Here is a 57671-nt window from a genome sequence, read left to right on the forward strand (position 1 = left end):
GTCGAAGTGCGACAGCACGAGAAGCGCGAGTTCGCGGACGCCGAGCGTCTCGAAGCAGGACAGCAACGCCTCGGGCTCCGCACCGGTGTCGATGAGCGCCGTTCCGGCTTCCGTTCGCACGAGCAGCGCATCCCCTTGGCCGATGTCGCACGCCGCGTACCGCCAGTTGCCCGGGATGCTGCGCCTCAGGTAGACGGCCTGGCCCACGACGGTGCCGAGGTAGGCGACCATCGCGACGCAGAGCAGCAGCGCGAGCCACGCTCTCCAGCGCTGGATGAGGAGGACAAGCACGACGACCGCGACGAGGCAGAGGGACGCGCCCAGGAGACCGCCAGGCCACGGGAGGAGGGCACCCGGCCAGGAGCTGACCGCGCCAGCCACGAGCCCGATCCACTGGGCTGGGACCCACGCCACCCAGAGCAGCGCATGACCAAGCCAAGGAGCGAGACCGAGGATGAGACAGCCGACGAGACCGATGAGCGTCGCGGCTGGCGCTGCCGGGGCAGCGAGCACGTTCGCGACAACACCGTAGAGCGGGAGCTGTGGCGCGAGGAGCAGGAGGACGGGCTGACAGGCGAGCTGCGCCGCTGCCGGCACGGCGAGGACCATGGCGAGAGCTCGGGGCATGAACCTCGCGAGGCGGTCGCTCATCGGGGTCGCGAGCGTCAGCAGCCCCAGCGTCGCGAGCACTGAGAGCGCGAAGCCGTAGTCGCGGCTGCGCCACGGATCTGCCACGAGCACGGTGAGGACCGCGAGTGAGAGCAGCGCGAGCCCGCTCACGCGACGAGACGTGGTCTCGAGCGCCAGCACGACGGCTGCCATGACGCTGGCTCTGACGACGCTCCCCTCCGGGGTCACGAGCGCCACGAAGGCCGCCAGGACCACCAGGGCGAGAGCCAGTCTCACCCCGCGTCGGACTCCGAGCAGGCGCCCGACCACCAGCACGGCCGCGACGACGATGGCGCAGTTCGCGCCGGAGACGGCGGTGAGGTGCGTGAGGGCGGCGGCCTTCATCTGGACGTCGAGCTCGTGCGTCACGAGGCGAGTGTCTCCGACGGAGAGACCGGGGAGCAGCTGGGAACCGGGCCCGGGCAGCCCTCGCGCCGCATCCACCAACGCATCCCGCGCGCCCGCGGTGACCTCGAGGATCCCGCCGGGGCTCCGCACGACCTCGGCGGGAGCGTCGAGGAAGACCATGGCCGCCACGCTGTCGCCTGCCTCGGCCGGGCCCAGCTCGCCCCGCAGCACGACCCGCGAGCCGATCCCGGGAATGCGCGCCTCCGCGTCCTCCGGCAGGCTCAGCTGACCGAAGACGAGGAGCGCGGCCCCGCCCCCTCCCGAGCTTCCCCCAGCCGTGAACGAGTCGAGGAGCACCTCGAAGTGCGGTGCCTCCTCAAGCTGCGCCCCGACCCGGTCGCCGCTCTGCTCACGGTCCCCGACCGCACTGTCACCGACGAGGGTCGTGAGCGTCCCCGTCGCGCGGAGTGTCGCACCCTCGGCAGCGGCGGCCCGCAGCGCCTCAGGCGCTCGGACCGGGAGCTGGACGGCAGCGCTCACCGCCACGAGCGCCACCGCCGCGGCCAGGACGGCCAGGGTGGCCAGGACTCCGCTCGCGGAGGGCGACCTGGACCGCCAGACGAGCGCCGCCGTCAGACAGCAGAGGGCGAGGAGCACCGCACCGACCGTGATCCGCCAGGCAATCTCGGGGAACGTCACACACAGCCAGGCGACACCCCAGACGGCGCTCGCCGCAGGAACGAGTCGGGCATCCCTGATGCCGAGGCGCTCGGCGTGCAGCCGGGGCAGGAGCACGCTGTCCTGCGCCTGATCGCGCGCGACGCCGCCGCCGTTCTGCTCGCGGTAGTCGATGATTCGGGCCGACATCGCCGGCCCGATCCGAGGCAGTTCCTCGAGCTCGGCCGCCGTCGCCGTGTTCAGGTTCACGACCCCTCCCTCGGCCGAGCCTCCCCCGGCAGCCGGTGGCTCGACACCCGTCGCGACCGGCGCAGGCGGGGCCTCACCGAGGCGGGGAACGTGCAGCTGCTCACCGTCGACCAGCATGCGAGCCATATTGAGGAGCGAGGGGTCGGCGTCGGACGCCAGGCCTCCGGCGGCGGCGATGCCGTCGACCACGCGTGCGCCAGGTGGGACCTCGTAGACGCCAGGGGCCCCGACCGCACCGACGACATGCACCAGCAGCGTCTCGGTGGTCGCCCCCTCGCTGCCAGCGGGCGCCTCCGTCGAATCGAGCTCGAAGCTGGCCGACGGCGACGGCACCCCGATAGCTCCCAGGCTCGGCGTCGGCCGGAACGCTGCGATCGCGATCGCCCCCGCCAGCACGACGAGCACGAGCACGACCGCGGCGCCCACCCCGATCCGCAGGCGCGGTCGGGACGGACGCTCGAAGAGGTCGGCCAGCTCGGATTCGGACACGATCGCACGCTACGACCGCCCGGGCATCCGGGTGCCTTCGAAGTCGCAAACTGTGGAGAGCTGACTCCTCTCAGCGGACATGTCTGCAGAGTCGCCGAGCGACTCGTGACCGACTCTCGGGATGGCTTTCTCGCTTCGGGATGGAAAACAAACCATCCCGAGGCGAGAAAGCCATCCCGAAATGGAAGAGGGAGTCGGAGTGAGGAAGGCGGTCCGACGCGAAGACGCGCCCCCGCTCGACTGAGCGGGGGCGCGTCCGGCGCCGGCCAGCGGAGGGCTTGCTAGCCCTTGACGGCGATGTTGACGAGCTTCGGGGCACGCACGATGATCTTGACGATCTCGCGCCCGTCGATGGCTGCCTGCACCTTCGGCGAGGAGATCGCGAGCTGCTCGAGCGACGCTTCGTCGATGGTCGGCGGCACGTCGAGGCGGTGCTTCACCTTGCCGTTGACCTGCACGACCGCCGTCACCTGGTCCTGCGTGAGCAGCGAGCGGGCGGCCGTCGGCCACTTGACGTGCGAGATGCTGCCCTCGTGGCCGAGGCGCTGCCACATGTCCTCCGCCGTGTGCGGGGCGTACATGTCGAGCACGACCGCAATGGCCTCCGCGGCCTCGCGCACGGCGGGGTCAGCGGGGCCTGCGCCCGAGTCGATGGCCTTGCGGGTCGCGTTGGTGAGCTCCATGAGCCGCGCGATGACGACGTTGAACTTGAACCCGCTCGCGAGCTGCGGGACGTCGGCGAGGAAGCGGTGCGTCTCGCGACGCAGGCCCCGGTCGCCCTCACCGAAGTCGACGCCCAGGGGGCTCGTGACCTCACCGGAGATGCGCCAGGCGCGCGCCAGGAACTTGCCAGAGCCCGCGACGGACACATCGGCCCAGTCGACGTCGTCTTCCGGAGGGCTCGCAAAGAGCATCGTCAGGCGGACGGCGTCGACGCCGTACTGGTCGAGCTCCGCCGAGAGGCTCACGACGTTGCCCTTCGACTTCGACATCTTCTTGCCGTCCATGACGACCATGCCCTGGTTGAGCAGCGCGGAGAACGGCTCCGTGAAGTCGACGTGCCCGAGGTCGTACAGCACCTTCGTGATGAAGCGCGCGTAGAGCAGGTGCAGGATGGCGTGCTCGACGCCGCCCACGTACTGGTCGACGGGCGCCCAGCTCGATGCGGTCTTCTCGTCGAACGCGGCGAGCTCGTTGTTCGGCGACAGGAAGCGCAGGAAGTACCAGGAGCTGTCGACGAACGTGTCCATCGTGTCCGTGTCGCGCAGCATGGGCTCGCCCGTCTCGGGGTCGACCGTGTTCACCCAGTCGGTCGCGCCGCCCAGCGGCGAGGCGCCCTTGGGTCGCAGGTCGAGGCCCTCGGCCTCCGGCAGGCGCACGGGCAGCTGGTCGAGCGGCACGGGCACCTCCTTGCCGTTCTCGCCGTGCAGGATCGGGATGGGCGTGCCCCAGTAGCGCTGGCGGGAGATCAGCCAGTCACGCAGTCGGTAGTTCTTGGCGGCGCGCCCCGTGCCGCGCTCGTCGAGGAGCTCGATCGCGGCCTGGATGCCCGAGCGCTTCGAGAGTCCGTCGAGCGGTCCCGAGTTGGTGAGTCTGCCGTCGCCGGACAGCGCTTCGCCGGTCTTGGCGGGGTGCAGGTCCTCGAACTCCGGCATCGAGCCGTCTTCGGGGATGATCGGGATGACGCCCGTGACGGCCTGTGTGACGTCGACGACCACCTTGACCGGCAGGTCGAAGGCGCGCGCGAAGTCGAGGTCGCGCTGGTCGTGTGCGGGCACGGCCATGATCGCGCCGGTCCCGTAGTCGGCGAGGACGTAGTCGGCTGCCCAGATCGGGAGACGCTCCCCGCTCAGTGGGTTGATGGCGAAGCGGCCGAGGTCGACGCCCGTCTTCGGACGGTCGCTCGACTGTCGGTCGATGGAGTCGAGCGCGCGCGTGTCGGCGAGGTACTTGGCGAAGCGCTCGCGCACCTCGTCGCTCGCGCCTTCGGCCAGCTCTGCGGCGAGGTCGGAGTCCGGAGCGACGACCATGAAGGTCGCGCCGTAGAGCGTGTCCGGTCGCGTGGTGAAGACCGTGACGGGCTCGTCCCTGCCCTCGACGACGAAGTCGACGTCTGCACCGAGCGAGCGCCCGATCCAGTTGCGCTGCATCGTGATGACCTTCTGCGGCCAGTGCCCTTCGAGCTGGTTGAGGTCGTCGATGAGCCGGTCGGCGTAGTCGGTGATCTTGAAGTACCACTGGTTGAGCTTCTTCTTCACGACGATCGCGTCGCAGCGCTCGCAGTGTCCGTCGATGACCTGCTCGTTGGCGAGCACGGTCTGGTCGTTCGGGCACCAGTTCACGTCGGAGTACTTGCGGTAGGCGAGGCCTCGCTCGTACATCTGCAGGAACAGCCACTGGTTCCAGCGGTAGTACTCGGGGTCGGAGGTGTGGATGACGCGGTTCCAGTCGAAGGACGCCGCGTAGCGCTTCATGGAGGCGCGCTGCTGGGCGATGTTCTCGTACGTCCAGTCCTTGGGGTCGCCGCCGTTCTTGATGGCGGCGTTCTCGGCGGGGAGGCCGAAGGAGTCCCAGCCGATGGGGTGCAGGACGTTGAAGCCCTGGTGACGCCAGTAGCGCGCGACGGCGTCGCCGAGCGCGTACTGCTCGGCGTGGCCCATGTGCAGGTCGCCGGAGGGGTACGGGAACATGTCGAGGACGTACTTGCGTGGGCGGTCGTCGCCCGCGAGGTTCGTCGCGAAAGGCTGAAGCTGATCCCATTCAGCCGACCACTTCGCCTCGAGAGCCTTGAAGTCGTAGTCCTGGGGCTCAGCGCCTGTCGCTTCGGTCACAGATTTCCTCTTCCATTTTCTTGCAGGTCGCGCGGCGGTGAGGAGGTCTCATCGCGTTGCCGGTTGCTGCACGGAGGGTGGGTCTCGCCGCGAGCGGCGGGATTCCACGCGAAGCACGGGGCTCTTCGCGTTGCACACCAACGCCCAAGACTACTCGCCGCCGAGGCGAAGCGCGCGAGTCACGAGGGATGGGTCGACGGGGGTGTGCGAGATGATCACGACCGAGCGTTCGGCACCGGATGCGTCGAGCAGCTCAGCCACGAGCCGGTCGGCGAGCGCGGGGTCGACGTTGGCCGTCGGCTCGTCGAGCACGAGCACCGGGAAGTCTGCGAGGATGCCGCGCGCGAGGGCGATGCGCTGCGCCTGCCCGCCAGACACGAGCGAGCCGTGCTCGCCGACTCTGGCTTCGAGTCCGCCCCGCTCTTCGAGCCACTCTCCGAGTCCCACTCGTCCGAGGACGGCCTCGAGTTCGGTGTCATCGGCATCCGGCTTCGCGAAGAGCAGGTTCTGCCTGATGGTCTCGTCGAAGATGTGGGGCCGCTGCTCGATGAGTCCGACGACGCCGCGCACCTGTGCGGGCGCGTACTCCTTGGCCTCGACCCCGTTGAGCCGGTACGAGCCTTCGTGGTCCAGGAACCGGACGAGGACGTTGGCGAGCGTCGTCTTGCCAGCGCCCGATTCGCCCTCGACGAGCAGGCGGTCGCCCGGTGCGAGCTCGAGGGAGATGCCGCGGATCGCGGGCTCTGGTTCGCCGGGCCAGGACGCGGACACGTCGTGGAGTGCCAGCGTCACGGGCCGGGTCGGTCCCTGCCGCGGCTCCGGAAGGGGCTGGGCGTCCGGCAGGCTCGTCGGCGCGTCCCCCGGTGCCACGTCGGCGACTCGAACCGCGCTCGCTCTGACCTGGCGCCAGGCGGCCACCGCCTGGGGTACCTGCGCGAAGATCTCGAAGAGGGCCATCGGCACCAGCGCGATCAGGGTCAGCATGGGCGCGAGCAGGCTGCCGTCGACCGTCGGGTCGATGCCGACTGCGAGGGCGCCCGCCGTCGCGAGGCCCGAGAAGAGCATCACGGAGCCGGCGACCGCGCCGCTGCCCCGAGCCCGGGAGACGAGCGCGTCCCTGAGGCGCGCATCCGCCGCGTCGACCTCCGCGAGCTTCGCGTCGAGCGCTCCATATGCCTCGAGCGTCTCGAAGGTGGAGACGGTCTCGTAGATGCGGTCGTTGAGCGCGGCGCGCAGCGGCGCGGCCTCCCGGTCGGCGCGGCCCGAGATGGCCAGGTTCGTCGCCGTCGCGACGATGCCGGCCAGCAGGAGGCAGAGGGCGAGCACGATCGCCGCAGGCGCGCTCACGAGCCAGATGCCGACGACGGCGAGCGTCGACGTGAGCCCGGCGATGATGAGGGGCTGCGCGACTCGGAGCGGCAGGAACTGCAGCTCGTCGACGTCGCTCACGAGGCGGGTCAGCAGGTCGCCGCGACGATGCGTGGCGAGTCCGGCTGGCGCAAGCGGGATCAGTCGCTCGAGCACACCGACTCGCAGTTCCGCGAGCTGACGGAAGGAGGCGTCGTGTCCGAGCAGCCGTTCGACGTAGCGGAAGACCGCACGCCCGATGGCGAACGCGCGGACGCCGACGATGGCGATGCCGAGCAGCAGGATGTGGATGATCTCGGAGGCCCGCGTGAGCAGGTACGCGCTCGTGGCGAGGAGCGCGACGGCGCAGATGGCGCTGAGCAGCCCGATCGCGATCGACGGCCACAGTCGACGCGCAGACGGCATGGCGAGGCGCAGGATTCGGCGCTCGTCGGCGGACGGGCGTTCCTGGAGACGAGTCATGCGCTGGCCACCGCCTCGAGTCGTTCGACGGTATGGGCGCAGTCCGCGGACGCGACGAGCGCGGGCCGGTGGCTGACGACGAGGACGACGCGTCCTTCGTCGGCGAGGGTTCGGAAGGCCGCCGCGATGCGACGCTCGGTCTCGGCGTCGAGCGCGGAGCTCGGCTCGTCGAACAGCGCGACGGGGCAGTCGAGGCGACGCGCGCGCAGCAGCGTGCGGGCGAGGGCGAGGCGCTGCGCCTGCCCGCCGGACAGGCCCGTTCCGGCGACGCCGAGCATCCGGTCGGCGTCGAGGAACCCGAGGCCCGCGTCGGTGAGTGCGGTGCGCACCTCGTCGGAGCTCGCGTCCGGTTGGCCGAGGGCCACGTTCTTGGCGATGCTTCCTTCGATCAGTGACGGCGACTGGCCCATCCATGCGATGGCCGCGCGTCGCGCGTCGCCGGTCAGGCGCTCACCGCCGACCGTCACGGAGCCGGCCGCGTCGACCGTGCCCCGGACGACGGCGAGCAGCGTCGACTTGCCCGCGCCCGACGGACCGACGATCGCCGTCACGTGCCCGGCCGGAGCGACGAGGCTGTGATCCCGCAGCACGGACCGACCCTCGTAGCCGGCCGTGACACCGCTGAGCACGAGATCCCCCCGGGGGCTGTCCGGACGCGCGCGTCCCGCGTGGAAGGCGCCCCGCGCGGCGGTCTGCGGTCCGCCGGGAGCCGCGTCGGCCTCCTCGATCACCGCGAACACGTCCTCGGACGCGGCGACGCCATCGGCCGCGGCGTGGAACTGGGCGCCGACCTGGCGCAGCGGCAGGTACACCTCGGGGGCGAGGAGCAGCACGAAGAGTCCCACTTCGAGCGACATCTCGCGGTTGATGAGCTGGATGCCGATCGTGACGGCGATGAGCGCCACCGAGAGGCTCGCGAGCAGCTCGAGCGCGAAACCGGACATGAACGAGAGGCGGAGGACCTTCATCGTCGCGACCCGGTAGTCGTCGGTGACCTGCCGGATGCGCGCGGGCTGCCGTTCGGCTCTGCCGAAGATCTTGAGTGTCGAGAGCCCCTCGACGACCTCGAGGAACCCCGTCGCGAGCGTCGAGAGCGCCGACCACTGCCGCTGCTGCACCTTCTGCGTCGCCCAGCCGATAAGGATCATGAACACCGGGATCAGCGGCAGGGTGATGATGACGGTGATGGCGGACGGGAGGTCCCAGATCGCCATGACGACGATCAGCACGGGCGCTGCGATGGCCGTGAGGATGAGCTGCGGCAGGTACTTCGAGAAGTAGGTGTCGAGGGCGCCGAGCCCCGGTCCAGCAAGGGTCGTGAGCCGGGAGCTCGACGTGCTGGCCAGCCAGGCCGGCCCGAGCCTCGCGATGGACGCCAGCAGCTTCGAGCGCAGCTCGCTCTTGACCTTCGCGGCGGCACGGGCGGAGACGGCCTCCATCCCCCAGGTCGCGGCGCTGCGCACCACGATGACCGCGAGCAGCGCCCCGAACCACGGCATGAGCTCGTCGACGCGCTCACCCGCGATCGCCGACACGATGAGGTGGGTGACCAGCCAGGCGAAGCCGATGACGGATGCGGTCTGCACGACCCCGAGGGCCGCGCCGAGCACGAAGAAGCTTCGTGCCGATGCGGCGTGGCTCAGGAGTCGGGGGTCGAGGGGTTTCACAGGCTAGGCGGCCACGGCCGCTGACTCCTTGGGCGCTTCTCCCGTGATCATGGTGCGGCTGATGCGCTTCCGGAAGACCCAGAAGGTCCATGCCTGGTATCCCAGCACGAACGGCACGATGATGAGCGCGGCCCAGCTCATGATGGTCAGCGTGTAGTCGCTGGAGGAGCCGTTGATGATCGTCAGCGGGTTGGCCGGGTCGAGCGTGTTCGGGATGAGGTTCGGGAAGAGCGACGCGAAGAGCGTCAGCACGGCCGTGGCCACCGTCAGCGCGCCCAGCGCGAAGGCGATGCCGTCGCGACGCAGCAGCGTGCCGACGTACGAGCCGACGAAGGCGAGGACGGCGACCATCGCGAGCATCATGCCTGCGGTCGAGAAGTTCGCGGTGACCGTCCAGCCGAGGAACGTGATCGCGAGCACCGCGACGAGCACACCGACCTTCAGGGCGAGCGCGCGAGCACGGTCGAGTATCTCCCCCTCGGTCTTCCTCGTGATGAACACCAGCCCATGGTAGAAGAACAGCGCGAGCGTCGTGAGCCCGCCGAGCAGCGCATAGGGGTTCAGCAGATCGAAGAACGAGCCGATGTAGTTGAAGTTCTCATCGAGTGCGAGCCCCTGCGTGATGTTCGCGAACGCGACGCCCCACAGGAAGGCGGGCACGACCGAGCCGACGAAGATCATCCAGTCGAACCACCTGGTCCACTCGACGCCCTTCCCCTGGTGCCGGTACTCGAACGACACGCCTCGGACGATGAGCGCCAGCAGGATGAGCAGCAGCGGCAGGTAGAAGCCCGAGAAGATCGTCGCGTACCACTCGGGGAACGATGCGAACAGCACGGCCCCGGCGACGATCACCCACGTCTCGTTGAGGTCCCAGATCGGGCCGATCGTGTTGATGAGCACTCGCCGGTCGGTGTCGTCCTTGCCGATGAACGGGAGGGCGATGCCGACGCCGAAGTCGAAGCCGTCGAGCACGAAGTACCCGATGAAGAAGAACGCGACGATCCAGAACCAGAGGACGGGCAGATCCATCAGTAGACGCTCGCTTTCACCTTGACATCGGCAACGTCGTCGACGGTGCCATCGGCATTCGAATCGAAACTCGGCGGCTCGGACTGAGCCGCCTTCAGCAGCAGCTTGACCTCCACGATCGCGAGGATCGCGTAGACGACCGTGAACGCGACGAGAGAGATGAGCACGCTCAGTCCGCTCACGTTCGGGGAGACACCGGACTCGGTCTTGAGCAGCCCGAACACCAGCCAGGGCTGGCGCCCCATCTCGGTGAAGATCCAGCCGACCGTGATGCCCAGCGTGGGGAACAGGACGGTGAGGATCGCGACGTTGAACATCCACTTCCTCGGCGGGTTCTTCGCCTTCTTGCGCGTCACCCAGAGCCCGGCCACGGCGACCGCGATGGACGCCATGCCGAAGCCCATCATCCAGCGGAAGGACCAGTACGTGACCCAGATGATCGGCGCGTAGTCGCCCGGCCCGTAGAGCGCCGTGTACTGCGCCTGCAGATCGTTGATGCCCTCGACCGTTCCGTCGAACGTGTGCGTCGACAGGAACGAGAGGAGGTAGGGGATTCGGATGGAGAAGAGCTCGGACGAGCCGTCCGGGGTTCCCCACGTGAAGACCGAGAAGGATGCGTCTGCGCCGGTGGCAGTCGTGTACAGCGCCTCGGCGGCGGCCATTTTCATGGGCTGCGCCTCGACCATGGCGAGGCCGAGCTGGTCGCCGCTGAGCATGGTGCCGACGCCGCCGACGAGCATGAACCAGAGGCCGAACTTGAGGGCGGGCCACATGACGTCGTGGTTCTGGTCGCGCTTGAGGTGCCACGCGGCGGTCGCGATGATGATGGCCGCTCCCACCATGAGGGAGGCGAAGATCGTGTGCGGCAGCGCGGCGAGCGCAACCGGGTTGGTCAGCACGGCACCGAAGTCGACGAGTTCAGCTCGACCGTTTGCCTCGTTCATCTCGTACCCGACCGGGTTCTGCATGAACGCGTTGGCGGCCAGGATGAAGTAGGCCGAGGTCCACGTTCCGATCATGGTCATCCAGATGGTGGCGAGGTGCAGCTTCGGCGGCAGCTTGTCCCAGCCGAAGATCCACAGCCCGATGAAGGTCGCCTCGAGGAAGAACGCCACGAGTCCCTCGAACGCGAGCGGAGCACCGAACACGTCGCCGACGAAGCGGGAGTAGTCGGACCAGTTCATTCCGAACTGGAATTCCTGCACGATGCCGGTCACGACGCCCATGGCGAAGTTGATGAGGAACATCTTGCCGAAGAGCTTCGTGAGTCGCAGGTACGTGACCTTGCCCGTGCGCACCCAGGCCGTCTGCCAGATCGCGATGGCGAGGACCAGACCCAGCGTGACGGGCACGAAGAGGAAGTGGTAGATGGTCGTGACACCGAACTGCCACCGCGCGAGAATGAGTGGATCCAGCAGGGCGTCCACGGGGCCTCCTGATGCGTCTGGGGTTGGGCGCGAGGCCCTGGAAGCGCAGCGCGATTCCTGATCTCGATGGTACGCCGCGTTCTCCTACATGTTGTCGAATAGGAGGCCCTTAGTTCGGCGACATTGCTGGCCCCACCAGGCTTTTCTACATAATGTAGTAAGTGTAACGAAACGGTAACGGTGGAGAATCCCCAGGGACGCCAAACTTGTGGCCCTAGAGTCGCGGACATGAATGCGGGGACGAGAGCATGAACGAGCTGATCGAGACCGCCCTCGAGTCCATCGAATCCGTGCCTCCCGTCTGGCGGATCGTGCTGGTGGGTGTCGCAATCCTGCTCGAGACGAGCGTGCTGATCGGGCTCATCGTGCCAGGCGAGACGGTCCTGCTCGCGCTCAGCACGGGGATCGACGCCCCGCTCCCCTGGGTCCTGACGATCACCGCGTCGATCATCGGTGCGCTGCTCGGCGAATCCTTCGGGTTCTGGCTCGGCCGCACCTTCGGGCCACGGATCCGCGCCTCACGAGTGGGCCGCTGGCTCGGAGACGACCGCTGGCAGCGCGCGGAGCTCCTCATCCAGCGCCGCGGTGGCCCCGCAGTCCTCATCTCCCGATTCCTCCCGGTCCTGCACTCCCTCGTGCCGCTCACCGCAGGCATGGGCGGCATGCGCTACCGACGATTCCTCGCGTGGACCATTCCGGCCTGCGTCATCTGGTCGACCGCCTACGTGAGTGCCGCGGCAGGGGCGTCAGCCGGGTTCCGAGAGCTCTCGTCGTCCCTGCACTGGGCCGGCTACCTCTTCGTCGGCGTGATCGTCGTGTTCCTCGTCCTCATGTGGCTCGTGAAGCGATCCATCGGGAAGGTCATGAACCGGGACCTCGACGAGGCTGCAGCTCGTGCCGCCGACGAACAAGGCAAGCCCGGCACAGGCAACACGGACGCAGACAACTCAGACGCCGAGACCGCCGGCGTGCGAGGATGAGCGGGTGACGCCGACCTCCGACGCCCAGTCCCCGCTCGAACGCTGGCTGCTTGGGCTCAGGCCCGTGCGGGCCGTCATCGACAACGCCTTCCGGATCGAAGACCGCGTCCGCCTCGTGCGAGTCAAGCTCGTCCGGAAGCGTGGCTACCTCACCGTCCTCGAGCCCTACACGGGATACGGGACCACGACATGGGTCCGCGCGCTCGCGCGCGTCCACATGGCCCCGCCCGGCAGCAGGCGGCGCTTCAGCCTCTCGAGGCTCCTCCGGCGCAAGCGCCGCGAATCGGTCGTCCGCGGCTGGCGGAGCTTCGCACGAGTGTCCGCCGGGAACGTGCCCGCGACCGTCATCATCGATGGCGTCAGGCACGCGGTCAAAGCCGACCGAGGCGGCATCATCGACATCAACCTGCCCGCGAGCCTCCCCCCGGGCTGGAACACCATCACCTTCGAGAGCTTCGACCGGCAGACGAGCACGGCCCCCGTCTTCATCGTGGCCGACGAACAGCGCGTCGGACTCCTCTCGGACATCGACGACACGGTCATGGTGACAGCGCTCCCCCGCCCCATGCTCGCCGCGTGGAACACCTTCGTGCTCGATGTGCACGCGCGCACCCCGACGCCCGGCATGAACGTGCTCTCCGAGCGCATCCTCACGTCCTTCGGGCGCAGCGAGACACCCGTCGTCTACCTGTCGACCGGGCCGTGGAACGTGGCTCCGACGCTTGCTCGGTTCCTGGGACGCAACCTCTACCCCGCTGGCCCGCTGCTGCTCACCGACTGGGGCCCGACCCCCGAGCGCATCTTCCGGTCAGGGCTCGACCACAAGGTGTCGAACCTCGACCGACTCGCCCGCGAGTTCCCCGACATCAAGTGGATCCTCGTGGGTGACGACGGCCAGCACGACGAGCAGATCTACGGCGAGTTCACGAGCCGCCACCCTGACCGAGTGCTCGCCATCGCCATCCGGCAGCTGTCGACGAGCGAGGCTGTCCTCGCTGGCGGCCGCGCAGCGAGCGCACACTGGCGCAAGAACGCGCCGGTGCCGTGGGTCTACGCGCCCGATGGCGCTGGCCTTGCGAAGCAGCTCACGGAAGCGGGCATCCTGCCGGACCTAACACAGGCACCGGGGATGACGACGGACGAAGCGCCGGAAGAGACCGTCGTCACGCCTTCGGACTAGGCGCGCTCCTCGCGCGGGGACTCCGTCCGCCCGAGGGCGAGCGTGAAGTTCAACGAGTCCATCTCCGAGTACGGGCGGTACATGCCGTTGAAGACGCTCGAGCCGGCAGGGGTGAGGATCACGCGCACCCCCAGCCATTCGGCCACGTCATTGCGGACGAGCGGCGTACCGACCTCGCAGCTCGCGAAGTCGATCAGTGCACCGTCCTCCCCCTGCACGACGAGCCTCGCCCCGTCGCCGTCGAAGACGAGCTGCGGGTTGCGGAACGTCACGTCGAGCATGCCTCCGTGCCCCGTGAGCCTCACCGAGCCGACGAAGCTGGCGCTGCCCACGGGCGACTCTCCAGCTAGCCAGGCGGAGTCGGTCGCGCCTCGCGGGTAGGCGAACTCCTCGTCGTCGACGAACGCCCCGCCCTCCACGCGCACGTCGCCACCCGAACGACGCACGTACTCGACGAAGGACGACTTGATCGGCCATCGCAGTTCGCCACGCCAGAGCTCCATGCGACCAAGCTAGCCCGCCTCGAATTCGAAGCGCCAGCGCCAATCTGCGCGCGCTACTTCGACAGCAGCACGGTCACAACGAAGATGACCGGAACCGAGAGGAATGTGGTGGCCAGGATCGTCTCGCGCGCGACGCGCATCCCGACCCCGTAGTTGCTCGCGTAGGTGAAGACGTTCTGTGCGGACGGGAGCGCCGCAGTCACGACGACGATGAGCAGCGCGGCACCGTCGAGACCGAAGAGCCACGCTCCGATGAGCCACGCCAGAGCCGGGTGGATGAACACCTTGAGCACGGTGGCGACGATCGCGGGCGCACGGTCCGATTCGCGGAACGGGATGGCGTTGCCCCAGAGGGACATGCCGAACGCCAGGAGCATGGCGGGGACGCTCATGCCACCGAGGAGCTCGATGGGATCGAGCAGGAACGCCGGAATCGTGACGCCGGATGCGCTCACCGCGATGCCAGCCAGCGCCCCGATGACGATGGGGTTCCGGAAGGGCCGGAGGACGATCTGCCACCACCGGAGCCGGGGCGCATCGTCGTCCCTGGATGCGATGTCGAGGAGCGTCATGAAGACCGGCCCCATGATGAGCTGCTGCCCGAGCATCACAGGTGCGACCAGTGTTGCGTCGCCGAGCACGTAGACCGCGATGGGGATGCCGAGGTTCCCGGCGTTGACGTAGCTGGCCGCCATCGCGCCGGACGTCGTCGTCCCGAGTCCCCACCTGCGCAGGGCGCCGACACCGCTGTAGATGAGCGCGACGGCGGTCATCGCGATCGCCGTGACGACGAACTGCCTGGAGTAGAGCACCTCGAGGTGCGCGTCCGCCATGAGCGTGAAGAGGAGCGCCGGAGTCGCGACGTTGAACGCGAGCTTGGACAGGCCGGTCTGCCCCGTCTGCCCGAGCACCCCGCTGCGTGCCAGGAACACGCCAACGGTCACGATGACCGCGATGACCGCGAATCCCTGAAGAACATTCATAGCTTCCGCGATCGTATCCTGCTCGCCGCTCGTGAGTGACGCCGGTGGCTGCCACCGCGGGCTCCGCCGACGAATTCACGAGGAACTCGGATGCGAACCGAAATGACTTCGGGAGACTTTTTCTCTCATCGTGTCGCGACCTAGCGCATCGAGTGCATAGGGTGCGAACTCCCCACCAGAAGAAACCTGGATTCAAATCACCGGATAATCATCTAGCATGTCCTCGGTCTGCATTTAACGAAGGGGATCCCATGGCTCGGAAAGTCATCTACCAGCTCGTCGACGACATCGACTCGAGTTCACTCGCCGAAGGCGAAGGCGAGACGGTTCAATTCGCGCTCGACGGAACCGACTACGAGATCGATCTCTCGGACGAAAACGCCAAGAAGCTCCGCGATGCATTGGCCGACTACGTTTCGGCCGCCCGCACGGTAGCCAAGTCGCGAAAGTCGAAGTCCGCCGGTTCCGCCTCGAACCGCCCGAAGCGTGATCTCGCCGCTATCCGCGCCTGGGCTCGCGCGGAAGGACACAAGATCTCCGACCGGGGTCGTATTCCCGGTTCCATCATCGAGGACTACGAAGCAGCCACCGCGTAGGCGCGGACGCGCGAGGTCTCGCTGGTTCACCCTCCGAGACCACACGCAGGAAGAGGGCCAGACGGCGGAAGCCGTCCGGCCCTCTTACTGTGCGGCCCGCCGTTACTTGGCGACGATCGTCGGAGTCTCGAGGTGCGCAAGGACTCCGTGGCTCACGGAGCCGAGCAGGAGCCGGGCGAAGGCCCCCCGCCCCCGGCTGCCGACGACGACCAGCGACGCCGAGTGCGCGGCGTCGAGAATGGCCATGTCCGGAATGCCCTCGACCACAACCGGGGTGATCTCAAGGTCCGGGTAGCGCCCCCTCAGACCCGCGAGGGCGAGTGAGAGCGTCTCCTCGGCGGCGAGACGCAGCTCATCGAAGAAGTCACCTGTGACGATGACGCCCCCTCCGTACACATTCGGGGCATGCCAGGCATGCACGGGGATGAGGGGCTCCCCCGCGCGGCTCGCTTCCTCCGCGGCCACCGCCAGGGCGTTCTCCGACAGGTCCGACCCATCGACCCCGACGACGACGCCGCGTCGGGCCGAGAGATCGGTGTCCGGGACGACCGCCACCGGCGATTCGCTGGCAGCTGCGACGCGAACGCTGTGCGTGCCGCTCGCGCGTCCCGGTGCGTCCCCGCGGTTGCTGCCGACGACAAGCAGCCCGGAGGATTTCGAGAGCTCGGCGAGCGTCTCGATGACAGCGCCCGTCAGCACGACGGTCTCCACGTCGAGGCCGGCGTCGACGGAAAGCGCCGCTTCGGTCGCCTCCTGCAGGATGCGCGCCGCCGCCGCCTCCGCCTCGATCATCAGGTCCGGATTGCCGGCGCCCGCGATCCTCGGATCGACGATATGCGCGAGCCGCAGGCGTTTCCGTCCGCGTGACGCACGGGCTGCCGCCCACCGCGTCGCGACGATTCCAGGATGGTTACCAGCGACTCCGACGGTAATGTTCTCGCTCATACCCGAATGCTAGCCCCGCCCACCAGTGGAATCACTGCGTAGCGGCGTACTCGCGTTTGAGGTCGCTGAACCCGGCCAGACGGAATGGGCCCGCAGTCTCGTTCGGGAGCGTGAACTCGCCCAACTCGCTCGGATCTCGACGTTCATGCCACTTCAGGTATTCCACGGCATCGATCGACACACGATTCGCGAGCGTTGCTCGATTCTCTTCGGTTCGCAGATGCTCTCGATATCCGGGTTGAACCGTGCCGCCGAAGAACTCCGCGACGCTTCCAGAGCCGTAGCTCAGGAAGCCGATTCGCCTGCCCTCCAGTTCTTCCTCGCTGTCGAGCAGGCTCAGGAGCGCGAGGTAGATCGAGGCCGTGTACGTGTTGCCGATGACCCTGTTGTAGCGCAACGTTGGCGCGATCTGGGCGTCGAGAGTGGCCGGTTCGAGGTCGCCTCCGGCTGTCTTGATGAGGTGGCGGTGCGCTTTCGAGGCCATCTTGGTAAACGGCTGGTGATAGCAGAAGCGATGGAAGTCGCCGATCGGGAATCCACCCTGCGCGGTGTAGTCGTTCCACGCGTTCTCCACGGCCTGGAGATAGGCGCGAATCGAGTACTTGCCGTCCACAAGCGCGGTGACCTGGCCATTCGGGCGCCAGAAGTCCATGATGTCGCTCGTGAACACCCCTGAGCCTGGCTCGATGACGACCAGGTCCGGGTCGGCTGCCACCAGCATGGCGACGGCGCCGGCCCCCTGGGTCGGCTCCCCGCTCGACCCCAGTTCGTAGCGCGCGACGTCGCTCGCCACGACGAGCACGCGTTGCCTCGGATCGCGCGCGACGAGCGCCGTGGCGAACTGCAGAGCGGCGGTGGCTGAGTAGCAGGCCTGCTTGAGCTCGACGACTCGGCAGGTGGCCGGCAGGCCGAGCAGCTGGTGCACGTACACACCGGCCGCCTTCGATTGGTCGATGCCGGTTTCCGTCGCGAACAGGACCGTACGGATCCCCTCGGATCCGTGCCGGTCGATGATCTGCTTCGCCGCGGCCGCACCCATCGTGACGACGTCCTCGTCGGCCGCGGTGATGCTCATCCGCTCCTGGCCGATGCCGATGGTGTACTTCTCGAGCTCTGTGCCGAGCCGCTCGGCGATCACCGAGAGGTCGAGCACTCGGGACCCCGTCGCGAACGCGAGGTCGTGGATGCCGATTGGTGTTGTCATAGTGTTCGCTCGTTTCCGCGCGTCGCTCAGTTAGCGGCGCGTTCCAGCTTGAGGTGCGAGGCCATCAGCTCGCCTTGGTTCGTCTGGGCGGCCATGAGGGAGAGCTCGCCGCAGAGAACGGTTGCCGCACACAGTACGGCCAGTCGCCGAGCGTTCGCTCCGGGCTCACGATCTTCCTTGCATCCCAGTCGTGCGAGGTTCGCCTCGATGAAATCGAGCCCCTTGCCGTTGCCGACGCTCCCGACGATGAGGTTGGGCAGCGTGCAGGAGAAGTAGAGGTCCCCGTCGCGCACCTCGGCGTGGGTGATGCCCTGCGAGCCTTCGACGATGTTCGCCGCATCCTGCCCCGTGGCGAGGAAGAAGCCGAGGAGCATGTTCGCGTAGTGCGCGTTGCCGGTCCGCAGTCCACCCGCCAGCATCGTGCCGATGAGGTTCTTGCGCACATTGAGCTGCGCGATCTTCTCGGGGGTCGACCGCAGCCACCGTTCGACGGTACGCCGCGGGAGCACGAGCTCCGTCACGACGTTCTTGCCTCGTCCCAGGATGCCGTTGACGGCCGTGGCCTTCTTGTCTGAGCAGAAGTTGCCGGAGATCGACTCGTACCGCAGCTCAGGCCAGCGGCGCAGGATGAAGTCCATGAGCCGCTCCGAGGCGAGCGTCACCATGTTGTGGCCGGAAGCGTCGCCGGTGGTGAGCTCGAACCGAAGGAAGAGCAGGTTGCCTGCGATCTGCGCGTGCAGGTCGATGAGGCGGGCGAAGCGACTGCTCGTCGCGACCACCTCCTGCAGCAGGTGCATGTGCGCCTGGATCTCGTGCAGCGCCTTGAGCGCGACTCCAGCGTCGTCTGCCTCGAAGAGCACCGAGCGGCTCATGCGCTCGTCGATCAGGGTCGCCTTGATGCCGTCCGGCACGAGCATCGACATCTTGGCGCCTCGGCCGACCGACGGCCACAGGGGCTGCTCGTAGGTCGCGAGCGGCACAAGCTGCTCACCCTCCATGACGTTTCCGGTCACGCGGACTGGGCCCACCCACTTGAGCGGAACGGGTGCGTGGTCGAGGAGCTCGGTGCTCATCGCTGTCCTTTCGATGGGAGGGTGCCGCGCCCGCGGGCTCGCGAGACGACGGCCGGGTCGATGCCGCGGGAGGCGCAGAACTCGAGGAGCGCGCCGTGGAGGATGAGCTCCTGCTGCCGCAGGGCCGCCGGGGTGGGGGCCCCGAGCATGGTCTGCAGCGCGGCGAGCTGATCCCGCCAGGAGCGGATGTGCTCGACGAGCGTCTCCAGGCCCTCCTCGACGAGCACCTCGAGGAAGTGGCCCGAGACGCCCACGGCTCGAGCCCCGAGGGCAAGCGCCCTCAAGACGTCGAGTGGCGTTCGCACGCCACCTGAGGCGAGCAGGACGGGCGTGGGCGAAGTGCTGGAGTCTGCCTCGATGAGCGCCTCAGGGGTCGACTGTCCCCAGCCGACCAGCGACGCGTAGTCGCCCAGGCGTCGTCTGGAGTTCTCGATCTTGGCGAAGTCGGTGCCACCCCGGCCGCTGACGTCCGCGTACGACACTCCGAGCTCGGCGAGGCGCGCGAGCGTCTTCGAGCTGAGTCCGAATCCGACCTCTTTGACGATGACCGGAACGCCGACGCGCTGCACGATGGCCTCGATGGCCCCCGGCCATGCAGCGAAGTCCCGGTCGCCCTCCGGCATCACGGTCTCCTGCACCGAGTTGATATGGATCTGCAGCGCGTCAGCCTCGAGCAGATCGACGGCGCGCTGAGCATCGTCGGAGCTGACGGTGGCGTTGACGTTGGCCATGACGAACCCGTTCGGGTTCTCATCGCGGATGACGCGGAAGCTGGGTGCCGTGGCGGCATCCTTGAGATAGGCGGAGAGCGAGCCCGCGGCCATGGCGATGCCCGTCTCGCGAGCCGCAACCGCCAGGTCGCGGTTGATGGCCCCGGTGCGCTCGCTGCCGCCCGTCATGCCGTTGAGGTAGAACGGCACAGGCCAGCTGGCACCGGCGACCTCGACGGCCGTCGAGACGGACCCGCGGTCGACCCCGCCGAGGGCGTGGTGCACGAAGCGCACGTCGTCGAAGTCGTTGCGCGTGATGCCCGACCGCTGCTCGAGGGCCAGGTCGACGTGCTCGTCCTTGCGGTTACCCATGTTCGCGAACTCCAACTCGACGGTGCGGAATGACGTGCAGGTCCAGGACCTCGATGCCAGCGGCGCGCCACGCGGCGTCGAGTGCCTCGTCACGGGCCGGCGCCAACGCGATTCCGCAGTCGCCGCCACCTGCCCCCGAGGTCTTCGCCGGTATCCCGACGCCGCGAGCCGCGGCGATGAGATCCAGCAGCGCGGGGGTGCGGATGCCGATGCCGCTCAGCTCGTCCAGCGCCTCGAGGTTGTCGGCCGCGTCGCGGATGGCCAGGAGGGCGTGCTCGACGCTGTCGGCTCGGACCGCCGCGACGAGGGCCGCCGTGATCCTGTCGCTCTCGCTGAGGAAGGTCGCGTACTCGGTGCTCGAGCGCCAGTCCCCCGCGTGGAGCGTGCCGACGAGCTCGGCCGTCGAGGCTGGTGCTGAGGTCCACCCCACGTGCAGCACCATGGAACCCGGATCAGGCAGCGACTCGAGCACGAGCCCTGGCCAGGTCTCGTTCAGGCTCGCCTCGACCCCGCTCGCACGACGCAGCTCGCGCACGGCGAGGCGGTCGGGCGACGCGTAGTGCACCCATCCCCCGAGGGTGCTCGTCGCGATGTCAGCGCACGAGGCGGCCGGGCGCAGCTCGATCGTCGCGAGGGTTGCGAGGCGGAAGACCGCGTCGTCGTCGAGGCCGAGACCGTGGTGCTCGGCGACGGCGCGCACGGTGACGACGGCCACCGCGCCGCTCGATCCGAGTCCGAACTTTCGGCCGTGCTCGTCGTCGAGCTCGCTCTCGATCTCGATCGCGAACGGCGAGGTCTCGATCCCCCGCTCGCGTGCGAGCTGGACCACGACGCGGATGCACTCCCGCACGAGCTCGGCACCGGGCGCGTCGATGGAGACCGAGTCGCCTTCCATGGTGATGGGCATCGGGGTCGGCCCGAAGTGCCGCGAGCGGACAGTGCTGCCGTCGCCGCCTTCGGCGGCACTGAGGCGGGCGCGGATGAGCCTGGAGACTCCCACGATCACGGCGTGCCTGCCTGGTTCGACAACCGCGTACTCGCCGGTGACGAAGAGCTTGCCCGGGGCTTCGGCGACGATCACCGCGTGGCTCCGCGGGCAGCGGGGGCGTCGTCCGCGTCATCCGGACCCGAGACGGCCACACCGGGACCCGATTCGGCGATCACGAACTCGATGCCTGGAGCTGCCGCAGCGAGCGCGGCGCGGACCGCGGGGGCATCAGCGGAGCGGCACAGCGTCTTGACATTCGGGCCCGCGTCCATGGTCGCGTACGCCTCAAGGCCACCGCGACGGAGCTCTGCCACGGCATCGAGCAGCGCCATGCTGCCCGCGGTGAGGTATCGAACGGGCGGCACCGCGCCGAGCATCGCCGCGTGCATGCGGAGGGCGTTGCGCTCGGAGATCTCGCCGACCTCCGTAAAGTCGCCCCGGCGCAGCGCGTCGCGCATGAGGGCCAGCTCGGTCGGGTTCGTCTCGACCCACGGAGCGTTGTACGGCGAGGTCTCGACCGTGCGGCGCATGGCGTCCCTGCTGGAGATCGGCTTCGCCCCGGCGTTGACGATGCCGAGCACCATGGCTGCGTCGACGTGCGCGTCGCTCACGGGCTCCGCGTAGGAGCTGAGGTCGTCAGTGCCGGCGTTCCAGACGGCGAAGCCGCCGAAGATCGAACGCGAGGCGGATCCGGAGCCACGCCTGGCGAGTCGCGAGAGGTCGCGGGACGAGAGGTCGAGCCCGTACGCCGCCGCAGCCGCGGCAGCGAGGGCTGCGAAACCGGAGGCCGACGACGCCAGGCCTGCTCCGGTCGGTCCGGCGTTGCTCGTCTCGACGCACGCGGCTCTGGAGCTGCCGGCCAGCTGTCCGACGTGGTCGAGGAACCTGGCCACCTTGACGGACGCCGCCTGCGGCATGGGGGCGCCGTCTTGCAGGACCTGGTGCTGCTGGCCGTCGGCCGCCAGCGTGACGGTCGTCGTGGTCGGGTAGACGGCGAGCGTCAGGGAGAGGCTCGAGGTCTGCGGGATGATCAGCGCCTCGTCGCGCTTTCCCCAGTACTTGATGAGCGCGATGTTCGGGAAGGCGACGGCGGTCGCCCTCACAGCGGGGTGCCCGTGCTGGTGATGCTCCAGGTCTGGATGGCCCCCGCGCCCTGCAGTGCGCCGGCGACCGCCGCCGCGTTGCCGCGCTCGACGACCGCCACGATGCATCCACCGAGGCCGCCGCCGGTGAGCTTCGCGCCGAACGCCCCCGCCCCCACCGCGGCGGCCACGAGGTCGTCGAGAGCCGGATGGCTCACGCCAAGCCGCGAGAGCAGCTCGTGTGCGTCGGACATGCGGACGCCGAGCGAGCGAGGCGCGTTGGTCTCGAGGTCGGTGATGGCCAGGTCGGAGAGCTCTCCGAGGGTGTCGATGATGGTCATCGTCGCGTCGTGGTCGCGCTCGAGTGAGGTGCGCACGTCATCGACGGCCTGTCGCGTCGAGCCGTGCACGCCCGTGTCGGCGATCACGAAGCACGCGTCCAGCGCGACGGGAACCGGCACGGCGCTGGCGTTCTGGAACCGAATGGGCGACGGGATGGTCGTCGCCAGCGCATCGAGTCCGCTCGGCTTCCCGTGCGCTACCTGCTCCGCCAGCTGGACGAGCGCGAAGTGCTCGCCGCCGGAGAGCGTGACGTTGTGGAGTCGCGAGACAGCGTCGACGATGGCTCCGGCCGCGGCGGCGCTCGACCCGAGGCCGCGCCCGAGCGGGATGTTGCCCCGGACGGCGACCGTCAGCCCCTCGAGCTCGCCGCCGATGGCCCTGAGGGTCTCCTCGATCGCCGTGCGTGGCGCCTCGACGATCTCGGGAGCAGCAGCAAGCGGACCCGTGTAGTGATCCGACTCGAAGCGGGACTCCGTGCCCTCCCGCCACGCGGTGGCCCGCATGCGCATGGCACGAAGCGGAAGCGCGACGGCGGGCTTTCCGTAGACGACGACGTGCTCACCGAAGAGGATGAGCTTGGCGTGCGCGCTCCCGCGCCCGACGGCTCGTCCGATCCGCGGCAACGCCGAAGTATCGAGAGAAGCAAGCGACGTCACGTCGAAACTCGATGGCACCAGGGTCACTCACCTCGCAGTAGGTCGGCGTCAAGTGTACGGCGCAGTCACGCCGATCGCATTTCCCCCCACACCGGAGGAGGAAAAGCCCCGTCAGCTTCCCAGGATGTTGACCATCCACGCGATCCCGAAGCGGTCGACGAGCATTCCGAACGTGTCGCCCCACGGCGCCTGCACGAGGGGCTGCTCGATCTCGCCGCCATCGGCGAGCTTCTCCCAGTAGCCGCGCAGCTCGTCCGCCGCATCACCGCTGATGGAGATCTCGACCGTTCGTCCCGGGTTGGGCTCGATGAACGACGGGGTGTCCGACGCCATGATCGTGAACCCGCTCGTGGTCGTGAGCTGGCCGTGCATGATCTTCTCCGACTCGGAAGGGTCCATGGGCATGCCCGAGCCGCCGAAGGTGCTCATGACGAGCTCACCCCCGAACACCTCCTTGTAGTACTCGAGCGCCTCGCGCGCGTTGTCGATGAGGTGGATGTAGGGGTTGAGGATGGCTGCCATGGTCCGGCCTTTCGTTCTCGCAGACGACGAGCGTCATCGCCTGGGTCGATCGTGGCACAAGCCACCGACATTTCGATCCATCTCGCGAGAATCCCGCGGAACAATCCGGTCATCGAATTCACCGCCACCATGAGCCTCTCCGGCAGGAACACCGGCATCGAGCTGCCGGTGGACGTCATCGGGCGCTTGGGTGCAGGCAGGAAGCCGCCCGTCATCGTGACCGTCAACGGGGACACCTACCGGAGCACCGGCGCGGTGATGGGCGGACGCTTCCTCATCCCCTTCAGTTCTGACAAGCGCAAGGAGACCGGAATCGAGGGCGGCGACCCCATCACCGTGGTCCTTGAGATCGACGCGGAGGCGACGCGCGAACGACGGGTCGTCGGCGTCGTCGAGTCGCTCGCCTGATCCGAGCCTCACATCGAGACCATGACCGAGGCGCTTCAGCGGCGGAGCGACTCGGCGATCGCAGGCCTGATCTGGGCGCGGGTGAGGTGCCCCGCGATCACCAGGTACGCGAGCCCCTGCATGGTCGCCCAGAGGGCCGTCGCACGCGCCTCGACTCGCCCAGCGTCAGCCTCGGGGTCGAGCCCCGCCGCCGCATCGCCGAGCGTGTCCTCGAGCTGCCTGATGAGCGGGGCCATGGTCTCGCTCGGGGAACCGGGCACGCAGACGTCGGGGTCGTAGATCAGCGTGAACGCGTGCGGGTTGTCGACAGCGAACTCGACGTAGGCGGCACCGAGCGCAAGCGCGCGCTCCTGCGCGTCGAGGCCTGGCGCATCCGCGGCCAGGAACTGGTCGACAAGCCGCTGCATGCTCACTTCGCCGAGCCGCTTGAAGAGTCCGGTCTTGTCGCCGAAGTGGTGGTATGGCGCGTTGTGGCTGACGTCCGCCTCTCGCGCCAGCTCGCGGAGGCTGATCGACGAGTGCGGTTTCTGCGCCAGCAGCTCGACGCCGGCTGCCTCGAGGACGGGGCCGAGGTTGCCGTGGTGGTAGGGCGCATCCGATCTTGACATGAGCAACATTGTAGCTAGGCTGACTCTCGTCATATCTTGACACTGTCCACTTCAAGGCCTGGAGCCAGCATGCACACCCTCGTCATCGACGGCCATCCCAACCCGAACTCCCTCAGCGCGGCACTTGCGAAGCGCTACGCGAACGCGCACGGCGACGCCAGGGTCCTCGCCGTGCGAGACCTCACGTTCGACCAGAACCTACGCTTCGGCTACACCAGGCGGCAGGAGCTGGAGCCCGACCTGCAGGAGGCCTGGGCCGCGATCCAGGCGGCGGCGCGGATCGTCCTCGTCACCCCGGTCTGGTGGGGCTCCGTGCCGTCGCTGCTGCAGGGGTTCTTCGACAGGCTCCTGCTCCCTCGCATGGCCTACGACGCCTCGGGCATGCTCCCCAAGGGCCTCCTCAAGGGACGCAGCGCGCGCATCATCCTGACCGCGGACAGCCCGGGCATCTACCTTCGTCTCACCGGCAACACGCCCGTCCGCCAGCTCAAGACCCATGTGCTCGGCTTCATCGGCCTCTCGCCCATCGCGGTCACGCGCTTCTCCCCCGTCAAGACCTCGACGGCGAAGAAGCGCGTGCAGTGGCTCGACGAAGCGGCCGCGCTCGGCGAGAAGGACGCCAGACGCTACTTGCCGGCCCCGAGTCCTGCTCTGATGAGCTGACCGGTCGTCGCGGTCGGGAGGTACGCACGGGTCAGGCCGATGCCGATGCGCGGCAGGTCAGCCTCGTCTCGGTACAGCAGGTACATGGGCTCGTACCTCGGGTTGAACTTCGTCTTGAAGTTGTGCAGCGATGAGAACCCGTAGAGCGGTTCGAGGATCTCCGAGACCTGGCTCAGCACCTGGTCGAGCGCGGTCGCCTGAGCTTCACCCGACCCGGCCAATGGTGCTCCCGACAGCGAGGCGAAGGCCGCGCCCTCATCCCGGAAGGCCATCGCCGACGAGATGATGAGGAACTCCATGACGGGCTTGAAGCCTCCGTCACGTCGACGCATGAGGTCGAGCGTCCAGCCCCGGACCTCGCCATCACCGCCGTACACGGGCAGCCACGAGGTGACCCCGTGCACGCTGCCGTCGTCGTCGATCGCGATGCCGAGCCGCACGGCCGGGTCGAGCGCCTCGTCGACGCCGCCGAGCGTGAAGCCCATCTCGGGCAGCCCCTTGTCGCCCACCCAGTCCTCGGAGATCGCGCGCACCTGTGCGAGCACAGCCCACGGCTCCTCGGCGAGGGTCGTCATCTTGAAGCGGATGCCTTCACGTTCGGCCCGGTTCACGGCGGAGCGGACGGGCTGCCACGGCTTGCCCTTGAGCTCGAGACCGGGGAGGTCGATGATCGTGTCCTCCGCCACCTGGACGCGCTGCCAGCTCGACGGGGCGGCGTCCACAGTCGCCTGCGTCGCCGAGAAGAACGCCGGCGTGTGCCCGGCGAGCTCGGCGCGGGAGGCGAAGTCATGGATGAGGTCGCTCAGCTCCGTCGCCGGCGCGACGGGGTCGCCGAGGGCGAGCGCGACCCCCGAGTACTCCTGGTAGGCGATATAGCCGTCCTTCTTGGGACTCATCAGGTAATGGTTTCGGGGCCAGAGCGTCATCCAGGAGATCGTGCTGCCCCCGACTCTCGGGAGGATCTCGCGGGCCTCCTCGACCGTTCCTCGCCGGTCTCCGGAGATCGAGTTCTTCGACGGGCGCACGCGCACGGCGAATGACCTGCGGGCGACGACGAGGAAGAGCACGACGAGCACCCAGAGCAGCGAGCCCGTGAAGTTCATGGTCAGACCGTCGTCGAGGCTGCCGGACGTCGCGACGTCGAGGACGATGAGCGCGAGCTCGAGCAGGTTGAAGATGCCGAGGGCGACTGCGATGATCCACGCGAAGCGCTGTCCTCTCCTGATGCCGTTCGCGACGAGGAGGATGACGACGACGTCGATCGCGACGCCGACCCAGGTCTCGGTCTCAGCGGTCGACTTGCCGAGCGGCCCGTCGAGCGTGAAGAGAGCGGCGACGACCTGCGCCGCACCGAGGCCGATGAGCGCCGTGAAGGCGATGAGGCGGTCTTCGCGCGTGCTTGTTGCGAGGCCCGTCTTGCGGTGCCGCTGCACGGCGTAGATGGTGAAGATGACGGCGACCGGGAGGAAGTGCTCGAGGTCTGCGAGGTCACCCACGTAGAGGAGGCGCAGGGAGACGAGCGCCCCGAGCGCGAGCCCCAGTCGCAGGCGCCATGGCGGTCGGAGGACCCAGACGAGGGCCGCGGTCAGTGCGGCGATGCCACCGGATGCCCCCACGTCGAGGCTGCCCGCGAGTCTGGTCGCCCATTCCCACCCGGTCGGGGCGAGCGCGGCGACGATGGCGAGCGTGCCGAGCACGGCGAGCGCCTGACCGGCGAGGAAGACCAGAGCGGTGCGCTTCCAGCCGAAGCGGAACTCGAAGACTCCGCCGACGATGAGCAGCTGCACGATGAGGAGCGCGTAGTGCCAGGCGCCGTTGCCGAGCAGCGACCCCGTGATGGGAGTCCACCACATGCCAGCTTCGAGCGGCGGCAGCCCGAAGGCCACGTCCCCGTACCAGGGCTGCGCTCGTGACAGGTGCCACATCGCGCCGGTGGCGACGCCTCCGACGATGAGGACGAGGACGAGGATGGTCGTGAACGGAGCACGACGAGCGAACGTGACGAGCGGGCGGACAGCCGCCCCGACTGCGTCGCGGACCGCGGCACCTCCCGGGGCGGTCTGCTGCGCATCCTGGGCGGCGGGGATGAGCAGGTCGAGCTCCTGCTCGGTCTCGCTGCTCGCATCCGCCCCCTCAGGTCGGTTGCGCGCTCGGTACACGACGACCGCGACGATGACGATGACCACGACGACGGCGACGGCGAGCGCGGCCCAGCCGAACGCGTGGATGAGCGCGAGAGCGCTCTTCCCGAGGGCGACGGTGACGGCGGTGACACCGGCCGCCCAGGCGACGCCGCCAAGGGCGTTCGCGACGAAGAAGCGTCCGTACGGCATGGCCATGGCACCGGCGAGGGGGCCCGCGAAGACGCGGAGCAGCGCGATGAAGCGACCGAAGAAGACGGCGTACGCGCCCCATTTCTGCATGAGCCCGACGGCGGCGTTGATCCGCGCGACGCTGAAGTGCTTCGGGAAGCGCTGCGAGAGGTAGCGCAGCAGGCGCGCGCCCCAGCGCTTGCCGATGTAGTAGCCGATCGAGTCGCCCAGGATGGCGCCTGCGGCCGCAGCGGCGGCGAGCAGCCACGGGTCGATTCCCTCGTTGGCGAGGCTCATGATGACCGCGGCGATGAGCACGCTCTCGCCAGGGAGGGGCAAGCCGAGACTCTCGAGCGTGACGATGACGGCCACGAGGAGGACAACGAGCAGCGGGGGGATAGCTATCAGCCAGTCGAACACGCGTTCAGGCTAGCTGTGAAACGGCCGAGAGGGCCCGCATTGTTGCCAAACCGCCGCCAGATGGGTTCCGAACGACTCCTGTGACCAACCAGGCACACAGCGAACTGAGGAGCAAGACAATGAAGAAGACGACGACGCGCACCATCGCCAGCCTCTCCACGGCCGCGGCCCTCTCTCTCGGCGCAGTCGCCCTGACGACCGCCCCCGCGAGCGCAGCCGACCTCGCACCCGCGAGCTCCGTCTCGACGACGGCGAGCGGCGCGCTCATCAACGGCCCCCTCATCGACGGCCCCCTCATCGACCTCGGCGGTCTCCTCAACTCCCTGCAGATCGGCCAGTTCCAGTAGCGGCCGCGCCTCCGTCTGAGGGAGGCCAGCAGCGGCGACCAGCCGCAGCACAGCAGGAGACCAGGTGCCGAGGGAGACCTCGGCACCGCTATGAGGAGCGCACAGTGACGAAGGCCAGCCAGCAGACGCAGACCAGTCAGCAGACCCCGAGCGGCCAGCAGGCCCCGAGCAGCCAGTGGGCCGAGAGCCGCCAGCACGGTGACGGAGCGGTGGCGGATCGCCTCCGCCTCACCCCGGCGCAGCTCGGCATCTGGTACGCCCAGCAGCTGGATCCCGACAACCCGAGCTACCAGATCGGTCAGTACCTGGACCTCCGGGGGCAGCTCGACGAGCGCCTGCTGCGCATCGCGTTCACCAAGACCGTGGCGGACCTGGACGCGATGAGCCTCGTGCTCGCCGAGGACGGCGACGGCGACGGACCGTACGCTGTCATCGAACGCCCATCGCCCACCGCGGACCTCCTCTCGGTGACGGACCTGCGCGAGCACGGCGAGGAGGCGGCCGTCGAGGTCGCCCTCGAGCGCATGGACCGCGAGCTCGAGACGCCCAGGTCGATGACGGGACGCGACCTGCTCGGCACGACCCTGTACCGGGTCGCGGACGCTCGCTGGCTGCTCTTCCAGCGTGTGCACCACGTGCTCCTCGACGGCTACTCCGCCGTCGTGGGCCTCCGCTACCTCGCCGGCGCGTACACCCGGCTCGAGAAGAGCGCCCCTCGCGGAGTGCTCGGCGCCCTGCTCGCCGGCCCGATCGCGCACCTCGCCGCGCGCACCGCGTCTCCCCTTCCCGGACTGCCCGAACTGCAGGCCCACCTCGACGAGTACGCGGCCTCCGATCAGCACGCGGCCGACGCCGACTACTGGCGCGAGCAGCTCGCCGACGACAGCGTCGTGACCGGGCTCGAGGGAACCACCGGCCGGGCGGCGACGCACGTCGTGCGCGTGTCGACGAGCATCCCGGACGCCGACGCCCGGCGCCTGCGCGCGCTCGGTCGCGACATGCCGAAGACGGCGGTCGGGCTGGTCGCCCTCTACCTGTCGAAGATGACCGGCCAGGTTCGGGTCTCACTCGGCCTCCCCGTCACGGCGAGGCGCGGGAAGGTCGCGAAGACCACCCCGTCCATGCTGTCGAGCATCCTGCCCCTTCGCGTCGACGTCGCCCCGGGGCTGAGCCTCTCCGAGGTCATCGCCAACGCCGGCAACGCCGTGCGCGGCGCCGTCGCGCACCAGCAGTTCCGGGTCGAGGAGGTCGCGCAGACGCACACCCTCGCCGGCCCCTCCGTCAACCTGCTCCCCGTCATCGACGAACTCGTCTTCGGCCGCGCCCGCGGCACCGTCAACATCCTCTCGACCGGTCCGGTGCACGACCTGTCGGTCGTCATCTCCGGGCTGACGAGCGAGGCCGCCGCGCCAACGCTCCAGCTCGAGGGCGACGCCGAGCTCTACACGGCCGAGGTCCTCGGCGAGCATGCGGGACGGATGCTCGAGCTGCTCTCGCAGGTGCTCGACGACCCCAGCACCACCACCGTCACGGACGCCAACGTGGTGCGAGCGGACGAGATCGCCGGACTCCTCGAACAGGGCTCCGGCGACGACGTGCCGATCGGCCAGGAGTCGGTGCTGCGCGCGTTCTCGAAGGTCGCCGCGGTCCGCGACACGGCTCCCGCGGTCGTCGCAGCTGACGGCACGCTCACCTTCTCGGAGCTCGACGAGCTCTCCACCCGCCTCGCGCACCACCTCGTCGGCGAGGGCGTCGGTCCCGGACGAACGGTGGCGGTGCGCATCGAGCGCAGCAAGCACCTCCCGATGCTCGTGCTCGCCGTGCTCAAGGCTGGTGGCGTCTATGTCCCCCTCGACCCCGAGTACCCCATCGACCGCGTCGGCAACATGATCGAGGACGCGTCGCCCGCGCTCCTGCTGACGAGCAGGGCGCAGGAGCAGCGCGACCTCGCCGATGGCGCATCCTGGCGCGTCGCGACCCTGCCGATCGACGCCGACACCTCCATCGCCTGGCGCAAGCGGTCCGCCGACCCGAGCGGTCTCGCGCCCGTCTCCCCCTCCGAGCTCGCCTACGTCGTCTTCACCTCGGGAAGCACCGGACGCCCCAAGGGCGTCGGGGTGGACCGCCTCGCGCTGCGCAACCTCTTCGAGCACCACCGCGCCGAGATCTTCGACCCGGCAGCCGAGCGCCTCGGTCGGCCCGTGAGGGTCGCCCACACGGCCGGACTCTCGTTCGACGCCGCGTGGGACCCGCTGCTGTGGCTCTTCGCCGGCCACGAGCTGCACCTCGTCGACGACGACGTGCGCCGCGACCCGCAGCGCCTCGCCGCGTACCTCGCCGAACAGGGCATCGACGCGATCGAGACGACCCCGTCGTTCGCAGAGGCGCTCATCGCGGGCGGCCTCTTCCAGCAGGATAGGTACCCGACCGAGATCGCGCTCGGCGGGGAAGCCGTCGGGCCCGCCCTCTGGGACGCGCTCGCGGCCCAGCCGGACGTCTCCGCCCTCAACCTCTACGGCCCCACCGAGACCACCGTCGACAGCCTCATCGCGCCCATCGTGCAGGGCTCGGAGCCGCACATCGGCAGCTCGGTGCGCAACACGCGCCACTACCTCCTCGACGCCTCCCTCACCCCGGTGCCGGACGGCGCCATCGGCGAGCTCTACCTCGCCGGCGCCAACGTCGCGTCCGGCTACGTCGGCCAGCCCGGCCTCAGCGCCGAGCGCTTCCTCGCCGACCCGTTCGCCGGCGACGGCACCAGGATGTACCGCACGGGCGACGTCGTCCGTCGCCGTCGCAGCGGCTCGCTCCGCTTCCTCGGCCGCATCGACGAGCAGGTGAAGATCCGCGGCTACCGGGTCGAGCTCGCGGAGGTCGAGGCCGCGCTGCGCAGGCAGCCCGGGGTCTCAGCCGCCGCCGCGATCGTGGTGGGCGACGGCGCATCCGCCCGCATCGTGGGGTACGTGACCGGTGAGCGCCAGCAGGAGAACCTCGCGGCGCAAACGAAGGCCGCACTCGCCGCCGACCTGCCCAGCTACATGGTCCCGAGCAGCGTGCTCGCCCTGAGCGAGCTGCCCATGACCCCGAACGGCAAGCTCGACCGGCGGGCGCTGCCAGCCCCAGAGCAGCGCCCGAACGACCCGGTGCAGCAGCCGCGCACACGCGCCGAGCGCCTCACCGCAGAGGCCTTCGCCGACGTGCTCGGCATCGCCTCGATCGGCGTCGACGAGGACTTCTTCGGCGCGGGCGGCCACTCCCTGCTCGCCACCAAGCTCGCCTCGCAGCTCACGGAGCGCCTCGACCGGCAGATCACGGTGCGCGACGTCTTCGAGCGTCCGACCGTCGCGGGTCTCGCCGCGCTCGACGACGACAGCGCCGACGCCGCCCGCGCCCTCCCCCTTGCCCCGACGCCCCACGGCGACGAGCTCCAGGTCTCCCTCGCCCAGCGGCGCCTGTGGTTCCTGAACAGCCTCGAGCCAGGCTCCAGCGCCTACAACATCCCCATCGTGCTGCACCTCGATGGCAGACTCGACGAGGCGGCGCTCCGGGCCGCCTTCCGGGACATCGCAGAGCGCCACGAGCCGCTGCGCACGGTCTTCCCCTACGTCGATGGTGAGCCGAGGCAGCGCATCCTCCCCATCGACGCCGGCGCCCCCGCCTTCACCTCCGTCGACGTGCCAGAAGAACGGGTGGACGACATCGTCCGCCAGGAGTCGCTGCGCCCCTTCGACGTGACCCGCGAGGTGCCGCTGCGCGCTGTGCTCCTGCGCACCTCGCCGACGAACCACGTGCTCGTCGCGACGATGCACCATATCGCCACGGACGGCTGGTCGCTCGCCCCCTTCGCCGCCGACCTGTCCGCGGCCTACTCGAGCCACGTCGCGGCGGCCGCCGGCGAGAGGAACGCCTCGCCCGACGAGGTGCTGCCAGAGCTCCCTGTCTCCTACGCCGACTACACGCTATGGCAGCGGGAGTCGCTCGGCTCGGAGGACGACCCCTCGAGCGCCATGAGCACGCAGCTCGACTTCTGGCGGCGCACGCTGGCAGACGCACCCGACGAGATCGCCCTGCCTCGAGACCGCGAGCGCGGCGCGCGGCGGAGCGACATCGGCCACCTCGCCTTCGAACTGGATGCGGAGCGCCACCGCGCCCTCCGCGACGTCGCGGCGCAGCACCGGACGAGTCTCTTCATCGTCCTGCACGCGGCAGTCGCCGCGGCGCTCGGCCAGCACGGCGCCGGCAAGGACATCGTCGTCGGCACCCCAGTGGCCGGACGCGTGGACCCGAAGCTCGAGCGACTCGTCGGATTCTTCGTCAACACGGTCGCGCTGCGCACCTCGCTCGCGGGGAACCCGACACTCGGCGAGCTCATCGAGCGCGTGCGCGTGGGCAACACCGAGTCCTACGCCCACCAGGACGTGCCCTTCGATGCCGTCGTCGATGCCCTCCGGCCGCCGCGAGTGGCCGACCGCCACCCCGTCTTCCAGGTGCTCCTCACGCTCCAGAACACCGAGGCGGCGAAGCTCGACCTCGGCGAGGTCGTCGTGACCGTCCCGAGCCAGGTCACGACCGCGGGCGTCAAGACCGACCTCATGCTCGACTTCTCGACCCCGGCCGGCGACGCAGGCCCGCTCGAGGCCGCCCTCGCCTACGACCTCGCGCTCTTCGACGAGTCGACGATCGGGCGGATGCGCGACACGGTCGACCGCATGCTCTCCGCAATGATCGACACCGTCGACCTCGCCCTCTCCGATCTCCCGACCCTCGACCGGGAGACCCAGCAGCGGATCGACGCGCAGGCCCACGGCGAGCGCCTGCCGGTGGACGGGACCATCCTCGATGAGCTCGCCACGAGCATCCGCCGCCTCCCCGGAGAACTGGCCCTCGAGGACGACGCCGAACGCCTCACCTTCGCCGAGCTCGGCGAGCGCATCGACGCCGCGGCCCGTGGCATCGTCGCCTCTGGCGTTCGCCCGGGAGACCGAGTGGCCATCGCCCTGCCCCGCTCCGGCGACGCCGTGACGCTCGTGCTCGCCGCGCTCCGCAGCGGCGCTATCGCGGTGCCCGTCGACATCGACTACCCGGATGCCCGCATCACGCAGATCCTCGACGCCAGCACCCCCGTTCTGCTCGTCGCGGCCGACGAGGCGCGCCTCAGCTCCCTCGCCGGCTCCACCGGGACTCGGACCGTCGACCCCACCTCCCTCGTCGAGCTCGGCTCCGGCGAGCCGGAGCTCGACCTGCCCGCCCCGCCGCTCCCCGAGCAGCCCGCCTACCTCGTGTTCACGTCCGGCACCACCGGTGCCCCCAAGGGCGTCCAGGTGCCGCACTCCGCCCTCGCGAACGTCCTCACACAGCACCTCCACGCGATGATCTCCCCACTCCTCGAGCTCCTCGGCGGACGCCCGCCGCGCGTGCTGCACGTGGCCGGCCTCGGCTTCGACGCCGCCTGGGACCCGATCCTCTGGCTCGCCGCGGGGTCGAGCCTCGTGATGGCGTCCGACGCCACGCGGCGCAATGCCGACGAACTGGTGCAGCGCGTGTCCGGTTCCTCGATCGACGTGCTCGAGACGACGCCGTCGTACGTGCGCCAGCTCATCGGCACCGGTCTCCTCGCACAGAGCGCCGAACGCGAGAACCCGCTGCTCGTCGCCCTCGGCGGAGAGGCCGTCTCGGCCGATCTGTGGGACGCCCTGCTCCGCGCGGACAGAGTCGAGGCATGGAACCTCTACGGCCCGAGCGAGTTCGCGGTGGACTCTGTCGTGACCCGCCTGACCGAGCCGGGAGGGGTCCGCATCGGCCGCCCGGTCGCCAACGTGACCGCTCGAGTGCTCGACGACTACCTTCGCGACGTGCCGGACGGCGTGCCGGGTGAACTCCACCTTGCTGGCGCCTCCGAGGCCCACGGCTACCTGGGACGCGCCGCCGAGACGGCGAGCGCCTTCATCGCCGACGCCTCGGGAGACGGCACCCGCCTCTACCGGACCGGCGACATCGTCCGCCGCCACCCCTCCGGCGAACTCGAGTTCCTCCGACGGGACGACGACCAGGTGAAGCTCCGCGGCTACCGCATCGAGCTCGGCGACATCGAGCGCAGCCTCGAGCGCACGCCAGGCGTCGAGGCCGCCGTCGCGACGATCCACGCTCCGGCAGGTCCGGACAGCGCGAGGCTCGTCGCCTGGGTCGCCGGGGCAACCGACGCCGACGCCGTCCTCTCGCTCGCCCGCGCCGCGCTGCCCGAGTACATGGTTCCTGCCACCGTCACGGTGCTCGAGCGGCTCCCGCTGACCCAGAACGGCAAGGTCGACGTCGCCGCGCTCCCCGCGCCGGAGTCGGCAGCAGGATCCCGCGCGCCCGAGACGGTCGACGAACGCAGCATGTGCGAGGCGTTCGCCGCCGTCATCGGCCTCGAGGAGGTCGGCCTGGACGACGACTTCTTCCGGCTCGGAGGGCACTCCCTGCTCGCCGTGGCGCTCGCCGGTGAGCTGCGCCAGCGCTTCGGCACCGCCCCTCCCCTGCGCGCGATCTTCGACGCACCCACGCCGGCCGGCCTCCTCGCCGTGCTCGGCCGCACGGGCGAGCACCCGGTGGCCGGACCCGCCGACAGGCCGAGCTCGCGACCACCGCTCCACGAGTGGACCGCGGCCAACCCGCGCGTCGACGGCGAGCCCCTGCCGCTCTCACCCGGCCAGGCGCGCCTCTGGTTCCTGAACCAGCTCGCCCCCGAATCCGGCGACTACAACGTCGTGCTCAGCGCTCGCCTCGACGGCGACCTCGACCTCGAGGCGCTGTCCGGCGCCGTCGACGACCTCGTCGCGAGGCACGAAGTGCTGCGCACCACGTACCCCGAAGTCGATGGGGCTCCGGTGCAGCGCATCCACGAACCCGCTGCCGGTGTGCTCCAGCACGAGCCGGTCGACGCATCGGCCGGCTTCGACCTGACGAGCCAGCTTCCCCTGCGCGCAGGCCTGACTCCCGCCGGCGATGAGTCGTGGCTGCTCGAGCTCGTCCTCCACCACATCTCCACCGACGGCGCCTCCCTCGCGCCGCTGGCGCACGACCTCGCCACGGCCTACACGGCACGTCGCAGCGGCTCGGTGCCGCTCCAGCGCCCGCTGCCCGCTCAATTCGCCGACTTCGCGCGCCTGATCCAGGCGATCGGGGCGCCAGCGGATGAGGCAGACCAGGTCGCGGCGTGGACCGACCACCTCGAAGGTGCCCCGTCGGTGCTGCAGCTTCCCGCCGACGGCACGCGGACCGCCCAGACCGCGCAGCCGGCCGGCCAGCTCGAATTCAGCGTCCCCGCGGAGGTCGCGAGCGCGCTCGGCTCCGTCGCAGCGGGCCGGTCGGCGAGCGCCTTCCACGGCTGGCTCGGCGCGATCGCCGGCTTCCTCGCACGGACCGGTGCCGGCACGGACCTCGTCATCGGGGCCCCCTCCGCCGGTCGGCAGGACGCCGACCTCAGCGACCTCGTCGGATTCTTCGTCAACACGCTGCCACTCCGCGTGCAGCTCGACGACGAGGCGACGCTGGCCGATGCCGTCGAGGCGGCACGCACGGCCGCGCTCTTCGGCATCGACCACGAGCAGGTGCCGTTCGAGCGCATCGTCGAGGCGATGGCCCCGGAGCGTGTCCTCGGACGCCACCCGCTCTTCCAGACGATGCTCGCGGTCGAGGAGCACAGCGCGCTCCCCCTCGCCCTGCCAGGAGTCGCCGTGACCCCGGTCGCTCCGGAGAGCACGGGCGGCGCGAAGTTCGACCTTTCCTTCACGCTGCGGGGTGCGGAGGCCGGGGCCGACGTGCCGGGCGTGCTCGAGTACAACTCGGCGCTCTTCAGCGCAGCCGCGGCCGGCGGCCTCGTCGAACGGCTCCTCGGCTACCTCGCGGCGGCCACCTCGACACCGGATGCGCCCCTCGAGACGATCCAGGTGCCGGGCACGCCAGGGCGCCTCCAGGCCTGGCCCCTTCGTGCGGAGAGTGACGGCGGCACGAGGTTCGAGCCGAGCACCGTGCTCGACGCCTTCGCCGCCTCGGCCGCGCGCACGCCCACGGAACTTGCGGTCGTGGCCCCGGACGCGGTGCTCGACTTCGGCGCGCTCACAGCTCGCATCGACCGGCTCGCTGGCGCGCTCCGCCGACGCGGCGCGGGCCGCGGCGACGTCGTCGCCTACCGCCTGCCGCGCTCGGTCGACACGGCCGCCGCACTGCTCGCCGTGTGGCGGGCGGGCGCCGTCGCCATGCCGATCGACCCCGAGTACCCGAGCGAGCGCGTCGACGCGATGCTCGAGGCCGCAGATCCGGCCGTCGTCCTCGACGGCGGACTCGAGGAGCTGCTGGCTGACGGCGCCGCGGAGTCCGAGACCGCCGGATTCCCCGACGTGTCGCTCGACGACCCGGCGTACCTGATCTTCACCTCGGGAACGACCGGCGTGCCGAAGGGCGTGCAGGTTCCCCACCGCGCCCTCGCGAGCCTGCTGCGGAGCCACCGCTCGACCCTCATGCCGGATGCGGTGACGCGTCGCATCCGCGTGGCGCACACCACAGGCGTCGGCTTCGACGCCGCCATGGACCCGATCCTGTGGCTCGCGAGCGGACACGAGCTGCACGTCGTCGCCGACGACGTTCGTCGTGACCCCGAGGCGCTCGTGCAGCTGTTCGCGGATCGGCGCATCGGCGCGTGGGAGACCACCCCGAGCTACGTCGAGGCGCTCATGACGCAGACGCGGCTCGAGAGCTGGCTCGACTCCCTCCCCGACGCCGACGGGTTCACGATGCTGCTCGGAGGCGAAGCGATCACCGCTGAGCTGTGGACCTGGCTGCGTGGACGAGCGACGGTTCGCGCGTGGAACCTCTACGGCCCGACGGAGGTCGGCGTCGACTCGATGCTCGCGGAGGTCGCCGAGACGGCGGCCCCCTCGCTCGGGGCGACGACGGGTGATGTCGTCGGCTACGTGCTCGACGCACACCTGCGCCCCAGCCCAGTGGGTAGCGTCGGCGAGCTCTGGCTCGCCGGCACCCAGCTCGCCGACGGCTACACGGGCCGGTCGGAGGCCACCGCAGAGCGCTTCGTCGCCGACCCGTTCGCCCGCGACGGCAGCCGCATGTACCGCACGGGCGACCTCGTCGTCGTGCGGGATGCGCTCGACGCCGAGCCGAGCCGAGTCGTGTCGCTCGGCCGCAGCGACGCCCAGCTCAAGATTCGCGGCCACCGCGTGGAGCCGGAAGAGCTGGCGCGGGTGATCGGCGCTCAGCCAGGTGTCGCCAACGCCGTGGTCCTGCCCGTCGAGTCGGCCGGGCAACTCGCGCTCGGCGCCTGGATCGTGCCGAGCGAGCCGGGCATCGCGGACGGCGAGCCGGACGCAGACGGCGAGGCCCGAGCGCAGCTCGCGAGCCGAGTGCTCAGTGCCGTGCGCGGCGCGGTGCCCGACTACATGCATCCCGTGGGCCTCGAGCTCATCCCGAGCATCCCCCTCACCCCGAACGGAAAGCTCGACCGGGATGCGCTGCCGCGGTTCCAGGCGACGGGCGGGGCAGGTCGCGAGCCGAGCACGCGGGCCGAGCTGGCGGTCGCGGCGGCCTTCGCCGAAGTGCTTGACGTCGAGGATGTGCGGGCTGACGACTCGTTCTTCGCGCTCGGCGGCCACTCGTTCGTGGCGCAGCCGACCATCCGCGCCATCAACGTGGCCCTCGGCACCGAGCTGCCCGTGCAGGCAATGTTCCAGGCGCCCACCGTCGAGGGGCTCGCTGCCCTCGCCAGCAGCGGAGGCGGCGACATCGCGGAGAGCCTCCGGGCGATCCTGCCGTTGCGGCCAGCCCGCGACGACGGCGCCCCGGCTCCCCAGGAACCGCTGTTCGCCGTGCACCCCGCCAGTGGGATCTCCTGGAAGTTCGCCGGGCTGCTCGCGCACCTCGATGGCGACCGCCCGCTCTATGGCCTCCAGCTGCCGGGCATCGCCCCGGACGACGGGGAGCAGACCGACCACGAGACGCTCGCCGAGCTGCTCGACGAGTACGTGGACGCGATGAAGACGGTGCAGCCGGACGGCCCCTACCGGCTCGTGGGCTGGTCGTTCGGCGGCCGCCTCGCCCAGCACCTCGCCGCCCACCTGCAGCACCGCGGCGACGAGGTCGCGCTCCTCGCGATCCTCGACGCCTACCCGACCGAGCACTCCTCGGTCGCGGGCGTCGATGGCGGCGACCGCATGTGGCGCGCCTTCCTCGATGCGAACGAGGTGGAGGCGCCAGCCGACGAGCTGGATGCGGATGCCGTCCGCGCCCTGCTCGCAGGGGCAGGCAATCCGCTCGCGGACATCCCTTCGGCCAGCATCGAGCGGATGGTGCGGGGCTTCCTGCGCGTGGGCGCCCTCCTCGACACGACACCCGTGCCGACCTTCCACGGCGACCTGCACGTCTTCGAGGCGAGCGTCGATGTCCCGTCCGACAGGCCAGGCCCCGACGCCTGGGCGCCGCACATCACCGGCACCGTGACCTCGAGCCCAGTGCAGGCGCGCCACTCCGCGCTCCTCGACGAACCCTCCCTGCGCGAGGTCGCTCCGGAGCTCGACCGCCTCATGTCCGATTCACACGCGCGATTCCCCAACCGATAGCGAACGGGCTCCGAAGGACCTTGAGAACCATTCGCGCCACCTCCACCACGACCCCCGCGCGTGACGAGTGAAGGGAACATCATGACCAATCCGTTCGATGACACATCCGCAGAGTTCCGAGTTCTTGTCAACGACCTGCAGCAGCACTCCCTGTGGCCAGACTTCGCCGACGTCCCCGCAGGGTGGGTCGTGGTCTACGGACCGGCCCCCAAGCAGGCCTGCCTCGACTACGTGACCGAGAACTGGCGGGACATCACGCCGGTCCGCGAGCGCGACCTGGCGGTCTCGTGATCTCGATTCGCGGCCTGCGGAAGCGATTCGGCGACTTCACCGCGCTCGACGGCGTCGACCTCGAGATCCCCGCCGGCTCCGTCCACGCCCTCCTCGGGCCGAACGGCGCTGGCAAGACCACCACGGTGCGCGTCGTCACGACGCTGCTCGATCCCGATGAGGGCGACGTGGAGGTGGCCGGCCATTCGGTGCAGCACGAGGCGCAGGACGTCCGCCGCAGCATCGGGGTCTCCGGTCAGTACGCGGCCGTCGACGAGAAGCTCACGGGAGTCGAGAACCTGACGATGGTCGGCCAGCTCTACGGGATGCGCAGGCGAGACGCCCGCGCCAGGGCCAACGAGCTCCTACGCGACTTCCGACTCGACGACCTGCCGGCGAAGAAGCGCGCCGGCGACTACTCCGGCGGCATGCGCCGGCGCCTCGACCTGGCGGGCGCGATCGTCGCCCGTCCGCCCGTCGTGATCCTCGACGAGCCGACGACCGGCCTCGACCCACGAGGGCGCCGCGACACGTGGGACGCCATCCAGACCCTCGCCACGGCGGGCACGACCGTGCTGCTGACCACGCAGTACCTGGAAGAGGCCGACCAGCTCGCCGACTCCATCTCCGTCATCGACGCGGGCAGCATCGTCGCGGAGGGCACGGCCGCCCAGCTCAAGGCCCGAGCCGGTGGCGCGTCGATCGACCTCGTCCTCGAGTCCTCCGACGACGGACGCCGCGCGCTCGACCTCGTCGCAAGCATCAGCAGCGAGGCGTCCCTCGACGACCGTGGTGTGCGCATCACCGCCAAGGCACCGCGTGGCAGCCACGACCTGTCCACCGTCCTGCGTGCGCTCGAGGACGCTGACATCGCCACGAGCGAGGCCGCCCTCCGGCAGCCCACGCTGGACGAGGTGTTCCTCCAGATCACGGGCCAGCGGCCGGATGAACCGACCGCGGATGCGACCGCGCACGACGAGCGAGAGGCGGTCACCGCGTGAGCGCCATCACGGCAGCATTCCGCGACGGCAGCATCGTCGCCCGCCGGAACGTCCTCAACGTCCAGCGCACGCCGGGAGCGCTGGTCACCGGCATCGCCCAGCCCATCATCTTCGTGCTCATCCTCGCGTTCGTCTTCGGCGGGGCGCTCGGCGGAGCCGACTACCGGCAGTTCCTCATCGGCGGCATCCTCGCGCAGACGCTCACCTTCAACTCCTCGTTCACGGCTGTCTACCTGGCGAAGGACCTCCAGTCGGGCCTCATCGACCGGCTGCGCACGCTGCCGATGTCGCGCGTGGGCGTCATCCTGGGTCGGACCAGCTCAGACCTCGTCACGAGCATCATCTCGATCGCCGTGATCCTGAGCTGCGGACTCGCGATCGGCTGGCGCGTCGAGTCCGGCCCACTCGAGGTGCTCCTCGCGTTCGGGCTGCTCCTGCTGTTCGCCTTCGCGACCTCCTGGATCGGAGCGACGATCGCGTTGACCGCCAAGAGCGTCGAGGTCGCTCAGAGCCTCGGCCTCCTCTGGCTGTTCCCCGTCTGCTTCATCTCCGGGGCCTTCGTCTCCGCCGACATGCTTCCCGGCCCCCTTCGCGCCTTCGCCGAGTGGAACCCGGTCACCGCGGTGGCAAGCGCCGTACGAGAGCTCTTCGGGAACGCGGCCCCGAGCGGCTTCACGGCCGCCGGCGGATGGCCTGCCGAGAACGCCGTGCTCTACGCCTTCCTCTGCAGCGTCGCCATCATCGCGATCTTCGCCCCGATCGCGGTCTGGCAGTACCGCCGCATCAGCCGCCGATGATCGCCGTGCTCGCCGCTGGCATCGACGAGGTACTGGACGCCGCGTCGATGTGCGCGAGCCAGGACGACCGCGTCACGGCGAGCGCCAGGCGCAGTGAGGAGCTGCGTCGACGAACGCTAGCGGGACGCGCCGCGCTGCGCCTGCTCGCAGCCTGGGGGCGCGGTCTGCCGCTCGAGCAGGCGAGCGAGCTCGAGATCTCCCGTCTCTGCCCGGACTGCGGTCGCCAGCACGGCCAGCCGCGCAGCGCCGACTTCGCCCTGAGCTCCTCGACGAGCACTGGACGGGTGCTCGTCGCGATCGCGGACCCCGCGGATGCGATCGGCGTCGACATCGAGACCGTCCCGCGACAGCTGTGGGCCGGGTTCGATGCGTATGCGCTGCACCCGGACGAACGCGCTCGGGTCTCCGACCTCGGCCAGCCGGCAGCTGTCGCAGCCCGCATCGGCACCTGGACCGCCAAGGAGGCGGCGCTGAAGGTCTCCGGCACCGGCCTGCGGACCGAGCCCGCCTCGCTGCGCGTCGACGAGCATCCGGACCCGGAGCATGCCGGCTGGCACCGCGTGCACGGCGCCCCATCCCCAGATCTCGCCGGCGCTCGTACCCCCGGCGATCCTGCCGCACCGACCCCCTCGCCGGTCAGCGTGCGGATGCTCGCGGTGCGAGGCAGCGCGAGAGCCGCGGTTGCGGCCAACCGCCCGCAGGAGGTGCGCCTCTGGACGATGCCGGAGCTGCTGACGGAACTCGGCTGTCTGCCAGACACCGGCTACGACGTCGGCGAGCTCTCGCACCTCACCTGAAGCTGCGTCCATACCTCTGCAGTCCTCGGGACGGCCTTGCTGCCGCTGCCGCCAGCAGCCGGAGGTGCCCGAGGTGGGAGAACCCTGTGTCTCAGGGCGAGCCGGGGCGGTGTATTCCCCCATTCACCGCGTTCGGAGCAGAATGTGCCCATGCGGAGAGTCAACGTGATCGTGTCCGGGAACGTGCAGGGCGTCGGCTATCGCTTCGGCGCCGCGCAGGAGGCCGAGCGCCTCAGTGTGAGCGGCTGGGTGCGCAACCTGCACGACGGCCGGGTCGAAGCCGAGCTCGAGGGTGAGGAGAGCCAGGTCGACGCGCTGCTCGCGTGGATGGCGGAGGGGCCGCAGTTTGCAGAGGTCACCTCCTCGCGTGTCTCCGAGCGCACCCCGAAGGGCATCGCGGGCTTCCGCGTCGTCCGCTGACGCCGTTCACGCGCCCCGCTCGAGGGCCAGCCTCGTCTCGAGCTGGTCGAGGATCATCTCGAGGCCGACGTCGAACTCGTCAGCGAAGTCGTACGCACCACCGATGATGCGTTCGCCGACGAGCTCCGCGAGGTGTGGGAACTCGTCGGCGGGCAGCTCCATCGCGGCGACGAACTCCTCCGCGTTCTGGCTCTGCTCGACCGGCAGGTTCTGCTCGGTGAGCACGAACCCGAAGACGTACGCATCGAGCAGCGAGTAGGCAGGTGAGGACAGCAGCACCGGGAACCCGCCGGCGCGCAGCGAGCCGAGCGTCGCGTCGTGGTGGGCGAGGACCGCGACTGCCGGGTTCGAACGGAACTCGTCGTGGACTCCGGTCGCAAGGTCGGCAACCTCGTCATCCTGCCGAACGACTAGCTCGTGAGGCCACCGAAGAGCACCGACACCATCATCGCGACGATGACCGAGTTGAACGAGAACGCCAGCACGACGTTCGTGCGCGCGATCCGCCAGCCTCGGCGGGACGTGATCTCTGCCGAGGCGGTCGCGGCCATCGTCGACATCAGCACGGCGAGCGTCAGATAGTCGCCGAACCGCGGTTCCTCCTCGAACGGGAACACGATCTCCGGGCGACGCGCGCACTCTTGCTCGAGGGCGGGTGCGCCCTCGAGACCGACCGCCGACTCCGTCGCTGCTGTCGCGTCCAGGCGCAAGTACTCGAGCGCGAAGGCGTAGACCATGAGCGCCCACGACGCGGCCACCGTCGCGAGCCCGAGCACCACGAAGATCGTCTGGTCACGGAACGCGGGTTCCTGCGCGATCGCGATCGTCAGAGCGACGGCGACCATGGCGCCGGCGGTCGTCCAGTCGGTCGCTCCCCCGTAGCCGACAAGCCGATGCCACCATCGACGCTTGGTGATGCGCTCCTGCCGGGACGCCACCCGCAACTGCACGGTGTCCGCGTTGCGGTACGCCAGGTGCGTCCAGATCAGGTAGACCGCACCGAACAGCGGCCAGAAGACGATGAAGATGCTCACCAGGTAGCGCACGGAGTCGCCGATCTCGACCCCGAGCCTGCTCGCCACGAAGATGTAGAAGGCTGCCGCGAAGGGCGTCGCGATCAGCGCGCTCCAGTTCGCGCGCGCGTTGTCGCTGGTTATGCGTCTCGCCATGCGGACATCCTGCCCCATGCCGACGTCGCAAGTGCGGGGTGAGGACCGCACACGCCCGCGGCACGATCGAGAAAGCCCCGGTCAGCGTGTGCTGACCGGGGCTTCTTAGTGGATCTGAGGGGATTCGAACCCCTGACCCCCTGCATGCCATGCAGGTGCGCTACCAGCTGCGCCACAGACCCGCACCCGTTTCCGGGAACTCGAAAATAATAGCTCAGAACCTGAGGCGTACCAAATCGAGGCGGCCGACGCGTGTCGCTACTGTGCGCGACGGCGTGGCCACGCGTCGACGGCCATGCGGATGGCGGTCGCCGCGAGGAACGCGGCGAAGAGGATATTCGCGAGCGATGGCGAGATGGCCGCCGCGCTCAACCCTCCGAAGCTCGTCGTCAGGCAAGCCGCCCCACCGACGGCGAGGCCAGCGCCCACGTCGACGTTCTTGCGTCGGAAGTTGCTGATCGTGCCGGAGATCGCCGTCGGGATCATCATGAGCAGCGAGCTGCCCTTGGCCAGCAGGTCGCTCGATCCGAACAGCACGACCAGCATGGGGACGACGACAACACCGCCGCCGATGCCGAGCAACCCGGAGAGCACTCCAGTGCAGAGGCCGAGGACGACGAGCAGCACTCCCCCGAGGACGTCGATATGGACGGCGGCGTCCCTCGACGGCACGACGAGGAAGAGGGAGACGATCACCACGCCGATGAAGGCGATGAACGACCACTGCAGGGTGCGCTTGGAGACCTTCTGCAGGAGCCATGACCCGATCGGCGCCCCGATGATAGCCCCCGCCGCCAGGAGCGCCGCGAGCAGCAGATCGACGTGGCCGCCGATCGCGTACGTCACGACGCCGACGATCGCCGAGGGCAGGATCGCGAGCAGCGAGGTGCCGGCCGCCAAGCGTGGGTCGAGTCGCACCAGGTAGATGAGAGCGGGCACGATGAGGATGCCCCCACCGACGCCGAAGAGGCCGGAGAGGAAGCCCGCCAGCAAGCCGGTGAGGATGAGCCACGCCCATCCTCCGGGGGACCTGCCGGTGGTCACGCCGGTCAGCTCTGCGCTTCCGGAGCCGAGTCCGCCGACTCCGCGTCGTCGGCCCCGATGTCGAGCTTCACGACGGGGGCGTCGTTCCACAGGCGCTCCAGCCCATAGAACATGCGCTCTTCCTCGTGGAAGACGTGCACGACGATGTCGTTGAAGTCGAGGAGCACCCAACGGCCCTCGCGGCGACCCTCACGGCGGAGCGTGCGCTGCCCGATGTCGCGCATCGCGTCTTCGATCTCGTCGGCGATGGACAGCACCATGCGCTCGTTTCGGCCGGAGACGAGCAGGAAGATGTCCGTGAGCGGCATGTTGTTCGAGACGTCGAGGGCGACGATGTCGAAGCCGAGTCTCGTGTCGGCGGCTTTCGCTGCGACGTGTGCCAGTTCGATTGCTCGCGTACTCGCGGTCATTCGGTCCCTTTCGTTGAGAGCCCTTGAGAGCTCATCGTGGTGTCCGAGAGGCGATGCGCTCGCCAGCTGATCAGAACCAACCCTGAACGATACCCAGGATCACGGCGACAACGCCAGCCACAGCGACGGCGATCCCGCTGACGACGGCCCAGATCGAGAGACGGATGCCGTGTCCGCGACGCGGCGCGAGCGGCATGCCCGGCTCGCGGACTGCACGACTGGCAGCGACCGGCGTGTGCTCCTCGACGACTCTGCCCGGCTGCGGCTCGTCGCCATCGTCCTCGCGGTCGATCTCGGGCGAGTCGAGGCCGCTGGTGAGCGTGCCGAAGTTGGACAGCTCACGGGAGACCTGCATCTTGCCCGTGACCATGAGGTCACCGGCCCCGCTGAGGGCACCCGTGATGTCCGGCGAGCTCATCTCGGGCATGACGATCATGCCCGTCGGCGTCTCGTCCGTGGAGTGGCTCGCCATCACGAGGCGACGGAAGTAGTCGCCGCTCGTGCCGTCTTCCTGGGCCTCCTGTTCGACGGCGGCAGGGCTGCGGTTGAACGAGTCGCCAGGCAGCTCCGCCGCCTCCGACGTATCGGTTGTCTCCGCGGGACGCTCGGGCGAGAGCCCGTCGATCTGCAGCGGAGCCTCGAGGGCGACACCGGATGCGGGCGAAGGCGCTGAAGGCAGTCCTTTGGCGTCAGCGCTCGTCTCTCCAGCGCTCGCCACATCCGCGCTCGCCACATCCGCGCTCCGGACGTCACTGCTCGGAGCTTCCGCCTCGACCGAGACGGTCGGCGTGCGGTTCGGCAGCGGTGTCTCCTCGCCCTTCTCGCGGCGCCGTTCGAGCTCTCGCAGCTCGCGGCGGGTCAGTGGAGCGTCACTCATATCGCATCAATCTCTTCAGCCGTGTACAGCCGGTGCTTCGCCATGTACTGCACGACGCCATCCGGGACCAGGTACCAGACCGGCTTCTCCTCGTAGGCGCGCTCCCTGATGTCGGTCGAGGAGATCGCCAGCGCGGGAATCTGGAGGACGGCGACCTTGTCTGCCGGGATCCCGTCGGTTCGCAGTTCGTGGCCGGGTCGAGAGACCGCCACGAACTGCGCGAGCTCGAAGAGCTCGAGCGAGTTCTTCCAGCCGAGGATCTGCGCGATGGCGTCCGCGCCCGTGATGAAGTAGAGGTCCGCATCAGGACGGAGCCGCTGCACGTCGCGAAGCGTGTCGATCGTGTACGTGGGACCGTCGCGGTCGACGTCGACTCGACTGACCTTGAATCGTGGGTTCGAGGCCGTCGCGATGACCGTCATGAGGTAGCGGTGCTCGACCGGCGTCACCTGCGACTTGTGCGACGGCTTGCCCGTCGGCACGAAGAGCACCTCGTCGAGCTCGAAGTGCGCTGCCGCCTCGCTCGCCGCCACGAGATGCCCGTGGTGAATGGGGTCGAAGGTGCCGCCCATGATGCCGACACGGCGACGCGCGACTGCAGGGGAGGTCTCGACGGTAGGAGGCATGGGGGCGGCGCGGCTCTTCGCGCTAGTGCTTCGAGTGGACCGAACCGGCTTCGATGACACCAGCGTGGTTGAACGGCTCGTACGGCACGACCTTCGAGTCGACCGGGTGGCTGTGCCACGTGTTCCGGAACGCGTACGTCACGGCGATGAGGACCACGAAGGTGACGAGCGTGACGACGCCGAACATGATCGGGGGCATCGCCAGCTCGTTGACGACGTGGTGCCCCTCTTCAGCAAGCAGAGTTTCAGCTAGCACAGCGTTGGCAAGCACGGCAGGAATCAGCTCGATCATGCCGTCCATCCTACCCATGTTCGACGGGTCACTCGTCGACCTTCCATACGCCGCCCTCGCGCTCACGCTCGAGCTCGGCGCGGGCCGCGGCCTTGCCATCCATCCGCTCGTAGTAGCCCTCGCGACGCTCGCGAGTCGTCGTGCGGGCGTTCTCCTCGAGGCGACTGTCCGTGCCACGAGGCGAGACGGTCAGCTCGGCCGCGCTCGTGAGCGTGGGCTCCCAGTCGAAGACGATGCCCTGCGAGCCGGGTCCGATGATCACTGCGGACCCTGCGACGGCACCCGCCTTGAAGAGGGCATCCTCGACGCCGATCTTGTTGAGACGGTCGGCGAGGTAGCCGATCGCCTCGTCATTGGCGAAGTCGGTCTGCGCCACCCAGCGCTGCGGCTTCTCGCCCAGGATCCGGTAGGTGTTGCCGTGCGTTCCGCCCTCGACGCGGATCTCGAAGTCCTTCTCGTCGACGGGGCGTGGGCGAAGCACGATGCGCGGCTTGATGGCCAGCTCGGCCAGCTTCGCCTCGCGGTCGCGTTCGATGAGCTCACCGAGCGCGAAGGAGAGCTCCTTGAGCCCTTCGTGGCTGACGGTGGAGATCTCGAAGACGCGGTAGCCGCGCTCCTCGAGCTCGGGACGGACGAAGTCCGCGAGCTCGCGGCCGTCCGGCAGGTCGATCTTGTTCAGCGCGATGAGCTGGGGACGCTCGAGCAGGGGCGTCTGCCCCTCGGGCACCGGGTAGCTGCGCAGCTCCTCGAGGATGACATCGAGGTCGCTGATCGGGTCGCGACCAGGATCGAGCGTTCCGCAGTCGAGTACGTGCAGGAGCGCAGAGCACCGCTCGACGTGCCTCAGGAAGTCGAGGCCGAGCCCCTTGCCCTCGCTCGCGCCCTCGATGAGTCCGGGCACGTCGGCGACCGTGTAGCGGTACTGGGCCGCCTGCACGACGCCGAGGTTGGGGTGGAGCGTCGTGAAGGGGTAGTCGGCGATCTTCGGCTTCGCGGCGGACATGGCCGCGATGAGACTCGACTTGCCGGCTGACGGGTAGCCGACGAACGCGACGTCGGCGACGATCTTGAGCTCGAGCTGCACCTGCAGCTCCTCGCCGGGCGTGCCGAGCAGCGCGAAGCCGGGAGCCTTGCGCTTGGTGTTCGCGAGTGAGGCGTTTCCCAGGCCGCCCTGGCCGCCCTCGGCCGCGACGTAGCGCATGCCGGGCTCCGACAGGTCGGCGAGCTCGACCCCGTCCGCGTCACGGACAACCGTGCCGACGGGAACGGGAAGGTCGAGCGGCTGACCCGTGTAGCCGTTGCGCCAGTCACCCATGCCGAAGCCGCCCTTGTCGCTCGAGCGGTGCGGCTTGTGGTGGTACGACAGCAGCGTCGTCTCCTGCGGGTCGGCGAAGAACGTGATGCTTCCACCGTTGCCGCCGTCACCGCCATCGGGGCCGGCGAGTGGCTTGAACTTCTCGCGCTTGACGGAGACGCAGCCGTTGCCACCCTCTCCGGCGCGCAGATACAGCGTCACCTGGTCGACGAAGGTGGCCATGAAGAGCTCCTGTAGAACGATTGGTCCTGAAAAGACGGATGAGGGGCGGACCGTGGCCCGCCCCTCATCCTGACACCGCCCTGAATTCAGGGACTGTGCTTGCTGCTATTCGCCAGCGACGATGTTGACCACCTTGCGGCGGCCCTTCGCACCGAACTCGACGATGCCTGCCGAGAGGGCGAACAGCGTGTCGTCGCCACCGCGGCCCACGAGGGCGCCGGGGTGGAAGTGCGTGCCGCGCTGACGGACGAGGATCTCGCCCGCGCTGACGGTCTGGCCCGCGAAGCGCTTCACGCCGAGGCGCTGAGCGTTCGAGTCACGGCCGTTGCGAGTCGAGCTCGCTCCCTTTTTGTGTGCCATTGAAGTCTGCTCCTCGACTTACTTGATGTCGGTGATCTTGATGCGCGTGAGCTCCTGACGGTGGCCCTGACGCTTCTTGTAACCGGTCTTGTTCTTGTACTTCTGGATGACGATCTTCGGGCCACGGAGGTCGTTCAGGACCTCGGCAGTCACCGTGACCTTAGCGAGCTTCTCTGCGTCACTCGTGATGGTCTCACCGTCGACGAGCAGCACAGCCGGAAGCGTGACGTTGCCCTTCTTGTCGGCAACAACACGGTTCGTGGTGAGCACAGTGCCCACCTCTACCTTCTCCTGCCGTCCACCGGCGCGCACAACTGCGAATACCACTTCAGTACCTTTTCTCCGAGCCCGACAAGGTCGGACGCTGTGTGTTCAAACTCTGGAAGCCCTGCTCGCTGCGGCGAGCTGACTCTGCCCTGCTACCGGGCGAGGGAATGCCAGCACGAATGCAAACGTGCAACAGCGAACCACTTTACCCGGCAGGGTCGGTACGCGCAAGCGCACCCACCCGGTGGGCGCTCTCGCGCCCGGCCGCCCTGCTCTGGCCGCCTATTCGGCGGAGAGCGGAGGCGTCGTGATGCGGCGGCGGCGCGGACGCCCCGAAGCACCCTTCGGCGGCTCAGCCGTGACCGGCTGGACTGCCTTCGGTGCCGACGTCACCGACGCATCCTGAGACTCCTCAGGGGCGGCGGCGGGTGTCGTCACCTCGACCGCGGCTGGGGCCCCGGTCGTTTCGCTCGCTGCGGGCTGCTGCTGTTCACCCTCGGGGGCGACCAGCGCATCCAGCAGCGAGTCGAGTTCGCGCAGCGCTGCCGGGTCGGCCTCGCGCGTGGTCTGGGCCGGCTCGGCACTCTTGGCCGAGTCGAAGTCGAAGAGGTTCTCACTGGCGCGAGCCTTGCGGTCGTCGCTGTCGGACTGCTGTGCCTCGTTGCGGTCGACAGACGCCGCGTCGCCAGATGCCACCTCCGGCGCCTGGTCGTGCGCCTGGTCGTGCGTCGATGCGGGCGCCTGGGCGTCCGTCTTGGCACGCCGGCGTCCGCGACGCGAGCGACGAGACTCACTCGGCTGGGCAGCCTGCTCGTCACCCCGCTCGTCGGCGGCCGGAGCCTGGGCGCCTGGCTGCGACTGCGATTCCGCGGCCTGCTCCTCGCCGTGCTCACCCGGCTTCTGACCGTTGATGGTGGACGCGGCGATCTTGGAGAGGGCCCCACGGAGCTCGTCCGTGATGCCGTGCGTGGACGTCGACGGCGCCGCTGGAGCTGCGACCGCCCGAGGGCCCTGCTGCTCTCGCTGCTGTCCGCCGCCGCGACCCTTGCGGCCGTTCTTGCTGTTGGCGGCACTGTCAGGAGCGCCACCGCGGTGCTTGAGCACCGGGTCGTGGAACACGATGACTCCGCGACCCGCGCAGGACTCGCACGGTTCGCTGAACGTCTCGAGCAGGCCGAGGCCCAGCTTCTTGCGGGTCATCTGCACCAGACCGAGGCTCGTGACCTCGGCGACCTGGTGCTTGGTCCGGTCGCGGCTGAGGCACTCGATGAGGCGACGCATGACGAGGTCGCGGTTCGATTCGAGCACCATGTCGATGAAGTCGACGACGATGATGCCGCCGATGTCGCGGAGACGCAGCTGACGCACCACCTCTTCGGCGGCCTCGAGGTTGTTCTTCGTGACCGTCTCCTCGAGGTTGCCGCCGGAGCCGACGAACTTCCCCGTGTTGACGTCGACGACCGTCATGGCCTCAGTGCGGTCGATGACCAGCGATCCACCGGAGGGCAGCCAGACCTTGCGGTCGAGGGCCTTCTCGATGTGCTCGGTGGCGCGGTACTCGGCGAAGACGTCGCCGCCCTGGAATGCCTCGACGCGATCGACGAGGTCAGGGGCCACCTGGCGCAGGTAGGTCGTGATGGTCTCGAGCTCGTCGCTGCCCTGGATCACGATCTTCTGGAAGTCCTCGTTGAAGACATCGCGGATGATCTTGATGAGCAGGTCGGGCTCGGAGTGCAGGAGCGCAGGAGCCGGGCCGGCCTCGATGCGGGAGGAGATGTCGGCCCACTGAGCCGTGAGTCGGTTGACGTCGCGCTCGAGCTGGTCCTGAGTCGCTCCCTCGGCGGCCGTGCGCACGATGACGCCGACGCCTGCCGGCAGGGTCTCCTTCAGGATCTTCTTGAGGCGAGCGCGCTCGGTGTCCGGCAGCTTGCGTGAGATGCCGTTCATCGAGTTGCCGGGAACGTAGACGAGGTAGCGGCCGGGAAGCGAGACCTGGCTCGTGAGGCGCGCACCCTTGTGGCCGATCGGGTCCTTCGTGACCTGGACGAGCACGCGGTCGCCGGGCTTGAGGGCGTTCTCGATGCGACGCGACTTGCCACCGACCTCTGCAGCGGCCCAGTCGACCTCGCCGGAGTAGAGGACGGCGTTGCGTCCGCGACCGATGTCGATGAAGGCGGCTTCCATGCTCGGCAGCACGTTCTGGACGCGGCCGAGGTAGACGTTCCCGATGAGCGACGACTCCTGCGAGCGGGCGACGTAGTGCTCGACGAGGACCTTGTCCTCGAGCACGCCGATCTGCACGCGGTCGTCCTTGGCTCGGACGAGCATGACGCGGTCGACGGACTCGCGCCGGGCGAGGAACTCGGATTCGGTGACGACCTGGCGACGGCGACCGCTCTCGCGACCCTCGCGGCGTCGCTGGCGCTTCGCTTCGAGACGAGTGGAGCCCTTGATCTTCTGCGGCTCCGTGATGAGCACCGGCTCTTCGGCCTGCTGCTCCTCACGAGGCTGACGGCGGCGAGTCGTCGACTGGGAGCGCTCGGCGGATGCCTGCCTGCGGTCGTCACGGGAGGAATCGCGTGAGCGGTCTCCACGGTCTGAGCGGTCTCCACGCTCCGAACGCTCTCCGCGGTCGGAGCGGTCGGTCGACTCCTGGCGGTCGTAGCGGTCGGCGCGCTCCGAACGCTCGTACGGCTCGTCGTCCTGGCGGCGCGACCGGCTGCGGTCCTCGCGCGGTGCGCGCTCCAGGACCGGCGGCAGATCGGGCTGCAGGAAGAACAGCGTCGTCGACGAGAGGACGGCAGGGATGGGCGACGTCGCGTCTTCCCCGGAACCCTGTTCCTCGGTCTCTTCTGCAACCGCCTGCGCGGACTCCTGGCGGAGTTCCGCGTCGAGCTGCTCCTGGGCGCTCGCCGACTCCGTGTTGGTGTTCTGGTCTGATTCGTTTGTGGTCACCATTTCTGGTGTGCTCCTACTCCGGCGTGGCGCAAAGCGTGCGCCCACCCCTCCGGGCGATGAGGATGTTACGCATCCTCATCGAAAATGGTCTCCGCCCGTTCGGCGGAAATGTTGTTCGTGCTGTGCCGCGGTTGCGGCGATCCTGCCTGCGGCGCGTGCGACGGAGCGTTGCTCTGCTCGTGGCGCGTGCCTGAAAAACTTCGGGTGCCGTGGGACTCTGCCCGGTCGACGGTCCCAGTATCGCACGGCCGACGCTCCCGGGCCCTGATTCGGCTGTGGGCCGATCGTCAGGGAAGGGCGCGCCTGTGGTGGGCGATGCCGAGGATGCGCTCGGCGGCCGCGCAGTACCCGGCGAGGAAGGCGCTGGCCACAAGCCCCACCGCGTCTTCCGTCGGCAGGAACCGCGGGTGGTGCAGCGTCGGGGCGTAGGCGCCATCCGGACCGGGAAGCCCAGCCGTCTCGACGCCAGCGAAGCACATGATCGACGGCACCTCGTCGCAGTAGTACGAGAAGTCGTCGCCACCCAGCGAGCGCATGGGCTCAGCGCCGTCGACGCCGAGCCGCGCGAGCCAGTCGTCGGCGTCGGAGGCCAGGTGGGAGTCGTTGATGAGCACCGGCATGTTCTGATGCATGTGGACGACGGCCTCCGTGCCGTAGGCCTCTGCCGTGCGCACCGCGAGATGCTGCACGGCCGCGAAGAGCAGTTCACGGTCTCTGGGGGCGGTGGTGCGCATGGACGCGAGCAGCCGCGCGCTCGAGGGCAGCACGTTCGCCGCCCCCTCCCCCGCGCTCAGCGTGCCGACGCTGATCACGGCGGGGTTCATCGGGGAGATGGTGCGACGGACCACCTCGGGCAGGCCGAGGGCGATCTGGGCGATCGCCGCGACGGGATCGGCTGCCTGGTGCGGGTACGCACCGTGGCCGCCGCGCCCCTGGAGTGAGATCTCGATCTCGTCAGCGGCCGCGTTGATGTAGCCGCCGCCGATCGCGATGGCACCTCGCGGCACGCCCGGGTGCACGTGTGCGCCGATGACGTGCTCGACCTGGAACCGCTCGAGACCGCCCTCCTGGACGATCTGATGCGCACCGGACGGATAGGTCTCTTCCCGCGGTTGGAGGATCGGCACCAGACCGACGGGCAGCTCCAGGTGGTCGGCGGCGCGGATGAATGCGACCAGCGCGGCCTGATGCACGTCATGACCGCACGCGTGCATCGCCCCGTTGGCCGAGGCGAACGGAACTCCGGTGAGCTCGGTCAGGGGCAGCGCGTCCAACTCCGCCCGGACTCCCACCGCACCCCCCGCACTCGGGCCGAGTCGCCCGATGCGGCCAGAGTCGGCGATGCGATGCATCGCGACCCGGTCGCCGAGCTCGCTCTCGAGACGAGCGGCGGTCTCGTTCTCGTCACCGGAGAGCCTGGGGTTCGCGTGCAGCTCCTGGCGGAGGCGCACCGCGGCCGGCAGCTCGTCGCGCAACGCGACGCGCCACGCCGCGGCCAGCTCATCGAGCCGCTCACCGTCTGCCGTCGCAGACGATCCTCGCCCAGCCTTCATCCGTGCCTCGCCCCCGAATCACTCGTGTCGGACCTGCCGGTCCGCCTATTGCGAAGCCTACGACTCCGCCGCCCTGCAGCCCGAGTCGGTCAGCCCGCGAACCAGATGCCGAGCTCGCGCTGTGCCGACGAGGTGGAGTCGGACCCGTGGACGATGTTCAGCAGGACGCCCGCGTCCCAGTCGCGGCCGAGGTCGCCGCGAATCGTGCCGGGTGCGGCCGTCGTGGGGTCGGTGGTGCCTGCCAGCGAGCGGAAGCCCTCGATGACGCGGTGGCCCGCGACGCGGATCGCGACGGTCGGTCCCGACTGCATGAACTCGAGGAGCCCCTCGTAGAACGGCTTGCCCTCGTGCTCCGCGTAGTGCGCGGACAGGATGGCGCGGTCGGCGTGCACGAGGCGGATGTCGACGAGCGAGTAGCCCTTCGTCTCGATGCGGCGGAGCACTTCGCCCGTGAGGCCGCGCTGCACGCCGTCCGGCTTGACGAGCACAAGCGTCTCTTCGATGGTTGCCATGATTCCTCCATTGGTCGTGGTGGTCTGCCCGTGAGGGCCGGGTCGGTGGATGTGAGCCTGCGTCAGCTGCTCGGTGTGTCGGTCTGGTCGATGGGCTGTCCGTCGATGCCGATCTCCCCAGCCGCGAGGCGACGGTTGTACTCGGCGATGATCGGGGCACGCTGTCGGTCGATCTGGCCGCCCTTCCACATGAAGTACGTCCAGGAGGCGAGGAACAGCGCCCCGACGACGAACATACCGGGGTGGAGGAAGCCGGCGGCGACGAGCAGCACCTGCACCGCCCATCCGAGCCAGATCCCCCACTCGTGGCGGAGGAATCTGATCGTCACGAGGATCAGCACGGCGAAGGCCGCCCCGAGCACGAATGCAGGGACGGGGTCGAGCACCCGCATCCCGAAGATGAGGAGTGTGCCCAGGAAGACGACGAAGAGCTCGAAACCCAGGAAGATGGAGCCGATGACCTCGCGAATGCTGCGCTGGCGAGGGACTCGGGTTCGGTTCCGCGGACTCACGACTCCTGCGCCCAGCCTTCGTCGCGCGACAGGGTGAGTGCCGTGCCGATGAGCGTCACGGAGCCTGTGACGAGAACTGCCGCGTTCTTGCCCTCGTCCGCGCCTTCTGCGAGGAGGTCGAGAGCGACCTCGCGGGCGCGTTCGATGGCGTCCTCAGCACGCTCGAGCACCTCGGGTTCGCTGCCCGTGACGTCGCGAACGATGTCGCCGAGCGTTTCAGCGTCGATGGCGCGCACCGAGTCGGACTGCGTGACCACGAAACGCTCGGCGATGGGCTGCAACGCCCGGATGATCCCGGCGGCGTCCTTGTCCTCGAGCACGCCGAGGACCACGACGACCCGCGAGAAGTCGAACGACTCGGTCACCGCTCGCGCGAGCGCCTCCGCGCCGTGCGGATTGTGGGCGGCGTCGATGAGCATAGGGGGCGTGACGCCGATGCGCTCGAGTCGGCCGGGGGACGTCACCTCGCCGAACGCGGCCTCGACGAGCTCGTCGTTCAGGCTCCGGTTCGCGCCGAAGAAGGCTTCGACGGCTGCGAGAGCAACGGCCGCGTTGTGGGCCTGGTACTCCCCGTCGAGCGGCAGGAGGAGGTCCGCGTACCTGCCCGCGATGCCGCGCACGGTGATGAGCCGACCGCCGACCGCGAGCTGGTTGTCGGTGACCGCGAAGTCGGTGGGCTCGGCGAAGACCTGGGCCTCGGAGATGCCCGCGGCCCGCGTGATCTCGGCGAGCACCTCTGGCTGCTGCTCGGCGGTGACGACACGTGCGGCCGGCTTGATGATGCCCGCCTTCGTGCGCGCGATCTCGTCGAGGGTTCGGCCGAGCCGCTGCGTGTGGTCCAGCGCGATGGGCGTGAAGACCGCCACCTCGCCGTCGGCGACGTTCGTGGAGTCCCACTCGCCGCCCATCCCGACCTCGACGACCGCCACGTCGACGGGCGCGTCCGCGAAGCACGCGTAGGCCAGCACGGTGAGCGCCTCGAAGAACGTGAGGCGCGGCTCGCCGGCGGCCTCGAGCTCCGCATCCACGATCGAGAGGAACGGGGTGATGTCCTCCCAGTTCGCGACGAGTCGCTCGTCGCTGATGGGGCTCCCGTCGACGGCGATGCGCTCGTTGAGGCGCTCGAGGTGCGGGCTCGTCAGGAGGCCGGTGCGCAGGCCGTGGGCACGTAGCACCGTCTCGATGATGCGTGCCGTCGAGCTCTTGCCGTTGGTGCCCGTGAGGTGGATGACGGGGTAGGCCGTGTGCACGTCGCCGAGCAGCTCGACCGCGCGCCGCGTGGCGTGCAGGCGCGGCTCGGGAGCCGCCTCCCCCACGCGCTCCATGAGCTCGTCGAAGACCCGCTCGCCCTCCCTGGCCCAGTCCGTTCCTTCGAGCAGGAGGCGCTCGTCCTCCTCGCGCTCGGTCAGGACCTCGTCCTCGTCGTCGGAGACTGCTGGCATGAACGTCTCGGCGATGTCCTCGGGCCGGAGCTCCAGGTCGCCGGAATTCGTGACACCCTCATTCCCGTCGGGCTGGTCGTCCCAGTCGCCGGATTCCTGCTGATCGCGTTCGCTCACGCCACTACCTCCACGTCGATCTCCAGTGCACCATACGTGTCGGCGCTCGCCTCGGCGTCTGCGGGGACAGCGAGTCCGCCGGTCACCTGGAACTCGACGGCGAGCGTCTCGCCGGCGATGAGCTCCCGGTGCGTCTCAATGGCTCCGACCGACGCGTCGTCGGCACGCAGGGTGAGGCGGATGCGGTCGGAGACCTCGAGTCCGGCCTCCTTGCGCGCGTCCTGCACGGCACGCACGACGTCGCGGGCGAGGCCCTCGGCGGCGAGCTCGGGGCTCACGTTCGTGTCGAGCACGAGGATGCCACCGCTTGGCAGCAGGGTGATGGCGCGGTCTTCGCTCTCTCCGGCGGTGACGAGCTTGACCTCGTACTCGCCGGCCTCGAGCTGCAGGCCGCCTGCCGTGACGACGCCGTCGACCTCGCTCCAGTCGCCGGACTTCGACGCCTTGATCGCGAGCTGCACCTGCTTGCCGAGGCGCGGACCAGCGGCCCGCGCGTTGACCTGCAGGACGCGGTCGATGCCGTACTTGGCCTCCGACTCGTCGACGAGCTGCTCGAACTCGACGGACTTCACGTTGAGCTCGTCGCGCAGGATGCCCGCGAACGGCTCGAGCGCGTCCGTGTTCGGTGCGACGACGGTGAGGCTCGCGAGCGGCAGGCGCACGCGTCGCCCGGCCTGCTTGCGCAGCGACAGGGCGGAGCTGGTGACGCGACGCACCGCGTCCATCGAGTCGACGAGCGTCTGGTCGCTCGGGAAGGCGGAGGCGTCCGGCCAGTCGGTGAGGTGCACGCTGCGGCCGCCCGTGAGCCCGCGCCAGACGGTCTCGGAGATGAGCGGCGTCAGCGGGGCGGCGACGCGGGTGAGCGTCTCGAGCACCGTGTAGAGCGTGTCGAACGCCTCGGTGCTCGTGGCGTCGTCGGTCACGCCTCGCCAGAAGCGGTCGCGGGAGCGCCGCACGTACCAGTTGGTGAGCACGTCGCCGAAGTCGCGCAGGCGCGAGGCGGCGGTCGTCGAGTCGAGCGCCTCGAGGTCGGCCTGCACCTCGGAGACGAGCACGCCGAGCTTCGCGAGGATGTACTGGTCGAGCACGTCGCTCGAGTCGGTGCGGAACCTCGCCTCGTAGGCCGAGGTCGAGCCGACCGCAGTGTTGGCGTAGGTCGTGAAGAAGTAGTACGTCGACCACAGGGGCAGCAGGAACTGGCGGACGCCCTCGCGGATGGTCTCCTCAGTGACGATGAGGTTGCCGCCGCGCAGCACGGGGCTGGCCATGAGGAACCACCGCATGGCGTCGGAGCCGTCGCGGTCGAACACCTCCTGCACGTCCGGGTAGTTGCGGAGGCTCTTCGACATCTTGCGGCCGTCGTTGCCGAGGACGATGCCGTGGCTCACGACGCGCTTGAAGGCGGGGCGGTGGAAGAGCGCCGTCGACAGCACGTGCATCACGTAGAACCAGCCGCGCGTCTGCCCGATGTACTCGACGATGAAGTCGGCGGGCGAGTGCGAGTCGAACCAGTCGCGGTTCTCGAACGGGTAGTGCACCTGCGCGTAGGGCATGGACCCCGAGTCGAACCACACGTCGAGCACGTCGGGGATGCGCCGCATCGTGGATGCGCCCGTCGGGTCGTCCGGGTTGGGCCTTGTGAGCTCGTCGATGAACGGGCGGTGCAGGTCGGTGGGGCGCACGCCGAAGTCGCGCTCGATGTCGTCGAGCGAGCCGTAGACATCCACTCGCGGGTAGCTGGGGTCGTCGCTCTTCCACACTGGGATGGGGCTGCCCCAGTAGCGGTTGCGGCTGATCGACCAGTCGCGGGCTCCCTCGAGCCACTTGCCGAACTGACCGTCCTTGACGTTGTCCGGCACCCAGTCGATCTGCTGGTTCAGCTCGACGAGCTCGTCGCGGAACTGCGTGACGCGCACGAACCAGCTCGAGACGGCCTTGTAGATGAGGGGCTTGCGGCAGCGCCAGCAGTGCGGGTACGAGTGCTCGTAG

At 69.4% G+C, this 57671-nt stretch carries 46 protein-coding genes and 1 tRNA gene (2 of these 47 cut by a window edge); 12 read left to right on the forward strand and 35 right to left on the reverse strand.

The features are described from left to right. The 6 genes from C5C17_RS08840 to C5C17_RS08865 form a co-directional block, all read right to left on the reverse strand. Positions 1–2433: the 5' portion of a ComEC/Rec2 family competence protein gene (locus C5C17_RS08840; RefSeq protein WP_104253034.1), read on the reverse strand. Its footprint begins 705 nt before the window's first position; 2433 of the gene's 3138 nt are visible here — the first part of the coding sequence; the start codon lies at positions 2431–2433; the stop codon falls past the left edge of the window. A gap of 281 nt (positions 2434–2714) precedes the next feature. Next, positions 2715–5264, reverse strand: a complete 2550-nt coding sequence (gene leuS / locus C5C17_RS08845) for a leucine--tRNA ligase (RefSeq protein WP_104253035.1) — start codon at positions 5262–5264, stop codon at positions 2715–2717. Positions 5265–5414: 150 nt separating this feature from the next. After that, positions 5415–7094, reverse strand: coding sequence for a thiol reductant ABC exporter subunit CydC (gene cydC / locus C5C17_RS08850; RefSeq protein WP_104253036.1), 1680 nt, complete (start codon positions 7092–7094; stop codon positions 5415–5417). After that, positions 7091–8761 (reverse strand): thiol reductant ABC exporter subunit CydD, encoded by a 1671-nt coding sequence (cydD, locus tag C5C17_RS08855; protein ID WP_104253037.1) that lies wholly within the window; start codon positions 8759–8761, stop codon positions 7091–7093. Before cydD ends, cydC begins: the two co-directional genes overlap by 4 nt. A 3-nt stretch (positions 8762–8764) precedes the next feature. Then, positions 8765–9793, reverse strand: a complete 1029-nt coding sequence (cydB, locus tag C5C17_RS08860) for a cytochrome d ubiquinol oxidase subunit II (RefSeq protein ID WP_104253038.1) — start codon at positions 9791–9793, stop codon at positions 8765–8767. Further along, positions 9793–11220 (reverse strand): cytochrome ubiquinol oxidase subunit I, encoded by a 1428-nt coding sequence (locus C5C17_RS08865; protein WP_104253039.1) that lies wholly within the window; start codon positions 11218–11220, stop codon positions 9793–9795. The genes cydB and C5C17_RS08865 overlap by 1 nt, the downstream gene beginning before the upstream one ends. A gap of 248 nt (positions 11221–11468) precedes the next feature. Here C5C17_RS08865 and C5C17_RS08870 point away from each other — a divergent pair, with 248 nt between their 5' ends. Together C5C17_RS08870 and C5C17_RS08875 are read left to right on the forward strand one after the other, a co-directional pair. Then, a complete protein-coding gene (locus tag C5C17_RS08870; RefSeq protein ID WP_104253040.1) occupies positions 11469–12200 on the forward strand; it encodes a DedA family protein in 732 nt (243 codons plus the stop codon). 4 nt (positions 12201–12204) lie between these two features. Continuing rightward, on the forward strand, positions 12205–13380 hold the full coding sequence (locus tag C5C17_RS08875; RefSeq protein WP_258066098.1) for an App1 family protein: 1176 nt from the start codon (positions 12205–12207) through the stop codon (positions 13378–13380). Here the strand turns inward: C5C17_RS08875 and C5C17_RS08880 are convergent. Further along, the gene (locus C5C17_RS08880; RefSeq protein WP_104253041.1) at positions 13377–13883 is read right to left on the reverse strand and encodes an HtaA domain-containing protein; all 507 of its coding nucleotides are present in this window, start codon (positions 13881–13883) and stop codon (positions 13377–13379) included. The two genes, C5C17_RS08875 and C5C17_RS08880, sit on opposite strands and share 4 nt — an antisense overlap. A gap of 53 nt (positions 13884–13936) precedes the next feature. Beyond that, on the reverse strand, positions 13937–14866 hold the full coding sequence (locus tag C5C17_RS08885) for an AEC family transporter (protein WP_104253042.1): 930 nt from the start codon (positions 14864–14866) through the stop codon (positions 13937–13939). Between the two features lie 251 nt (positions 14867–15117). Between C5C17_RS08885 and C5C17_RS08890 the strand changes: the two genes are divergently transcribed. After that, the gene (locus tag C5C17_RS08890) at positions 15118–15462 is read left to right on the forward strand and encodes an Lsr2 family protein (protein WP_104253043.1); all 345 of its coding nucleotides are present in this window, start codon (positions 15118–15120) and stop codon (positions 15460–15462) included. A 102-nt stretch (positions 15463–15564) separates the two neighbouring features. Here the strand turns inward: C5C17_RS08890 and C5C17_RS08895 are convergent, their stop codons facing one another. The 8 genes from C5C17_RS08895 to C5C17_RS08930 all read right to left on the reverse strand — a co-directional run bounded on the left by C5C17_RS08895 (position 15565) and on the right by C5C17_RS08930 (position 23356). Next, positions 15565–16407, reverse strand: a complete 843-nt coding sequence (locus C5C17_RS08895; protein ID WP_104253044.1) for a universal stress protein — start codon at positions 16405–16407, stop codon at positions 15565–15567. Between the two features lie 31 nt (positions 16408–16438). Beyond that, on the reverse strand, positions 16439–17611 hold the full coding sequence (locus C5C17_RS08900; RefSeq protein WP_104253045.1) for a hydroxymethylglutaryl-CoA synthase: 1173 nt from the start codon (positions 17609–17611) through the stop codon (positions 16439–16441). A 26-nt stretch (positions 17612–17637) separates the two neighbouring features. Then, positions 17638–18684, reverse strand: a complete 1047-nt coding sequence (locus tag C5C17_RS08905; RefSeq protein WP_104253046.1) for a hydroxymethylglutaryl-CoA reductase — start codon at positions 18682–18684, stop codon at positions 17638–17640. Continuing rightward, positions 18681–19766: a type 2 isopentenyl-diphosphate Delta-isomerase gene (fni, locus tag C5C17_RS08910; protein WP_104253047.1), complete on the reverse strand. Its 1086-nt coding sequence runs from the start codon at positions 19764–19766 to the stop codon at positions 18681–18683. Before fni ends, C5C17_RS08905 begins: the two co-directional genes overlap by 4 nt. Beyond that, positions 19759–20847 carry a phosphomevalonate kinase gene (locus tag C5C17_RS08915; RefSeq protein WP_104253048.1) on the reverse strand — a complete coding sequence of 363 codons (1089 nt, stop codon included), beginning with the start codon at positions 20845–20847 and terminating at the stop codon, positions 19759–19761. Before C5C17_RS08915 ends, fni begins: the two co-directional genes overlap by 8 nt. Continuing rightward, the gene (gene mvaD / locus C5C17_RS08920; RefSeq protein WP_258066102.1) at positions 20844–21857 is read right to left on the reverse strand and encodes a diphosphomevalonate decarboxylase; all 1014 of its coding nucleotides are present in this window, start codon (positions 21855–21857) and stop codon (positions 20844–20846) included. The genes C5C17_RS08915 and mvaD overlap by 4 nt, the downstream gene beginning before the upstream one ends. Next, positions 21854–22801 (reverse strand): mevalonate kinase, encoded by a 948-nt coding sequence (gene mvk / locus C5C17_RS08925; RefSeq protein ID WP_104253050.1) that lies wholly within the window; start codon positions 22799–22801, stop codon positions 21854–21856. The genes mvaD and mvk overlap by 4 nt, the downstream gene beginning before the upstream one ends. 144 nt (positions 22802–22945) lie before the next feature. Then, complete coding sequence (locus tag C5C17_RS08930) at positions 22946–23356, reverse strand: VOC family protein (protein WP_104253051.1); 411 nt, start codon at positions 23354–23356, stop codon at positions 22946–22948. Positions 23357–23407: 51 nt separating this feature from the next. Between C5C17_RS08930 and C5C17_RS08935 the strand changes: the two genes are divergently transcribed. Further along, on the forward strand, positions 23408–23764 hold the full coding sequence (locus C5C17_RS08935; RefSeq protein ID WP_219820494.1) for a DUF1905 domain-containing protein: 357 nt from the start codon (positions 23408–23410) through the stop codon (positions 23762–23764). A 35-nt stretch (positions 23765–23799) separates the two neighbouring features. Here C5C17_RS08935 and C5C17_RS08940 read toward each other — a convergent pair whose 3' ends face one another. Beyond that, entirely contained in the window at positions 23800–24372 is a 573-nt protein-coding gene (locus C5C17_RS08940) for a TetR/AcrR family transcriptional regulator (protein ID WP_104253210.1), read from the reverse strand. 69 nt (positions 24373–24441) lie between these two features. Between C5C17_RS08940 and C5C17_RS08945 the strand changes: the two genes are divergently transcribed. Then, positions 24442–25035, forward strand: a complete 594-nt coding sequence (locus C5C17_RS08945) for an NAD(P)H-dependent oxidoreductase (RefSeq protein ID WP_104253052.1) — start codon at positions 24442–24444, stop codon at positions 25033–25035. Here the strand turns inward: C5C17_RS08945 and C5C17_RS08950 are convergent. After that, positions 24999–27767: a rhomboid family intramembrane serine protease gene (locus tag C5C17_RS08950; RefSeq protein ID WP_104253053.1), complete on the reverse strand. Its 2769-nt coding sequence runs from the start codon at positions 27765–27767 to the stop codon at positions 24999–25001. The two genes, C5C17_RS08945 and C5C17_RS08950, sit on opposite strands and share 37 nt — an antisense overlap. Before the next feature lie 119 nt (positions 27768–27886). Here C5C17_RS08950 and C5C17_RS08955 point away from each other — a divergent pair, with 119 nt between their 5' ends. The 7 genes from C5C17_RS08955 (at position 27887) to C5C17_RS08985 (ending at position 42006) form a co-directional block, all read left to right on the forward strand. Next, positions 27887–28114 carry a hypothetical protein gene (locus C5C17_RS08955; protein ID WP_104253054.1) on the forward strand — a complete coding sequence of 76 codons (228 nt, stop codon included), beginning with the start codon at positions 27887–27889 and terminating at the stop codon, positions 28112–28114. Between the two features lie 104 nt (positions 28115–28218). Further along, positions 28219–38721, forward strand: a complete 10503-nt coding sequence (locus C5C17_RS08960) for a non-ribosomal peptide synthetase (RefSeq protein ID WP_258066106.1) — start codon at positions 28219–28221, stop codon at positions 38719–38721. An 81-nt stretch (positions 38722–38802) separates the two neighbouring features. Then, entirely contained in the window at positions 38803–39012 is a 210-nt protein-coding gene (locus tag C5C17_RS08965; protein ID WP_218855261.1) for an MbtH family protein, read from the forward strand. Next, positions 39009–39992 carry an ATP-binding cassette domain-containing protein gene (locus tag C5C17_RS08970; RefSeq protein WP_104253055.1) on the forward strand — a complete coding sequence of 328 codons (984 nt, stop codon included), beginning with the start codon at positions 39009–39011 and terminating at the stop codon, positions 39990–39992. Before C5C17_RS08965 ends, C5C17_RS08970 begins: the two co-directional genes overlap by 4 nt. Beyond that, positions 39989–40789, forward strand: a complete 801-nt coding sequence (locus C5C17_RS08975; protein ID WP_104253056.1) for an ABC transporter permease — start codon at positions 39989–39991, stop codon at positions 40787–40789. Before C5C17_RS08970 ends, C5C17_RS08975 begins: the two co-directional genes overlap by 4 nt. Next, positions 40786–41586, forward strand: a complete 801-nt coding sequence (locus C5C17_RS08980) for a 4'-phosphopantetheinyl transferase superfamily protein (RefSeq protein ID WP_181028532.1) — start codon at positions 40786–40788, stop codon at positions 41584–41586. The genes C5C17_RS08975 and C5C17_RS08980 overlap by 4 nt, the downstream gene beginning before the upstream one ends. Positions 41587–41736: 150 nt before the next feature. After that, complete coding sequence (locus C5C17_RS08985; RefSeq protein ID WP_219820495.1) at positions 41737–42006, forward strand: acylphosphatase; 270 nt, start codon at positions 41737–41739, stop codon at positions 42004–42006. Positions 42007–42012: 6 nt separating this feature from the next. On the opposite strand, the gene C5C17_RS18590 is transcribed toward C5C17_RS08985, so the two are convergent. The 17 genes from C5C17_RS18590 to ileS form a co-directional block, all read right to left on the reverse strand. Next, positions 42013–42285, reverse strand: a complete 273-nt coding sequence (locus C5C17_RS18590; protein WP_181028544.1) for a TetR/AcrR family transcriptional regulator C-terminal domain-containing protein — start codon at positions 42283–42285, stop codon at positions 42013–42015. Between the two features lie 131 nt (positions 42286–42416). Then, on the reverse strand, positions 42417–43175 hold the full coding sequence (locus tag C5C17_RS08995; RefSeq protein WP_258066107.1) for a DUF1345 domain-containing protein: 759 nt from the start codon (positions 43173–43175) through the stop codon (positions 42417–42419). 109 nt (positions 43176–43284) lie between these two features. Further along, positions 43285–43357: transfer RNA gene (locus C5C17_RS09000), tRNA-Ala, on the reverse strand. Between the two features lie 76 nt (positions 43358–43433). Next, positions 43434–44219 carry a sulfite exporter TauE/SafE family protein gene (locus C5C17_RS09005; protein WP_258066109.1) on the reverse strand — a complete coding sequence of 262 codons (786 nt, stop codon included), beginning with the start codon at positions 44217–44219 and terminating at the stop codon, positions 43434–43436. Between the two features lie 5 nt (positions 44220–44224). Then, positions 44225–44629, reverse strand: a complete 405-nt coding sequence (gene rsfS, locus C5C17_RS09010) for a ribosome silencing factor (protein ID WP_104253061.1) — start codon at positions 44627–44629, stop codon at positions 44225–44227. A gap of 70 nt (positions 44630–44699) precedes the next feature. Then, complete coding sequence (locus C5C17_RS09015; protein ID WP_104253062.1) at positions 44700–45506, reverse strand: hypothetical protein; 807 nt, start codon at positions 45504–45506, stop codon at positions 44700–44702. Next, positions 45503–46132, reverse strand: a complete 630-nt coding sequence (nadD, locus tag C5C17_RS09020; RefSeq protein ID WP_104253063.1) for a nicotinate-nucleotide adenylyltransferase — start codon at positions 46130–46132, stop codon at positions 45503–45505. The genes C5C17_RS09015 and nadD overlap by 4 nt, the downstream gene beginning before the upstream one ends. 22 nt (positions 46133–46154) lie before the next feature. Beyond that, positions 46155–46424 carry a hypothetical protein gene (locus C5C17_RS09025; RefSeq protein WP_146079117.1) on the reverse strand — a complete coding sequence of 90 codons (270 nt, stop codon included), beginning with the start codon at positions 46422–46424 and terminating at the stop codon, positions 46155–46157. 28 nt (positions 46425–46452) lie between these two features. After that, positions 46453–47961, reverse strand: coding sequence for a GTPase ObgE (gene obgE, locus C5C17_RS09030; protein ID WP_104253065.1), 1509 nt, complete (start codon positions 47959–47961; stop codon positions 46453–46455). Between the two features lie 105 nt (positions 47962–48066). Then, positions 48067–48321, reverse strand: a complete 255-nt coding sequence (rpmA, locus tag C5C17_RS09035) for a 50S ribosomal protein L27 (RefSeq protein WP_068481308.1) — start codon at positions 48319–48321, stop codon at positions 48067–48069. 18 nt (positions 48322–48339) lie between these two features. After that, positions 48340–48648, reverse strand: coding sequence for a 50S ribosomal protein L21 (gene rplU / locus C5C17_RS09040; protein ID WP_068481311.1), 309 nt, complete (start codon positions 48646–48648; stop codon positions 48340–48342). A 222-nt stretch (positions 48649–48870) separates the two neighbouring features. Next, positions 48871–51546: an Rne/Rng family ribonuclease gene (locus C5C17_RS09045; RefSeq protein WP_104253066.1), complete on the reverse strand. Its 2676-nt coding sequence runs from the start codon at positions 51544–51546 to the stop codon at positions 48871–48873. Between the two features lie 287 nt (positions 51547–51833). After that, positions 51834–53099: a M20 family metallopeptidase gene (locus C5C17_RS09050; protein WP_104253067.1), complete on the reverse strand. Its 1266-nt coding sequence runs from the start codon at positions 53097–53099 to the stop codon at positions 51834–51836. Between the two features lie 89 nt (positions 53100–53188). Then, a complete protein-coding gene (gene ndk / locus C5C17_RS09055; protein WP_104253068.1) occupies positions 53189–53611 on the reverse strand; it encodes a nucleoside-diphosphate kinase in 423 nt (140 codons plus the stop codon). Positions 53612–53673: 62 nt separating this feature from the next. Next, complete coding sequence (locus C5C17_RS09060) at positions 53674–54123, reverse strand: DUF4233 domain-containing protein (protein WP_167516614.1); 450 nt, start codon at positions 54121–54123, stop codon at positions 53674–53676. Further along, positions 54120–55448 carry a folylpolyglutamate synthase/dihydrofolate synthase family protein gene (locus C5C17_RS09065; protein WP_258066151.1) on the reverse strand — a complete coding sequence of 443 codons (1329 nt, stop codon included), beginning with the start codon at positions 55446–55448 and terminating at the stop codon, positions 54120–54122. The genes C5C17_RS09060 and C5C17_RS09065 overlap by 4 nt, the downstream gene beginning before the upstream one ends. Before the next feature lie 230 nt (positions 55449–55678). After that, positions 55679–57671: the 3' portion of an isoleucine--tRNA ligase gene (gene ileS, locus C5C17_RS09070; protein WP_104253070.1), read on the reverse strand. 1313 nt of this gene lie beyond the right edge of the window; 1993 of the gene's 3306 nt are visible here — the last part of the coding sequence; its start codon lies beyond the right edge, outside the window; it ends in the stop codon at positions 55679–55681.

Origin of the sequence: Pseudoclavibacter sp. RFBA6 (genome assembly GCF_002931575.1) — a bacterium.
In the GTDB taxonomy this organism is placed as follows: domain Bacteria; phylum Actinomycetota; class Actinomycetes; order Actinomycetales; family Microbacteriaceae; genus Pseudoclavibacter; species Pseudoclavibacter terrae.

Bases quoted from the DNA above. Each gene is read 5' to 3' on its own strand.
- cydC (WP_104253036.1), bottom strand. From the start codon at position 7,094: ATGACTCGTCTCCAGGAACGCCCGTCCGCCGACGAGCGCCGAATCCTG.
- cydB (WP_104253038.1), bottom strand. From the start codon at position 9,793: ATGGATCTGCCCGTCCTCTGGTTCTGGATCGTCGCGTTCTTCTTCATC.
- C5C17_RS08870 (WP_104253040.1), top strand. From the start codon at position 11,469: ATGAACGAGCTGATCGAGACCGCCCTCGAGTCCATCGAATCCGTGCCT.
- C5C17_RS08880 (WP_104253041.1), bottom strand. From the start codon at position 13,883: ATGGAGCTCTGGCGTGGCGAACTGCGATGGCCGATCAAGTCGTCCTTC.
- C5C17_RS08885 (WP_104253042.1), bottom strand. From the start codon at position 14,866: ATGAATGTTCTTCAGGGATTCGCGGTCATCGCGGTCATCGTGACCGTT.
- C5C17_RS08890 (WP_104253043.1), top strand. From the start codon at position 15,118: ATGGCTCGGAAAGTCATCTACCAGCTCGTCGACGACATCGACTCGAGT.
- C5C17_RS08895 (WP_104253044.1), bottom strand. From the start codon at position 16,407: ATGAGCGAGAACATTACCGTCGGAGTCGCTGGTAACCATCCTGGAATC.
- C5C17_RS08900 (WP_104253045.1), bottom strand. From the start codon at position 17,611: ATGACAACACCAATCGGCATCCACGACCTCGCGTTCGCGACGGGGTCC.
- C5C17_RS08905 (WP_104253046.1), bottom strand. From the start codon at position 18,684: ATGAGCACCGAGCTCCTCGACCACGCACCCGTTCCGCTCAAGTGGGTG.
- fni (WP_104253047.1), bottom strand. From the start codon at position 19,766: ATGGGTAACCGCAAGGACGAGCACGTCGACCTGGCCCTCGAGCAGCGG.
- C5C17_RS08930 (WP_104253051.1), bottom strand. From the start codon at position 23,356: ATGGCAGCCATCCTCAACCCCTACATCCACCTCATCGACAACGCGCGC.
- C5C17_RS08940 (WP_104253210.1), bottom strand. From the start codon at position 24,372: ATGTCAAGATCGGATGCGCCCTACCACCACGGCAACCTCGGCCCCGTC.
- C5C17_RS08945 (WP_104253052.1), top strand. From the start codon at position 24,442: ATGCACACCCTCGTCATCGACGGCCATCCCAACCCGAACTCCCTCAGC.
- C5C17_RS08955 (WP_104253054.1), top strand. From the start codon at position 27,887: ATGAAGAAGACGACGACGCGCACCATCGCCAGCCTCTCCACGGCCGCG.
- C5C17_RS08965 (WP_218855261.1), top strand. From the start codon at position 38,803: ATGACCAATCCGTTCGATGACACATCCGCAGAGTTCCGAGTTCTTGTC.
- C5C17_RS08980 (WP_181028532.1), top strand. From the start codon at position 40,786: ATGATCGCCGTGCTCGCCGCTGGCATCGACGAGGTACTGGACGCCGCG.
- C5C17_RS08985 (WP_219820495.1), top strand. From the start codon at position 41,737: ATGCGGAGAGTCAACGTGATCGTGTCCGGGAACGTGCAGGGCGTCGGC.
- C5C17_RS08995 (WP_258066107.1), bottom strand. From the start codon at position 43,175: ATGGCGAGACGCATAACCAGCGACAACGCGCGCGCGAACTGGAGCGCG.
- rsfS (WP_104253061.1), bottom strand. From the start codon at position 44,629: ATGACCGCGAGTACGCGAGCAATCGAACTGGCACACGTCGCAGCGAAA.
- C5C17_RS09015 (WP_104253062.1), bottom strand. From the start codon at position 45,506: ATGAGTGACGCTCCACTGACCCGCCGCGAGCTGCGAGAGCTCGAACGG.
- nadD (WP_104253063.1), bottom strand. From the start codon at position 46,132: ATGCCTCCTACCGTCGAGACCTCCCCTGCAGTCGCGCGTCGCCGTGTC.
- C5C17_RS09025 (WP_146079117.1), bottom strand. From the start codon at position 46,424: ATGATCGAGCTGATTCCTGCCGTGCTTGCCAACGCTGTGCTAGCTGAA.
- obgE (WP_104253065.1), bottom strand. From the start codon at position 47,961: ATGGCCACCTTCGTCGACCAGGTGACGCTGTATCTGCGCGCCGGAGAG.
- rpmA (WP_068481308.1), bottom strand. From the start codon at position 48,321: ATGGCACACAAAAAGGGAGCGAGCTCGACTCGCAACGGCCGTGACTCG.
- C5C17_RS09045 (WP_104253066.1), bottom strand. From the start codon at position 51,546: ATGGTGACCACAAACGAATCAGACCAGAACACCAACACGGAGTCGGCG.
- C5C17_RS09050 (WP_104253067.1), bottom strand. From the start codon at position 53,099: ATGAAGGCTGGGCGAGGATCGTCTGCGACGGCAGACGGTGAGCGGCTC.
- ndk (WP_104253068.1), bottom strand. From the start codon at position 53,611: ATGGCAACCATCGAAGAGACGCTTGTGCTCGTCAAGCCGGACGGCGTG.
- C5C17_RS09065 (WP_258066151.1), bottom strand. From the start codon at position 55,448: ATGGAGCGCGTGGGGGAGGCGGCTCCCGAGCCGCGCCTGCACGCCACG.